The 49417-nt window shown below is 32.5% G+C and carries 47 protein-coding genes and 2 tRNA genes (1 of these 49 running past the window's edge); 21 read left to right on the forward strand and 28 right to left on the reverse strand.

Annotated features, from left to right (window positions below):
• Both ACN0WY_RS07025 and ACN0WY_RS07030 read right to left on the reverse strand, forming a co-directional pair.
• Window positions 1-402, reverse strand: partial view of a hypothetical protein gene (locus ACN0WY_RS07025; RefSeq protein ID WP_417799921.1) — the 5' portion only. 660 nt of this gene lie to the left of the window's left edge; the window shows 402 of its 1062 coding nt (coding positions 1-402); it begins with the start codon at window positions 400-402; the stop codon falls past the left edge of the window.
• A gap of 110 nt (window positions 403-512) precedes the next feature.
• Window positions 513-1391, reverse strand: coding sequence for a hypothetical protein (locus ACN0WY_RS07030; protein WP_330487813.1), 879 nt, complete (start codon window positions 1389-1391; stop codon window positions 513-515).
• Between the two features lie 191 nt (window positions 1392-1582).
• Here ACN0WY_RS07030 and ACN0WY_RS07035 point away from each other — a divergent pair, with 191 nt between their 5' ends.
• From ACN0WY_RS07035 to ACN0WY_RS07045, 3 genes are all read left to right on the forward strand, one after another.
• A complete protein-coding gene (locus tag ACN0WY_RS07035; RefSeq protein ID WP_417799922.1) occupies window positions 1583-4276 on the forward strand; it encodes an Ig-like domain-containing protein in 2694 nt (897 codons plus the stop codon).
• Between the two features lie 97 nt (window positions 4277-4373).
• Window positions 4374-6257, forward strand: a complete 1884-nt coding sequence (locus ACN0WY_RS07040) for a hypothetical protein (RefSeq protein WP_417784887.1) — start codon at window positions 4374-4376, stop codon at window positions 6255-6257.
• A gap of 37 nt (window positions 6258-6294) precedes the next feature.
• Window positions 6295-6816, forward strand: coding sequence for a hypothetical protein (locus ACN0WY_RS07045; RefSeq protein ID WP_417784886.1), 522 nt, complete (start codon window positions 6295-6297; stop codon window positions 6814-6816).
• Window positions 6817-6842: 26 nt separating this feature from the next.
• Here the strand turns inward: ACN0WY_RS07045 and dxs are convergent, their stop codons facing one another.
• Window positions 6843-8612 carry a 1-deoxy-D-xylulose-5-phosphate synthase gene (gene dxs, locus ACN0WY_RS07050; protein ID WP_417799923.1) on the reverse strand — a complete coding sequence of 590 codons (1770 nt, stop codon included), beginning with the start codon at window positions 8610-8612 and terminating at the stop codon, window positions 6843-6845.
• Window positions 8613-8678: 66 nt separating this feature from the next.
• Here dxs and rsmI point away from each other — a divergent pair, with 66 nt between their 5' ends.
• The gene (gene rsmI, locus ACN0WY_RS07055; protein WP_417799924.1) at window positions 8679-9350 is read left to right on the forward strand and encodes a 16S rRNA (cytidine(1402)-2'-O)-methyltransferase; all 672 of its coding nucleotides are present in this window, start codon (window positions 8679-8681) and stop codon (window positions 9348-9350) included.
• 6 nt (window positions 9351-9356) lie between these two features.
• Here the strand turns inward: rsmI and ACN0WY_RS07060 are convergent, their stop codons facing one another.
• The 4 genes from ACN0WY_RS07060 to ACN0WY_RS07075 are packed head-to-tail and all read right to left on the reverse strand — an operon-like array spanning window position 9357 to window position 11723.
• Window positions 9357-10052 (reverse strand): hypothetical protein, encoded by a 696-nt coding sequence (locus tag ACN0WY_RS07060; protein WP_417799925.1) that lies wholly within the window; start codon window positions 10050-10052, stop codon window positions 9357-9359.
• Window positions 10049-10705: a hypothetical protein gene (locus tag ACN0WY_RS07065; protein WP_417799926.1), complete on the reverse strand. Its 657-nt coding sequence runs from the start codon at window positions 10703-10705 to the stop codon at window positions 10049-10051. The genes ACN0WY_RS07060 and ACN0WY_RS07065 overlap by 4 nt, the downstream gene beginning before the upstream one ends.
• Window positions 10706-10710: 5 nt before the next feature.
• Window positions 10711-11373, reverse strand: coding sequence for a hypothetical protein (locus ACN0WY_RS07070; protein ID WP_417799927.1), 663 nt, complete (start codon window positions 11371-11373; stop codon window positions 10711-10713).
• A gap of 11 nt (window positions 11374-11384) precedes the next feature.
• The gene (locus ACN0WY_RS07075) at window positions 11385-11723 is read right to left on the reverse strand and encodes a PadR family transcriptional regulator (protein ID WP_417799928.1); all 339 of its coding nucleotides are present in this window, start codon (window positions 11721-11723) and stop codon (window positions 11385-11387) included.
• A gap of 145 nt (window positions 11724-11868) precedes the next feature.
• Here ACN0WY_RS07075 and ACN0WY_RS07080 point away from each other — a divergent pair, with 145 nt between their 5' ends.
• Window positions 11869-12918 (forward strand): 2Fe-2S iron-sulfur cluster-binding protein, encoded by a 1050-nt coding sequence (locus ACN0WY_RS07080; protein ID WP_417799929.1) that lies wholly within the window; start codon window positions 11869-11871, stop codon window positions 12916-12918.
• 21 nt (window positions 12919-12939) lie between these two features.
• The gene (locus ACN0WY_RS07085) at window positions 12940-13617 is read left to right on the forward strand and encodes a LysE family translocator (protein WP_330487819.1); all 678 of its coding nucleotides are present in this window, start codon (window positions 12940-12942) and stop codon (window positions 13615-13617) included.
• Here ACN0WY_RS07085 and mgtE read toward each other — a convergent pair.
• The 5 genes from mgtE to ACN0WY_RS07110 all read right to left on the reverse strand — a co-directional run bounded on the left by mgtE (window position 13614) and on the right by ACN0WY_RS07110 (window position 18212).
• Window positions 13614-14963, reverse strand: a complete 1350-nt coding sequence (gene mgtE, locus ACN0WY_RS07090; RefSeq protein WP_330487820.1) for a magnesium transporter — start codon at window positions 14961-14963, stop codon at window positions 13614-13616. The two genes, ACN0WY_RS07085 and mgtE, sit on opposite strands and share 4 nt — an antisense overlap.
• An 85-nt stretch (window positions 14964-15048) precedes the next feature.
• Complete coding sequence (gene rsmA, locus ACN0WY_RS07095) at window positions 15049-15852, reverse strand: 16S rRNA (adenine(1518)-N(6)/adenine(1519)-N(6))-dimethyltransferase RsmA (RefSeq protein ID WP_330487821.1); 804 nt, start codon at window positions 15850-15852, stop codon at window positions 15049-15051.
• 3 nt (window positions 15853-15855) lie between these two features.
• The gene (locus ACN0WY_RS07100; protein ID WP_330487822.1) at window positions 15856-16053 is read right to left on the reverse strand and encodes a hypothetical protein; all 198 of its coding nucleotides are present in this window, start codon (window positions 16051-16053) and stop codon (window positions 15856-15858) included.
• A 1-nt stretch (window position 16054) separates the two neighbouring features.
• The gene (locus ACN0WY_RS07105; protein WP_417799930.1) at window positions 16055-16384 is read right to left on the reverse strand and encodes a DUF4286 family protein; all 330 of its coding nucleotides are present in this window, start codon (window positions 16382-16384) and stop codon (window positions 16055-16057) included.
• Window positions 16385-16436: 52 nt separating this feature from the next.
• On the reverse strand, window positions 16437-18212 hold the full coding sequence (locus tag ACN0WY_RS07110; RefSeq protein ID WP_417799931.1) for a tetratricopeptide repeat protein: 1776 nt from the start codon (window positions 18210-18212) through the stop codon (window positions 16437-16439).
• A gap of 176 nt (window positions 18213-18388) precedes the next feature.
• Between ACN0WY_RS07110 and ACN0WY_RS07115 the strand changes: the two genes are divergently transcribed.
• Complete coding sequence (locus ACN0WY_RS07115) at window positions 18389-18532, forward strand: hypothetical protein (protein ID WP_164506679.1); 144 nt, start codon at window positions 18389-18391, stop codon at window positions 18530-18532.
• A 91-nt stretch (window positions 18533-18623) separates the two neighbouring features.
• Here the strand turns inward: ACN0WY_RS07115 and serS are convergent, their stop codons facing one another.
• From serS to ACN0WY_RS07130, 3 genes are all read right to left on the reverse strand, one after another.
• Window positions 18624-19898 carry a serine--tRNA ligase gene (gene serS / locus ACN0WY_RS07120; protein WP_330487825.1) on the reverse strand — a complete coding sequence of 425 codons (1275 nt, stop codon included), beginning with the start codon at window positions 19896-19898 and terminating at the stop codon, window positions 18624-18626.
• 66 nt (window positions 19899-19964) lie between these two features.
• Window positions 19965-20249, reverse strand: a complete 285-nt coding sequence (locus ACN0WY_RS07125; RefSeq protein WP_330487826.1) for a helix-turn-helix transcriptional regulator — start codon at window positions 20247-20249, stop codon at window positions 19965-19967.
• 99 nt (window positions 20250-20348) lie between these two features.
• Window positions 20349-21287, reverse strand: coding sequence for a bifunctional riboflavin kinase/FAD synthetase (locus tag ACN0WY_RS07130; RefSeq protein ID WP_330487827.1), 939 nt, complete (start codon window positions 21285-21287; stop codon window positions 20349-20351).
• A gap of 193 nt (window positions 21288-21480) precedes the next feature.
• On the opposite strand from ACN0WY_RS07130, the gene ACN0WY_RS07135 reads away from it, so the two are divergent.
• Together ACN0WY_RS07135 and ACN0WY_RS07140 are read left to right on the forward strand one after the other, a co-directional pair.
• Window positions 21481-24189: a TonB-dependent receptor gene (locus ACN0WY_RS07135; protein WP_330487828.1), complete on the forward strand. Its 2709-nt coding sequence runs from the start codon at window positions 21481-21483 to the stop codon at window positions 24187-24189.
• An 11-nt stretch (window positions 24190-24200) separates the two neighbouring features.
• Window positions 24201-25853, forward strand: a complete 1653-nt coding sequence (locus tag ACN0WY_RS07140) for a G-D-S-L family lipolytic protein (protein ID WP_330487829.1) — start codon at window positions 24201-24203, stop codon at window positions 25851-25853.
• 31 nt (window positions 25854-25884) lie between these two features.
• On the opposite strand, the gene ACN0WY_RS07145 is transcribed toward ACN0WY_RS07140, so the two are convergent.
• The 5 genes from ACN0WY_RS07145 to ACN0WY_RS07165 form a co-directional block, all read right to left on the reverse strand.
• Window positions 25885-26112 carry a hypothetical protein gene (locus ACN0WY_RS07145; RefSeq protein ID WP_330487830.1) on the reverse strand — a complete coding sequence of 76 codons (228 nt, stop codon included), beginning with the start codon at window positions 26110-26112 and terminating at the stop codon, window positions 25885-25887.
• Window positions 26113-26247: 135 nt separating this feature from the next.
• Window positions 26248-27795 (reverse strand): glycine--tRNA ligase, encoded by a 1548-nt coding sequence (locus ACN0WY_RS07150; RefSeq protein WP_330487831.1) that lies wholly within the window; start codon window positions 27793-27795, stop codon window positions 26248-26250.
• A gap of 108 nt (window positions 27796-27903) precedes the next feature.
• Entirely contained in the window at window positions 27904-28782 is an 879-nt protein-coding gene (locus tag ACN0WY_RS07155; RefSeq protein ID WP_330487832.1) for a hypothetical protein, read from the reverse strand.
• Window positions 28783-28833: 51 nt separating this feature from the next.
• Window positions 28834-29736, reverse strand: coding sequence for a hypothetical protein (locus tag ACN0WY_RS07160; RefSeq protein WP_330487833.1), 903 nt, complete (start codon window positions 29734-29736; stop codon window positions 28834-28836).
• Between the two features lie 44 nt (window positions 29737-29780).
• Window positions 29781-30341, reverse strand: coding sequence for a class I SAM-dependent methyltransferase (locus ACN0WY_RS07165; protein WP_330487834.1), 561 nt, complete (start codon window positions 30339-30341; stop codon window positions 29781-29783).
• Window positions 30342-30393: 52 nt separating this feature from the next.
• Here ACN0WY_RS07165 and ACN0WY_RS07170 point away from each other — a divergent pair, with 52 nt between their 5' ends.
• Together ACN0WY_RS07170 and ACN0WY_RS07175 are read left to right on the forward strand one after the other, a co-directional pair.
• Window positions 30394-31086, forward strand: a complete 693-nt coding sequence (locus ACN0WY_RS07170) for a ComF family protein (protein ID WP_330487835.1) — start codon at window positions 30394-30396, stop codon at window positions 31084-31086.
• A gap of 54 nt (window positions 31087-31140) precedes the next feature.
• Complete coding sequence (locus tag ACN0WY_RS07175; protein WP_417799932.1) at window positions 31141-32736, forward strand: Ig-like domain-containing protein; 1596 nt, start codon at window positions 31141-31143, stop codon at window positions 32734-32736.
• A 108-nt stretch (window positions 32737-32844) separates the two neighbouring features.
• On the opposite strand, the gene ACN0WY_RS07180 is transcribed toward ACN0WY_RS07175, so the two are convergent.
• The gene (locus tag ACN0WY_RS07180; protein ID WP_417799933.1) at window positions 32845-33063 is read right to left on the reverse strand and encodes a hypothetical protein; all 219 of its coding nucleotides are present in this window, start codon (window positions 33061-33063) and stop codon (window positions 32845-32847) included.
• A 10-nt stretch (window positions 33064-33073) separates the two neighbouring features.
• Window positions 33074-33565 carry a DinB family protein gene (locus tag ACN0WY_RS07185; RefSeq protein WP_330487838.1) on the reverse strand — a complete coding sequence of 164 codons (492 nt, stop codon included), beginning with the start codon at window positions 33563-33565 and terminating at the stop codon, window positions 33074-33076.
• Window positions 33566-33777: 212 nt separating this feature from the next.
• On the opposite strand from ACN0WY_RS07185, the gene ACN0WY_RS07190 reads away from it, so the two are divergent.
• Entirely contained in the window at window positions 33778-34734 is a 957-nt protein-coding gene (locus ACN0WY_RS07190) for a helix-turn-helix transcriptional regulator (RefSeq protein WP_417799934.1), read from the forward strand.
• Here ACN0WY_RS07190 and polA read toward each other — a convergent pair.
• Window positions 34731-37553 carry a DNA polymerase I gene (polA, locus tag ACN0WY_RS07195; protein ID WP_417799935.1) on the reverse strand — a complete coding sequence of 941 codons (2823 nt, stop codon included), beginning with the start codon at window positions 37551-37553 and terminating at the stop codon, window positions 34731-34733. The genes ACN0WY_RS07190 and polA overlap by 4 nt on opposite strands.
• 172 nt (window positions 37554-37725) lie before the next feature.
• Between polA and ACN0WY_RS07200 the strand changes: the two genes are divergently transcribed.
• Together ACN0WY_RS07200 and ACN0WY_RS07205 are read left to right on the forward strand one after the other, a co-directional pair.
• The gene (locus tag ACN0WY_RS07200; RefSeq protein ID WP_417799936.1) at window positions 37726-38949 is read left to right on the forward strand and encodes a metallophosphoesterase; all 1224 of its coding nucleotides are present in this window, start codon (window positions 37726-37728) and stop codon (window positions 38947-38949) included.
• Between the two features lie 87 nt (window positions 38950-39036).
• Window positions 39037-39330: a thioredoxin family protein gene (locus tag ACN0WY_RS07205; protein ID WP_099215056.1), complete on the forward strand. Its 294-nt coding sequence runs from the start codon at window positions 39037-39039 to the stop codon at window positions 39328-39330.
• On the opposite strand, the gene ACN0WY_RS07210 is transcribed toward ACN0WY_RS07205, so the two are convergent.
• Together ACN0WY_RS07210 and ACN0WY_RS07215 are read right to left on the reverse strand one after the other, a co-directional pair.
• Window positions 39327-39956: a polysaccharide deacetylase family protein gene (locus ACN0WY_RS07210; RefSeq protein ID WP_417799937.1), complete on the reverse strand. Its 630-nt coding sequence runs from the start codon at window positions 39954-39956 to the stop codon at window positions 39327-39329. The genes ACN0WY_RS07205 and ACN0WY_RS07210 overlap by 4 nt on opposite strands.
• Window positions 39957-39960: 4 nt before the next feature.
• Window positions 39961-43074, reverse strand: coding sequence for a protein O-mannosyl-transferase family (locus tag ACN0WY_RS07215; protein ID WP_417799938.1), 3114 nt, complete (start codon window positions 43072-43074; stop codon window positions 39961-39963).
• Window positions 43075-43290: 216 nt separating this feature from the next.
• On the opposite strand from ACN0WY_RS07215, the gene ACN0WY_RS07220 reads away from it, so the two are divergent.
• The 3 genes from ACN0WY_RS07220 to ACN0WY_RS07230 all read left to right on the forward strand — a co-directional run bounded on the left by ACN0WY_RS07220 (window position 43291) and on the right by ACN0WY_RS07230 (window position 44096).
• Window positions 43291-43361, forward strand: a tRNA-Gln gene (locus ACN0WY_RS07220).
• 95 nt (window positions 43362-43456) lie between these two features.
• Window positions 43457-43527, forward strand: a tRNA-Gln gene (locus tag ACN0WY_RS07225).
• An 86-nt stretch (window positions 43528-43613) separates the two neighbouring features.
• Complete coding sequence (locus ACN0WY_RS07230) at window positions 43614-44096, forward strand: DUF4252 domain-containing protein (RefSeq protein ID WP_417799939.1); 483 nt, start codon at window positions 43614-43616, stop codon at window positions 44094-44096.
• A gap of 97 nt (window positions 44097-44193) precedes the next feature.
• Here ACN0WY_RS07230 and ACN0WY_RS07235 read toward each other — a convergent pair whose 3' ends face one another.
• Window positions 44194-44541: an arsenate reductase family protein gene (locus tag ACN0WY_RS07235; RefSeq protein ID WP_417799940.1), complete on the reverse strand. Its 348-nt coding sequence runs from the start codon at window positions 44539-44541 to the stop codon at window positions 44194-44196.
• 117 nt (window positions 44542-44658) lie between these two features.
• On the opposite strand from ACN0WY_RS07235, the gene ACN0WY_RS07240 reads away from it, so the two are divergent.
• The 4 genes from ACN0WY_RS07240 to ACN0WY_RS07255 all read left to right on the forward strand — a co-directional run bounded on the left by ACN0WY_RS07240 (window position 44659) and on the right by ACN0WY_RS07255 (window position 47570).
• Window positions 44659-45114, forward strand: a complete 456-nt coding sequence (locus ACN0WY_RS07240) for a DinB family protein (RefSeq protein ID WP_330487847.1) — start codon at window positions 44659-44661, stop codon at window positions 45112-45114.
• Between the two features lie 53 nt (window positions 45115-45167).
• Window positions 45168-46316 (forward strand): cystathionine gamma-synthase, encoded by a 1149-nt coding sequence (locus ACN0WY_RS07245; RefSeq protein ID WP_417799941.1) that lies wholly within the window; start codon window positions 45168-45170, stop codon window positions 46314-46316.
• 123 nt (window positions 46317-46439) lie between these two features.
• Complete coding sequence (locus tag ACN0WY_RS07250; protein WP_417799942.1) at window positions 46440-47033, forward strand: TetR/AcrR family transcriptional regulator; 594 nt, start codon at window positions 46440-46442, stop codon at window positions 47031-47033.
• A 51-nt stretch (window positions 47034-47084) separates the two neighbouring features.
• Window positions 47085-47570: an acyl-CoA thioesterase gene (locus ACN0WY_RS07255; protein WP_417799943.1), complete on the forward strand. Its 486-nt coding sequence runs from the start codon at window positions 47085-47087 to the stop codon at window positions 47568-47570.
• Window positions 47571-47622: 52 nt separating this feature from the next.
• Here ACN0WY_RS07255 and ACN0WY_RS07260 read toward each other — a convergent pair whose 3' ends face one another.
• A complete protein-coding gene (locus ACN0WY_RS07260) occupies window positions 47623-48231 on the reverse strand; it encodes a superoxide dismutase (protein ID WP_047788194.1) in 609 nt (202 codons plus the stop codon).
• 124 nt (window positions 48232-48355) lie between these two features.
• On the reverse strand, window positions 48356-49390 hold the full coding sequence (gene fbp, locus ACN0WY_RS07265) for a class 1 fructose-bisphosphatase (protein WP_099215066.1): 1035 nt from the start codon (window positions 49388-49390) through the stop codon (window positions 48356-48358).
• Window positions 49391-49417: the final 27 nt, after the last annotated feature.

Genomic DNA, 49417 nt, shown 5'->3' on the forward strand with positions numbered 1-49417 from the left:
GGTGTTTAAAAATAGTGGAGAATTATTTATAAACGGATAGTTAATCTCTTGTTTACCATGAGCTCTTATTTTATCAATTTTAAATAATTTAATTGGTTTATGAAAACCTTCTACTTCAATCGTGGCGGTAATAGTTATGTCTTCTATAGCTATTGGAGCAAAATTAGCAACTTCAATGGTTTTATTATCAATAGGTTTAACTCTTATTACCTTACTTATTTCGTACATACGAGATTCAGAAGTCATTACTTCTTGAGATTCTCCGTCTTGAAACATTAAGCTAGAATTGCTTTCAGAATCAAATGAATAGGTTGTAAGCTCAATGTTAGGAATACTTTCCTTATCACTACAAGAAAGGAATAAAAAAGAAGAACAAACGAATGTTTTAAATAATAGTTTCATTTTTGAAATTTTGGGGGTTATTTTTCGCGAATATAAACTTTACAAACCATTAGTTTTTGAAAGTTGAATAAAACAACTTGAGATTTGTTATTAAGTATGGTACTATATATTTAAGATGAAACTAAGTTGTTAACAGTCTTACTTTTTTCTGACCTGCTTTTATTTAGGTATAAGTATACAAGCAAAGGAATGAGCCCGTGAGGAAGCCTATATATTGTTAAGTATAAGTATTGATGCATAATACTCAAAGAAAAATCATAGTGAAAAGCGCTAAAAATCCTAGCCAAAGCAGTTACAAGACCCCAAAAACAAGCATACAGCAAGGCTGGTTTTGAAAGTTTAGGAATAAATATAGCAATGGCAATAATAAAATCTAAAATACCAGCTACAAATAATAGGTTTTTAGCCATTTCTTCTTGTACAGGTAAGATGTTTAAGGTCATAGTAACAAAATTACCTGGTAACGGATAAAAAACACCAATAGCGTACATTCCATGACAAGTAAACGCTAAGGCAATAAAAACTTTTAGGTAAAAAAATAAGAGAGGCGTGTTTTTGTGTTTTAAGAAATATAATAAAGCGATAGGAACTCCAAACTGAATGGTGTGTTCAAAAAACATAATGAGGTGGTAAAACTTATTCTTGGTAATCATTAAAGCTAAAAAGACTAAACTAACTGCACCTAATTTTAAAATGCTACGCATCCATTTTTTTGAGTTTTCATTAATTATAATTGAAATAACAGCACATACTAGATATAAAACACCAATACTTCTGGTTAAAATTTGGATAGCAAAATCTGTATTAAGGTTAGTAACATAGGATTGCCAACTAATGCCAAAAACAAAATTAATTACAGGTTCCAATAAATGTTGATCCCAAAAGAAACTTCTGTATGGAGCATCCCAAAATAAATGCTGGTAAGCTCTACCAAAAAAAATAAAGAAAGAAGAAATTTTTAAAAAAGTAAGAAGGGTTTTAGTACTCATAAATTAGGGTTTAAACAAAAGTAAAAATAGAGGATATGTAGTTTGTTAAAATAAGATTAGTAAACTATAAAACAATAGTTAGGTTAATGTTAGTCAGGTTATTATATAATTAATTTTAATAAAAATAACCGATTAATTTGAAAGGGAAAAAATATATTTGTGGTAACTAGTAAACTTTAAAGTCCCTCACAATGAAAAAAATTATTTTAACACTGTTATTCTTAGCAGTTCTTAGTATTCATGCCTCTAATGATAAGTACCGATTAATCATAACAGACAATCCAGCAACTACTATAATGATTGGTTGGAACCAAATTTCAGGGGCCAATCCTGTTATATACTATGGAACGACAGATAACGGAACCAACTGGTCAAATTATCCAAACGCTAAATCAGTAGACCGTTCCGTTTCTTATAAAGGAATGAGTAATACTTTTGCTAAATTAACAGGTCTGAGTCCTAACACTAACTATTATTTTGTGATTAAAGACAGTGAAGGGGTTAGTAGTCGATTTTGGTTTAAAACAGCTCCAAATACCAATGATAAAATGTCGTTTATTGCTGGAGGAGATTCAAGAAACAATAGAACACCGAGAAGAGATGCTAACCTGTTAGTTTCTAAATTAAAACCAACTGCTGTTTTTTTTGGAGGAGACATGACTAACGGAGACTCTAGTTCTGAATGGCAAGATTGGTTTAACGATTGGCAATATACCACAGCAAGTGACGGAAGAATGTTTCCTATTGTACCGACAAGAGGAAACCACGAAGGTTCCAATAATAGTATTTATAACCTGTTTAATGTTCCTTCCACAAGTGTTTATTATGATATAACTTTTGGAAACAATCTGTATACAATCTATACGCTGAATTCAGAAATCTCAGCAGGAGGAACTCAGTATTCATGGCTAAGTCAAAAGTTGAATGCTAATAACTCTATTTGGAAGTCCGCTCAATATCACAAACCTATGCGTCCACACGTATCATCAAAATCAGAAGGAAATGATGAATACGCTAGTTGGTCTCAATTATTTTATGACAAAGGAGTGAATTTGGTATTTGAATCGGATTCTCATACAGTAAAAACTACATGGCCAGTAAAACCTTGTTCAAGCGGAAGTAATTGCGATGAAGGTTTTGTTAGAGATGATGTTAATGGAACTATTTATGTTGGAGAAGGTTGCTGGGGAGCACCTTTACGATCATCGAATGATTCAAAAAACTGGACAAGAGACGCGAGTACCTTTAATCAGTTTAAATGGATTTTTGTTGAAGAATCTAAAATAGAGATTAGAACAATTAAGGTAGATAATGCGAGTAGTGTAGGTTCAGTTTCAAATCAAAATCCATTCACAATACCCTCTAATTTAGATATATGGAACCCATCTAATGGTAGTGTGGTAACAATTATAAGTAGTAACGTTAGCTATCCAGAAGTTGCAATTACAAGTCCATCATCAGGCTCATCACATACCGTAAACACTCCAGTAACAATTTCTGCTACTGCAACCGATAGTGATGGAACTATTTCAAGTGTTAAGTTTTACGTAAATAATACTTTAGTAGAAACTGATATGAGTACTCCTTATTCTTATAACTGGACACCAACAAATAATAACCAATCATATACTATTAAAGCAATAGCAACAGATAATGATGGATATGAAACTACTTCTGAAGAAGTTTTAGTTTTTGTAGGAAACGTTTCTAAAACTGTTACTTCAACAATCAATAGTACCAATGATGATGCTGAACAATATGAGTCGTCAGGGCAAATGTATATGAACAGTTCTGATTTAGAATTGGTGTATGATGGAAGCTCAAAAGGAAACCAGCATGTAGGAATGCTATTTAGAAACTTAAATATACCGGCAAATGCTACGATAACGAATGCGTATATACAATTTACGACAGATGAAACAAATTCGGGAAGCACATCATTAGTAATCAAAATTCAAGATTTGTCAAATGCACCAGACATTACTTCTCAGAGCTATAATATAACTTCAAGAAGTTATTACAGTCAATCGGTTGCATGGAATCCTAGTTCTTGGAGTTCTGTTGGAGCATCTGGAACAGCACAAAGAACGCCTGATGTAAAAGCATTGGTACAATATGTTGTGAACAAGTCTAATTGGAATTCTGGTAACTCTATGATGTTTTATATTTCAGGAACAGGAGAACGTACAGCAGAATCATATGATGGAAGTAGTGCTGGTGCTCCAAAACTTGTGGTTACTTATAGTACAGGATCTCCTGATAATGGAGGAGGAGAGACTCCAGAATGTGAGGATGTAAACGTAACAATTACTTTTGATAAATATTCTTATGAAACTTCTTGGGCTTTGAAGGATAACAATGGACAAACAGTGATAAGCGGAGGTGATTATACTCAAGGAAATGGAGAGTCTATTACTGTGTCAAAATGTGTACCTGTTGGATGTTATGATTTTACAATTAATGACGAATATGGTGATGGTATATGTTGCAGTTATGGAAGTGGTTCATATGAAATAACAAATAGCAAAGGTGACGTATTAGCTTCAGGAGGAAGTTTTGGCTCTTCTGAAACCAAACAAGTTTGTTTAAATACTTCTACTGCTGCAAAGAAGCAATTAAGAAGCCAAAAAATAGAAGAAACAAACAATTCAGAAATGAGTATTTATCCAAATCCAGCTGTTGACAGGATTTATATTAAAGGAGGGAAAAATACAGTTTTGTGGATTGCAAAAATAATAGACGTATCAGGAAGAAAAGTAATAGAAGCACCTGTAATTAATAATTCGATAGATGTTTCTGCAGTTTCAAGTAATTCAATTTACATTGTTGAAATATATGATGAATTAGGACAAAAGAAACTTTCTGAAAAGATAGTAAAGAAATAAATTAAATTAAGTAAAATATAAAAAGCCAAATTTTATAAAATTTGGCTTTTTTAGTTTTTAAATATTATTTTCGCTCTGCTATTTAAAATTTATTGTTATGAAGAACTTTTTCCTGTTTTTATTTTTTGTATCGTCTATAAATGCTCAATTAAAAGTATTTGACTCTAGTGCTATTAATTTAAGTGATTCGTTTTTAGAATTAAATCAAATAATAACGGTAACATCATTCGGAGGGAATTTGGCTGAAGCTAATAAAATATTAAATAACTTAAATAAATCTTCTGAAAACTATATAATTGGAAAGAGTATATTATTATATAATTTAGAAGGAAGAAAGAGGTCTCTTGAATTTATTGATTCAACTAACACTAATAATGAATACAAAAATTATTATAAATGTTTTGTTAGTATAATAACTGAAAATATTGATGATTATACTTGTTATAAGAACCTTATAAAAGACGAGTTATTACTTTTAAGATTATCTATTAGAAGGTTGATTAAGGGTCAAGTAAAACATTTAAAAAAAGAAGCTATTATAAATCAAGCATCTGAATTTTTAAAGTCTAATAAGATAGAAAATATCGATAGACTTTTTATCCAATTGTCAATCATCGAATACAGTTACTGGGAAGATAAATCAGAGAAATATGAAACTTTATATAAATTATATGAAGAACTTCCTGAAGATTTTAACAAAGAAAAACTTTTAGAATATATTGAACTTTGTGATGATACAAACTGTGAAAAAATAAGGAATTCACTTTCAAATGAAATAAGTGAAATAGACAAAATAGAGACTTTATTAGATGACTTAAATGAAAACTCAGAGGAAAACATAAAGAAAATAATCAATAATACTGGAGATAAAATAAACCTTAAGTCATATGTGTTTTTATATAACCAAAGTAATAAATTACCAAGGGATTTAAAGTTTTTGTTAGGAATGAACTCTACCTATTCATTTTCAGAAGGCTTTGTGAAATTTTTAAAAGAAGATATAACCCGTGAAGAGATTATAAAGCATATACAAAAAGACAAGAAGTTTTTAAAAGAGATTGGTTTTGATAAAAATATGGACAGAATTATTGTAGCTAAAGATGATGAAATCATGGGAGCTTTGGGAATTATAAACCATTTAAAAAATTTTAAGGAAAATGATGAGGAGAGTTTTGAAGGGGGGAGTAAATTTATGTCAAGTGCTAGCTATAATGACTTTAAATCATGGGATGCTTATTTAGTTTATTTAAAAAATAATCCAATACATGATGAAAGAAAAATAATAGATGTTAAGAGTAAAAATGAATATGATAAGATATTAAAGGAGCTTAGTAGCTTTAATTCAAACAACCCTTATCAAAAAAAGTTATTTTTAAGTGTGCTTATTGGTAGTGAAGACTTTTTTCAGTTAGATTCATATTCAGCAGAAACCATACTTGCTACATTAATTGAACTATTTGCTTTGAATCAAGAAGAGGGTAACCCTGAAAGCACTAATATGAATAATAATGAACTTAAAGATTATACTTTTAGAAACACTAAAATAACTGATGCTATGCTTAAATTTGAGGATAAAGCATTGGTTAAACTTTTATTATCACATTTATCGGAAGAAAAAAAAGAGCATATTATTAAAAACTTGGTAATAAAAATTTCTGAAAACAATAACAACATAAACCTTAGGAATTTATATTTAAAAATACTTGTTAACTTACAAAGTTATGATTTGTACGTAAGTTCTTATTTAGGAGATATAAATTCTTATGGAAAATTGTATTTTGATTCAGATGTGGAAAGTAATTTAGATTTTGTCGCAAATAAAAAGAAGTTAACCAGTTTACTAAGAGGGTCTTATAATAAGAGTGAAAGTAAAGAAAACCTATTATGGATTATAGATTTGTTTAAAAAAGTAGGCTTGGAAGACGAGGTAAATAGCTTAAATAAATTTAAAACAGAAAGAAGACAAAATTCAAGATATTAATAACATGCTAAATCAAATAGCAATTAAATTATAGAACATGAAAAAAGTATTTCTATTTTTATTTATTATTTTAATAACTAATATTTCTTTTTCACAAGAGAAAAAGAATAATCAAGCTAACATTAAAAAAGAAATTAAATACCTTCCTTTTGCATTTGTTAAAGAAGCACCTGTTTTTCCTGGTTGTGAAGAAGAAAAAACACGAATCGATAGGAAAAAATGTTTCGTTAAGATGATGGATCAATATGCTCGTAAGCACTTCAATCTAGACTCAATAAACTGCTTGAAAAAAGAGAAGGTATTTAATGCTGAAACAGGAGAATATGCTGATGAGTGTATTGAGAAGGTATTAAAACCAGGGAAGAAGCTAGTATATATAATGTTTAAAATAGGAGCTGATGGAAAAATTAAAGATATAGACTCTAAAACAACGACCCCAATATTAAAAAAAGAAGCAGATAGAGTCGCAAGTCTTATTCCAGATCTTATTCCTGGTTCTCATGAAGGTAAACCTATTGATGTAGGATATTCTATTAGATTAATTTTGGAAGTAAAATAAGGCGAACCAATTTGGTTCGCCTTATTTTATAATAAATTTTGAATTGTTTTTTTAATTGAAGTAACATCTATTCCACATACTTCTTGTAGTTGTTGAATCGTACCGTGATGGATAAATTCATCAGGAACTCCTAATAATTTTATTTTTCCTTGGTAGTTTACTTCGGAAGCATATGCTAATATTGCACTTCCAAAACCGCCTTTTATGGTACCATCTTCAATGGTAATAACGGTGTCAAATTTGTTGAAAATAGTATCTAAAAGTTGGGTGTCTAAAGGTTTTACAAAGCGTAGGTCGTAATGCGCAATGACTTCTTTATTTTCAAGCTGATTGATTGCTTCTAAAACGTTATCAGCAATGGTTCCAATAGATAAAACTGCTAGTTGAGTTCCTTCTTTTAAGCAAACTCCTTTACCTATTTTTATTGTCTCGAAAGGCAGCTGCCATTGTTCGAGTTTTCCTTTACCTCTAGGATAACGAATTGCAATTGGATGCTCCAATCTTTGTTGAGCGGTAAACATCATATTACGTAACTCAATTTCATTACGAGGAGCAAATACAAGTAGGTTTGGAATACAACGTAAATAAGCCAAATCAAAAACTCCGTGATGTGTTGCTCCATCTTCACCTACTAATCCAGCTCGGTCTAAACAGAAAATTACAGGCAAGTTTTGCAAAGCTACATCGTGAATTACTTGGTCGTAAGCACGTTGTAAAAAGGTAGAATAAACATTACAGAACGGAATCAACCCTTGTGTAGCCATACCTGCAGCCAAGGTCACTGCATGTTGTTCGGCAATACCGACATCAAAAGTACGATCAGGAAAGGCTTCCAACATAAATTTTAACGAACTACCTGTTAACATAGCAGGTGTAATTCCTACAATTTTTTCGTTTAGTTGTGCTAGTTCAACAATCGTTTTTCCAAAAACATCTTGAAACTTGGAGTATTTACTTGCTTCTTTTGGTAACACGTCTCCAGAAATTTTATCAAATTTCCCTGGTGCATGATATCTTACTTGATCTTGTTCTGCTTGTCGCAACCCTTTCCCTTTGGTGGTAATTACATGTAAAAATTTAGGACCTTGAATCTTTTTTAATCGATTTAGTTCACGTAGTAACTCTTCAAAATTATGTCCATCGATGGGACCCGAGTAATCAAAGTTAAGAGCTTCAAAAATATTATGCTGCTCAATTTCCAATCGTGGAGCTTTAATTTTTGTTAGATAATCTTTTAAAGCACCTACCGATGGGTCAATACCAATGGCATTATCGTTTAAAATAACTAAGAGGTTTGCATTGGTATCTCCTGCATGGTTTAACGCTTCAAAAGCCATTCCACTAGCGATAGAAGCATCACCAATAACAGCAATATGATGTTTTTCAATATCTTGTAATTTCGAGGCAATTGCCATCCCTAAAGCGGCTGAAATAGCGGTAGAAGAGTGACCAACACCAAAAGTGTCGTACTCACTTTCTGAGCGTTTAGGAAATCCTGAAATCCCGCCAAATTGACGATTGGTATGAAAAACATCTTTTCTACCTGTTAAAATTTTATGCCCATATGCTTGATGCCCCACATCCCAAACTAATAAATCGTTAGGAGTATCGAACAAATAATGAAGCGCAATAGTTAACTCTACTACTCCTAAACTTGCTCCTAAATGCCCTTCTTTTGTGGAAACCACATCAATAATAAACTCACGCAATTCTTTGGCAAGTTGAGGTAATTCTTCTGATGTTAGCTTACGTAAATCAGCAGGAATTTGAATGTTTTTCAATAGGTCGTTCGACATATAGCAAAAGTACAAAAAGGTAGAGATTCCTAACTTTTTAGGCTAAAAACTTTGTAGTTTTGTTGTATGAGCAAATTGTACTTGGTACCCACACCGATTGGAAATTTAGAAGACATTACGCTAAGAGCGTTAAAAATCTTACAAGAAGTAGATTATATTTTAGCTGAAGATACGCGTACGAGCGGGAAATTGTTAAAACATTATGATATAGCTACTCCAATGCAATCCCATCACATGCATAATGAGCATAAAACAGTAGAAGCAATTGTAAAACGTTTGCAAAGTGGCGAAACATTTGCGTTAATTTCGGATGCAGGAACTCCCGCCATTTCCGACCCTGGATTTTTATTGACAAGAGCGTGTGTACAAAACAACATTGAAGTAGAGTGTTTACCAGGAGCAACTGCTTTTGTACCTGCATTAGTAAATTCAGGTTTACCGAATGACAAATTTGTTTTTGAAGGTTTTTTACCCGTAAAAAAGGGGCGTCAAACTCGTTTACAGTTCTTAGCAGAAGAAACCCGTACCATGATTTTTTATGAGAGCCCGCATAAACTATTAAAAACCTTAGCAAATTTTTCGGAGTATTTTGGTGAGGATAGACAAATATCGGTTTCTAGAGAATTGACAAAATTATTTGAAGAAACCAAACGAGGAAGTATAAAAGAAGTGCTAGCATATTATACTGAAAAACCTGCCAAAGGCGAAATAGTGATTGTGGTTGAAGGGAAAAGGTAGATTATATTAATTATTAGCTAATTTATATTCAGGGTAATGCTCTTCGAGTAGCTTTTCAGCTTTTTTAGGAATAACAAAAAGAGTAACATATGAGTAAATAATAGCTATTGTTAATAAAAATGAAATTAACAAAGCCCCTAAATTAGAAGGAATATTTTTGGCGTAATTAAATAATTGAGGAAGGTTAGAAGCTACCATTACACCTCCAAAAGAAGCTACATTAAAAATCATTTCTTCAAGCATCCATTTTTTATTATTTTCTTTGGCTCTTGTATTAAAATCTTTTTTCAATTTGGTTACTAAGTATATATCAAGTATAGCAAATAAAAAAAGTGAAGCTCCTATAACATATGTGCCGATAGGAATTTGTATAAAATAATAGAAAAAAAGAAAGACACTTGCAGTAAGGATTATTTTAGGAAGTCTAAACCACTCTTTTGTACGCTTCCATAAAATCGTACGGTATTTTTTGCCAAGTTGTTTTTGTTTTTCCTCTACTACATCCATAAACCCAAAGATTCCAAATTTTTTAAACGATTTATCACGTGCTTGCTCAAAAGTAAGTGTTGGGTTTTCCATCCAAATTTGTTCTATATCGTTTGCAAGGTGATCTACTAACTCAGTTTGTACATCATAATGCTCAACAAAATGTTGACGTGTAAATTTGTATAGTTGTTCTATATGTTGGTCGGTAAGTTTCATAAAGCTAATTCTTTTTTCATTTTTTCAACTTTAGTAAAGGCTGTTTTGTAAACCTTGTATCCAGCGTAGCTAAAAACCCAAAAAAGAGGGATTAAAGCAATAGACAATAGTTTTTGAATATTATCGGGAGCCTCTTTAATTAGTTGTAAGGGAAGACTTATCATTAAAAAAGGAAACGAAAAATAGAATATTCCATAATCTAAATTTACAGATTTTCCATATTGTTTCATTATTTGTTTTGTAATGGAGAAAAGAAAGAGAGTTGAGGGCGTTAAGAAAAAAACTAAGCTTAATTTTTTGAAGTTATCAAAATCTACTTGTATAGTAATGAAATAGTATAGAAATGTGAACAGAGTATATATGAAGACATTTCTAAAGGACTTAAAAAAACTTAAAACTTCTTTTACATATTCTTTCCGGTATTTTTTGTTTACGTTTTTCCAACCTTCTTGATTTTCTTTATGTAAAGATTTATGCCAGTCTAATTTTACTAAAGATTTTTCTAACTCTATTTTAAAGTCGTTAGTTGTTGAGTTTTCTTCTACATCAGAAACTATATGATCTATCATTTCAATACGTAAATCCCAATATTTAATCCCTTTTGTTTTTAGTAGTGTGTCAATGTGTTGTATTTGTTCTTTAGTTAATTCCATAGTATTTAAGCTAATTTTTTAAGACGTTTCTGAATATTTGTTTTTTCATTTAGAAAGCACTTAAAGACTAAAAAATTAACAATTAGAGTTATAGCACATTTATATAGAAGAAAAGGAGAATAATTACCTTCACTAAAAATAGGAGTAATTCCAGGAAAGTGAAAAGAGATAATGTAGTTAAACATTAAAATAGATGTGTAAGCATGAATAATCTTAACGTCTCCAAACTTCTTTCTAAACTGATTAAATTTTATTGTAAAGTAAAAGAAACTAAGAAAAAAAGAAATAAAAATGACTTCACTTGTGTATTTAATGCTGAACTTTTCTAGGAGGTTAATAGCAAATAAAAAAAGTAAAATAATTATAAGATTAACAGGTTTTGTAGACTCTTTAAAAACAGCAACGAGTGTTTTTTTTATATTGAACCAAAGAGCTCTTCTTTTTTGCTTTTTATAGCTTTCGAAGTATTCCTTTTTTCTACTCAACATATACTTTATAAAAGGTACTTGAAAACCTTTACCTTCAAAAAAAGCATTTACATTTTCAACTGTACTTTCAATTTCAGTAGCAATATGATCTACCATTTCAAAACGGATGTCTATATATTCAATTCCTATTCCTTCTAAGAAGAGATCTATTCTTTTTATTTGTTCTTTTGTTAATTCCATAGCGAGAAATTTTATTCTAAACTAAATTTTGGATTTACTAGTTGCTGCATAGTACTTAAAAACTCTTGCATTTCAGAAAGACGATGAGCTGTTTCTTTCGTGCCGCTTTCGGTGAGTTTATAATATTTACGTAAGCGATTGCCAACCTTAGTAACTTCAACATCTAATAAGCCCTCAGCTTCTAATTTATGTAGGGCAGGGTACAAAGCACCTTCGGTAATTTTTAATTCACCTTTGGTAAGTTCTTTTACTTTTTGTGTGATTTCATACCCGTACATTTTGTCATTTTGAGCTAATAACTTCAAAATAATTGTTTGTAAAGAGCCTTTATATAATTTCTGATTTCCCATAAGTTCGAAATTTACCCTAAGAAACTTAGGTATGCAAATATACATAATTTCCTTATGTATAAAATTCTTGGGTATATATTTTATAATAACCCTAACTTTTGTTCTTCTTTAGTTTCTTATTTTTGTAGTTCTTTAAAAAGATCACATGTCTACATTTCATAAACTACGTATTGAAAAAATAATAAAGGAAACGGCAGATGCTGTATCTATTTTATTTGATATCCCCGCAGAATTAAAAGACAACTACACTTTTGTTGCAGGACAATATATTACCATAAAGGCAATTTTAGACGATAAGGAAATAAGGAGAGCTTATTCTATTTGCGCTTCGCCTAATAGCAAACAAATAAAAGTTGCTGTAAAAGCAGTTGATCATGGAACATTTTCAACCTATGCAACAACAAAACTGAAAGAAGGTACTTTTTTAGAAGTTTCTGAACCAGAAGGGAAGTTTATTTTAGAGCCTCAAGCACAAAAAAATTACCTAGCTTTTGCTGCAGGAAGTGGAATTACTCCTGTGCTATCAATGGTAAAAACGGTGCTAGAAAACGAATCAACTTCTACAATTACACTGGTTTTTGGAAACAAAAGAGCTGAAAGTACAATTTTTTATGATGAGTTAAATGAGTTAGCTGAAAAGTATTCTTCTCAATTAAACTTACACTATGTGTTTAGTCAAGAGGTGAGAACCAATACTAAGTTTGGTAGAATTGATAAAGGACATGTAAACTACTTCGTAAAAAATATACACAAAGATGTTTCTTTCGATTCGGTATATTTATGTGGGCCAGAAGAAATGATTCAAACAGTTTCTAATACACTTCAAGAAAATGGGTTTGATGAAGGAGATATTTACTTTGAATTGTTTACAGCGAGTATCTCAGATGAAGAAGCGGCATTAGATATTCCTGATGGAAAATCGGAAATAAGGGTGGTGTTAGATGATGAAGAACACACTTTTATGATGGAAAAAACCGATACGATTTTAGCAGCTTCTTTGCGTAATAAATTAGATGCTCCATATTCTTGTCAAGGAGGCGTATGTAGCAGTTGTATTGCAAAAGTTACTGAAGGAAAAGCTGTAATGGCAAAAAATGCTATCTTAACAGATGATGAATTAGAAGAAGGGTTAATCCTTACATGTCAAGCACATCCAACGACACAGAAAATAGTGGTAGATTTTGATGATGTATAGGTAAAATCGTAACTTTATAGAATGGATTTTTACGACTTTAAAAATGCTTTTTTTGTAGGTGTTTTCATGGCTTTTATGATAGGGCCAGTATTTTTTATGTTAATTAAAACGAGTATTCTAAAAGGAGCTCGAGCTGCTATTGCCTTCGATATAGGTGTAATTTTAGGAGATATTTCCTTTATGTTAATAGCCTATTTTGGAAGTAGAAGCTTGCTAGAAAAAATAAAAGACGATCCGCGTTTGTTTCTTATCGGTGGTTTGGTGCTTATTGTTTATGGATTGATTACTTATTTAGATAAAAACAATAAGAAAGAAGCACAAGCTCCTGATGTACCATTGCCAGAAAGTAATAATTATTTAAAACTATTGTTTAAAGGTTTTTTCTTAAACTTTATAAATATAGGAGTGTTGGCCTTTTGGTTGGGGCTAATTGTAGTTATAGGGCCTACGTATGATATGAATCCTAAGTATTTAGTTTGGTATTTTGGTACTGTAATAGCAGGGTATGCAATTACTGATTTAGGAAAGATACTACTTGCTAAGCAATTAAAAAGCAGGTTAACACCCTTGGTAATTTATAGAATAAAACGAGGAATGGGGGTCTTGTTAATTGTCTTTGGAGCGGTATTAATGCTAAAAGGATTTATTCCTGAAAGTAAGATTGATAACTTAATTGAAAAAGTAGAATCAATCGATTAAAAGCCAATAATTATTTTGGCTATTGAAAAGTAGATTAAAATTCCAAAAATATCATTACTCGTTGTAATAAAAGGTCCAGTTGCAATGGCAGGATCAACCCCTCTCTTATCTAAAAATAAAGGGATAAAAGTACCAACTAAACCAGCGACAATAATTACGGTGAATAAAGAAGATGAAATAGCCGAAGCAATGGTTATATCTCCTTTCCAAATCCAGATAAAGAAAAATAAGATAACAGCTAAAACAAGTCCGTTTACAGCTGCTAAAGACATTTCCTTTAATAATCTACTAGTAACGCTTCCTTTTACATCATCGTTAGCTAAGCCCTGTACAATAATAGCTGACGATTGTACTCCAACATTACCAGCCATAGCGGCAATAAGAGGGGTAAACATAAAAAGAACAGCATTTTCTTCTAAGGCCCCTTCAAAAAAGCCCATAATCCTTGCTGCTCCAATACCTCCAATTAAACCTAAAAACAACCAAGGTAGTCGAGCTTTGGTTAATTGCAAAATACCATCTTCAGAGTCAACATCTTGTGTAATACCTGCTGCTAATTGATAATCTTTTTCGGCTTCTTCTTTAATTACATCAACAATATCATCAATGGTAATTCGTCCTACCAAAACCCCTAGTTCATCTACAACAGGAATAGCTTCTAGGTCATATTTACGCATTATATTAGCCACATCTTCTGCATCATCATGTACGTGCACAAAATCTACTTTTGGAATGTATACATCTGAAATTTTAGAACGAGTAGAGGCCATTAACAAGTCTTTTAACGACAAACGTCCTTTTAGTTTTCCCTCATCATCAACCACATAAATAGAGTGAACTCTAGTAACTTCTTCCGCTTGCTGACGCATTTTTTTTACACAGGTAAGTACATTCCAGTTCTCATTTACTTTTACAAGTTCTTTCGCCATTAATCCTCCAGCAGAATCTTCGTCATAACGGAGTAGTTCTACAATTTCTTTGGCGTGTTCTCGATCTTCAATTTTCTGAATAACGGCTTGTTTTCGTTCTTCAGGAAGCTCAGCAATAACATCAGCAGCATCATCTGTGTCAAGCTCGTTAACCTCTTCAGCAATTTCTTTGGCAGATAGTTGTTCAAAAACTTTTTCACGTACTTCTTCATCAACTTCCATCAATACGTCTGAAGTTGTTTCGCTATCTAACAAACGTATAATATAAACTGCTTCTTCAAAAGAAAGTTCGTCTAAAACTTCTGCAATATCAGCATAGTGAATATCTGAAAAAACCTCATAAAGAGCTGAGTCTTTTTGATGTTTAATCAAATCTTGTACGTTTTCTAATAAATCTTTAGTGATTTCTAATGCCATCGCTTACGATTTTGCTCGATTATCGAGGGTTTGAATATGTTAGCATCTAACCCAAAAAGAAGACTTATGCTTCTAAAATAGGCTATTAACTATTGTTTTGAGCTATTTTTTGTGTCAACTCAATGAATTTTTGCACCGATAATTGTTCGGGGCGCATCGCAAATATAGGGTCTTCTTTTAAGGTATCCGAAAGATTGAAAGATTTTAAACTAGAACGCAGCATTTTTCTTCGTTGGTTGAAAGCTGTTTTTACCACTCTAAAAAATAATTTTTCATCAACAGAAAGCGTATAATTTTCTTTTCTGATAAGTCTAATAACTCCAGAATCTACTTTTGGTGGTGGGTTGAATACTGTAGGAGGTACTGTAAATAAGTATTCAGCATCGTAAAAAGCCTGGGTTAATACTGAGAGTATTCCGTAGGTTTTGCTTCCTTCTTTTTCTGCAATTCGTTGCGCAACTTCTTTTTGAAACATTCCTGAAAACTCAGGAACAAATTCACGGTTTTCAATAGCTTTAAAAACAATTTGAGAAGAAATATTATAAGGAAAATTACCAATAATGGCTACTTGTTGCTGATTAAAAATTTCAGCAAAGTTCTTTTTTAAAAAATCTCCTTCAATAATGGTAAATTTCTCTTTTGAAGTATTGAGTTTGATATGTTCAACAGGAAACGTTTCTTGTAAATAAGTTACCGATTCGGAATCTAACTCCATTACTGTTACTTTTGGTTTTTTTTCCAACAAGTATTTGGTTAAAACTCCCATTCCAGGACCAATTTCTAACACATTATTATATCCTTTTTCGGTAAGCGTATCAGCTATTTTCTTTGCGATGTTTTCATCGGTTAAAAAATGTTGTCCTAAATGTTTTTTTGCTCTTACGGTCATTTTTTAGAGTATCTGCTTGTTTGGTGATTTTAATGTTAGTGTTATAAATGTTACGCCAAAACCTATTCCACTAACTATGCCACTGATGGTTTCCTCGGGCTCATTTCCGTAGGTATAAAACCCCATTATTCCACCAATAGTAATTATACTTATACCAATAAGTAAGACTACTTTTTTGTTTCGATAAATTTTTTCTCGCATTCTAGTTACTATTCACTGCTGGAAAAAATTCATTAACAACCTTTAATTCGGTGCGAAAAGCAAGCATTTTGTCAGCAAACTTTTTTAATCCGTCATTGCGTAGTTTGTCTGCACTATGTTTATAATAGTTGTCCAAATCTTCACGTGTTTTTGCACTATATTGAATAGAGTAGGTGACACCTCCCATTTCCTCTTCAACCAACACCTGTGTCATTTTAGCGCTTAAAAAATGTCCGGTGGCTAATACTTCTGGTATATGACTTTCAATCCAAGTTAACCATTCAGCATGTATAGTTTCGTCTATATTTATTGTTACGTTGTATATGTACATTTTTTTTAATTTGGAAAATGCATCGCAATTGATACATCTTTAAATTGATTTATTAAATATCGTCTCCTCTTAATTTTCTGAACTTCTTTCGAGCTTTTACGAGGTAAATACTCGATGGGTGGTCAAAAATAATCTTTTGATAGTATTCTTTAGCTTTTTCAAGATTATTTAATTCGTTGCTGTATAATTCAGCCATCTGATAATATGCATTATCAACATAAATTCCTTTTTTATCTAATGCTATTATTTTAGTATAGTTTAAAATAGCTTGATCGTATGATTTCTTTTTCACAAACAATTGTGCTTGCTTAAACAAGGCTTCATCTTCAATTGGTTGTCCTCTATAATTAGTAATGATGTCGTTAAAAATAGCAATTGCTTCGTCATTTTTATTTTGATAGGATAATAAGTCTGCTTTCGCATATTCTTTTAAGCCTGTAGTAATGCTGTCTTTGGGTTCGTTATCTGAAATAGTTAAGAACAAATCAGCAGCATCATTCGCAATGAGTTGTGTGGCAGAGCCTTTTAAAATTTTTAACTGAGCTTTTGCCCAAGTGAAATCATTTTTAAAGTAAGAAGCTTGCGCTACTTTAAAGCGGGCTTCTTGACCTATGTAATTGTTTTTGAATAATGTTTGAACTTGAGAAAAATAAATTAACCCTTTGTTAAACTTCCCCATATACACAAAAACATCACCAAGTTTAAGTTTTATAGAAGCATTTATAAATTTTGAATTGGTAAAGTTCAAAGCATTTTTTAAAACAGTCGCTGCTGCTGCTGGATTGTTTTTGGTAAAAGTTAAATAATTAGCATACTCTATTTGTGTGAAAAGCGTTTTTGAATTAATTCCATATTCTTTGAAAATGGCATTAAAACGTCCTTCTATATCAGGTTGTTTGGTTTCTATAGCAATTTTTAAATTATTATTTATGGCTCCAAACTTATCTCTAGGATAATTTGTTTTTTCAATAATTAAATCGAAACACTCTTTTGCAACAGTGTAATCTTTATTTTCAAGAGCTATTTTACCTAAGTCATTAATTTTACCCAAATTATTAGGGTCTCTAGCCAATAATGCTTTGTTTTGAATAAGTGCTTTGTTATACTGTTTTTGTCTAATAAATAACCAAGAAAGTAAATCGTTCCAGCTATCTTTAGGGTTGCTTATAGACTTACGTAATAGTGCTTTTTTAAACAAAAGGTTATTTTCATCTTCACTATCATCGGTTAAATACTTACCAGCGTAGCGCTTAACATTGTTAAGGTAACCTTCATTTTTATCAACCAAATCAACATAAGATTTAAACATCTGTTCAAAATCTCCTTTTTCACCATAAATCTGCGCTAATTGAAACCCATAATTGGCCTTTGGGTTAACGGTCATTACTTTATTAAACGCTTCAATGGCTAAATCTAATTTGTTGTAGTTTTTAAACAACCCAGCGATTAAAGAACCATAATTGGCTTTTTTATTAATAGATTCAATTGCTTTTTGATATTGCTTGTTGGCATCTTCATTTTTTTCTTGACGTTCAAAATTATAACCAAGAACTACGTGTAAATAAGATAAGTTAGGTTTTTCTTTTAGTTTTTGTATAAGTAAATTTTCAGCAACTGTAAATTGTTCAGTTTCTTGATAACAAGTAATTAACTTTTTTAAGTAGGTTGTATTAAATGGGCTTTGGTCGTATAATTTTTTGTATAACTGAATTGCCTTTTCATATTCATTGTTTCTAAAATAATTTTCAGCAATAATAAATTCGTTTTGTTGTGCGTGACAAAACAGGCTTAAAATCAATAAATTAAATAGGATAATGATTTTCTTCATTTGGAAAAATTTTAAGCGTTTTTTGAGGGGCTTAATTCATTTTTGAGGATTCTATCTATCAAAAATACAGAACATAATTGTTAAAATACTATTAAAAGAGTTGCTTTTTTGAAAAGCAGTGTAACATTTTGGCACGAACTTTGTCTTATTAGTAAAACAACGAAACAATGTAAACTATGAGAAATTTTACGACACAATATGAAATAGCAAAGCAGAATGCAAATGAGTTTATGAGAAAAGGTCAAATACCTCAATACTTTGAAGCATTGTTAGAAATGAATAAATACAAGAGATTAATGGTAGCAGTGGTTGCCAATTAAACATATTTTTTTCAATGGGGATTGATTAATTAAAAATCCCAAGCATCGTAATTGAGGCTTGGGATTTTTTTATTTTTATCTTGAAGATTAATTAATCAATCATATCAAAACCACAGTAAGGAATTAATACTTCAGGAATTTTAATTCCTTTTTCAGTCTGGTAGTTTTCTAAAATACCAGCCAATACTCGAGGTAGTGCTAAAGAACTTCCATTTAAAGTGTGTACCAATTGGCTTTTACCGTCTTTGTTTTTAAAACGTAGTTTTAAGCGGTTTGCTTGAAACGTTTCAAAGTTTGAAGCAGAACTAATCTCCAACCAACGTTCTTGAGCTGTAGAATACAATTCAAAATCGAAGGTTAGGGCAGCGGTAAAACCAGTATCTCCACCACATAAGCGTAAAATACGATAGGGTAATTTTAATTCACGTAAAATTTCTTTGATGTGTTCCACCATTCCATTCAAAGCGTTGTAAGAATTATCAGGGTGCTCAACACGAACAATTTCAACCTTATCAAACTGGTGCAAACGGTTTAGTCCACGAACGTGTGCTCCGTAGCTACCTGCTTCACGACGGAAACAAGGAGTGTAGCCCGTAACAGCAATTGGTAAATCACTTTCTTGTACTAAATCACCTCTAAACATATTAGTAACAGGTACTTCTGCTGTTGGTATTAAGTATAAGTTATCACCTGTTACATGGTACATTTGCCCTTCTTTGTCAGGCAATTGTCCTGTTCCAAAACCAGAAGCTTCATTCACCAAATGAGGAACCTGCACCTCGTTGTATCCAGCAGCTGTATTCTTATCTAGAAAATAATTAATTAAAGCACGTTGTAAACGAGCTCCTTTTCCTTTGTAAACAGGAAAGCCAGCCCCTGTAATTTTAGCACCTAAATCAAAATCAATGATATCGTATTTTTTTGCTAATTCCCAATGAGGTAATGCGTTTTCTCCTAAATTAGGAACTGTTCCTTCCTTAAAAACTTCTTCATTATCTTCTTCACTCTTTCCTGCTTTTACAGATGGGTGAGGAACATTAGGAATTTGATATAACAATTCGTTTAGCTTCTCTACAACTGCGTTTAATTCTTCTGTGAATTGTTTAGATTGCTCTTTTAATTCACCTGTTTTTGCTTTCAGTTGATTTGCTTCTTCAATTTTACCAGATTTAAAAAGCCCCCCAATTTCTTTGGATATTTTGTTCGATTCAGCTAAAATAGTATCTAAAGAAACTTGTGTAGTTCTACGTGTTTCATCAGCAGTTAATACCTCTTCAATAATTGTTTCGGCATTAGCAAAATTACGTTTTGCCAATCCGTCTAAAACAGTTTGTTTGTTTTCTCTAATAAACTGAACCTGTAACATCTTTTTAATTTTTTAAGAATAGCAAAGATAAAAGAAGCTGTAGACTTAAGCAATGTGTTTTATGTACTAAATTTCTTCAAGCATCATAAAGAAATCTGATAGAGTAATATTGAAATAATCACAAATTTTCTGAAGAGTAGTAATCGTGATATTTGTTTTTCCTTGTTCTATTCTCGCTAAATGTATTCCTGTATCAATATAAAACTCACTTGAAGTAATATGATACTCTTCCCTTAATGTTTTTACACAAAGGGCTACCTTTTTTAAGGTAATCTCCTTTTTTGACAGCATTATTCTTTTTCGATACAAAATCTTAAAAACATATGAAATACATAATGACATACTTGTCATTATGTAGGTTTTAAAAAAATTAACTTTGTATGTAGTTACGTCAATAATACTAATTCTAAAGCTATTTGAAACCGGGGGGCTTTGAGTATGATTTTAAGGTTAGAGCTTGGCGTAACTTTTTAAAAAAAGCATTGAGTTTTGCTCGTCTTTTTTTAATTGAGAAATTAAGCCAGAAACAGAATCGAACTTTTGTTCGTCTCTTAAATAGTAAAGTAGCTCAATAGTTAACTCTTTACCATATAAGTTTTGGTTAAAATTGAAATAATGCACTTCAATAGTTTGATGTTCTCCATCAACTGTTGGTCGGTTACCAATATTCATCATTCCATAAACAGTGCTAGTATTAATAATAGATTTTACGATATAAACCCCTGTTTTAGGGATTAATTTGTAATCTTCTGCAATATCAATATTGGCAGTTGGGAAGCCTATTTTTCCACCTAGTTGTTTTCCATTTACAACTTTCCCAGCAAGTGAAAAGTTATACCCTAAGTAATTATTAGCAGTTTTTAAATGCCCATTGGCAAGGGCTTTTCTAATTTTGGTAGAGCTAACCGATACTTCATCTATATCTTGAGCAGGAATTTCTTCAACAGTAAAATCGTATAAGTGAGAGTACTCGGTTAATTGTTCAATATTACCTTCTCTATTTTTTCCAAAATGATGATCGTAACCAATAATTAATTTAGAAATACGTAGTTGGTTTACTAAAATATCACGAACAAAATCTAAGGCAGTAAGTCTAGAAAACTCTCTGCTAAAAGGATGAATGATTAAATAATCCAAACCTAATTTTTCGAGATGCTGTGCTCTTTCATCAATTGTGTTGATTAATTTAATAGAAACATCTTTTTGTAGCACCATTCTTGGGTGAGGAAAAAATGTTAGCAACACCGATTTTTTATCACTAGCTTTTGCTTCACTAACTAGTTTCTCAATAATTTTTTGATGACCAATATGAACTCCATCAAAAGTACCGATGGTAACCATCGTTTTTTGAGAGGGGCTAATATCAAAAATAGAATGTATAATTTCCAAGACTACCAATAAGTTTAGGCAAAAATACAATTTGTATAAGATGATAAATAATAAATTAAGAAATAAAAGCTAAAATTAGTTTTTGGTAAGTTTTTCTCTTTATAATTAGTATAATTACAAAAAAACAGGGTAAATATTTTGCAAATGAAAAAAAATTGTATTTTGCACTACAGTTAACAAATTATTTTACATTATGATGAAAAAACTATTACTTGTTGCATTTGTGCTATTTGGTACAGCAATGATGGTTGCTCAAACTACCATTACAGGTACGGTTAATGATGCTTCGCTTGGTGGACCACTACCAGGAGCAAACATTAAAGTTTCGAGAAAAGCAGTGGGAACATCCACTGATTTTGATGGTAAGTTTACAATGACGGTAACAGATATCCCTCCGTTTACCATTGAAATTTCTTCTTTAGGGTATCAAACAAAAACAGTTGAGATAACAAAAAACAACCAAGTTGTTGAGGTTAGCTTAACAGAAAATGCCACTTCTTTAGATGAGGTAGTTGTATCGGCTTCGAGAACTCCAGAACGTGTGATGGAATCTCCTGTAACAATTGAACGTTTTGATTCAAGAGCAATTAAAAATACAGCTTCAGCTTCATATTACGATGGATTAGAAAATTTAAAAGGAGTTGATATTAACTCAGGAGGTTTAACGTTTAAAACAGTAAACACACGTGGTTTCGCTACCTTTGGTAATGAGCGTTTTGTACAGTTAGTTGATGGAATGGATAATGCCTCTCCAGCATTAAACTTTGCTATTGGAAACTTATTAGGAATTTCTGAAGTAGATGTAAAAAGTGTTGAGATATTACCAGGAGCAGCTTCTGCTTTATATGGAGCCAATGCATTTAATGGTATTATGTTAATGCGTAGTGAGAGCCCGTTTAATGAGCAGGGAATCAGCGTTGGTTTAAAAACAGGTTTGACAAGTCAAGAAGCAGCAGGAGATAATGGCTATTATGATGCTACTATTAAAATGGCACATGCTTTTGATGATTACTTAGCAGTGAAAGCGAGTTTTTCTTACTTAAAAGGAGAAGAATGGCATGCAACTGATTATAGAAACACAACAGGTATTGGAGGTACTTATATTCCTGGGATGAGTCATAATGACGATCCTAACTACGATGGAGCTAATGTATATGGAGACGAAGTTTCTGTTGATTTAGGAGGAGCTATCGGAAAGGTTAGTAGAACAGGGTATAGAGAAGTAGACCTAATGTCTAACGAAGCTAAAAGTGTAAAATTCAATGGAGCAATCCATTATCGTCCTTTAGGTAATGACCGTGTTGAAATTATTTGGAATTCTAAATATGGTAGAGGAAATACAATTTACCAAGGTCAAAACCGCTATAATTTAGCTAACTTCTTTATGGAACAACATAAATTAGAAGTAAGAGGTAAAAACTTTTTTATACGAGGATATTATGCAGGAGAAGATGCAGGAGATTCTTATGATACTCGTTTTGCAGCCATTAATATCAACAGCAAATGGAAATCTAATACAGATTGGTTCGGACAGTATGCAGCAGCCTATTTAGGGGTTATTCCGGGAGTGCCAGCATCAAATCATGCAGCGGCAAGAGCAGTTGCTGATACAGGAAGACCAGAGCCTGGTTCTGCTGAGTTTACAAGACTTTTTAATGAAGTAACGGCAGATCCAGATTTATTAACTGGATCAAAGTTTAGAGATAATACAAGTTATTATCATGCAGATGGTAACTTAAATTTACGCGATTATATTGATTGGGCAGAGGTTCAAGTAGGAGGGTCATATAGACAATACAGATTGAACTCTTATGGAACTATTTATACCGATAGTGATGGTCCAATTAAATATGGAGAATATGGGTTGTATACTCAAATTCAAAAGAAAATGATGGATGATCGTTTAAAATTTACAGGATCTATTCGTTATGATAAGTCAGATAATTTTGATGGAAACTTTACTCCAAGAGTTTCGTTAGCATATGCAGCAGGAGAAAATAAGAATCACAACTTTAGAGCGTCTTTCCAAACAGGTTTCCGTAACCCAACAACGCAGGACCAATATATCGGTTTAGCAACAGGAGCAGGATTCATTTTAGGAACAGCTCCGGATAATATTGGGCGTTTTTCTGCACCAGCAATTACAACAACAGGAAGTTTTGTTTTAACAGGACAAGATGTGTTTGATAGAGGGTATTCTGCTAACTCTATTGCAAATGGAAATCCTACTTTGGCAACTACAGATTTAGTAGAGCCAGAAAAAGTAAAATCTTTTGAAGTTGGTTATCGTGCAGCGGTTCCTTTAGGGGAGAATAAGTTGTCTATTGATTTTAGTACATACTATAATATGTATTCTGACTTTATTTCTAATAAAGATGTAGTTGTATTGGTAGATCCAAATACACCAGTAACCGTGGGTAATTTAACGAATAGAGACTTAGTTAGAACATTTAGTGTAAAAACGAACTCAACAGTTGATGTAGATTCTTACGGAGTTGGTTTAGGATTGAATACTAAAATATTTAATGGATTTGATGTCGGATTAAACTATACATGGTCTAAGTTTGATTTTGATCAAGCTGCTGACCCTGATTTTGAAGCTGGATTTAATACACCAGAGCACAAAGTAAAAATGCAATTTGGACATTCAAATTTATTTGAAAACTTCGGATTCAATGTTAGTGCTCGTTGGCAAAATGAGTTCTACTGGCAGTCTACTTTCTTAGAAGGTACTGTAGAGGAAAGAACAGTTCTTGATGCCCAAATTAACTATTCTGTTCCTTCAATTAAATCAGTGTTTAAAGTAGGAGGGTCTAATTTAACAGGAGAAGAGTATTTAAGTGCACCTGGAGTAGGAGCAGTAGGTTCTCAGTACTACATTTCTTGGACAATCAACAACTAAAAAAAGAAACAATGAAAAATACAATTAAATATACTTTTTTGTCTGCATTATTTCTAGGGTTAGCCGCCTGTGATGTAGATAACACATTACCCGAAATAAAAGGGGAAGCAGAGAGTACCGTAGCATTACAAGCAGGAAGCGCAGATTTTTCAAAATACGTTGCTATCGGAGCCTCTTTTACAGCTGGTTTTACTGACAATGCTTTATTTAAAGCAGGGCAACAAAATTCGTTTCCAAATACCTTAGCTAAAAAATTTGCGATGGTAGGCGGCGGAGATTTTACACAGCCTTTAATGAATGATAATTATGGAGGTTTAATTTTAGCAGGAAACCCTGTATTACATCCAGTAACAGGAGAAAGGTTATTTGATGTAAGACTAACTTTTAATGGTGAAGGGCCAACCTCTTTAAGTAATGTTAATCCTATGGCAGTGTCTACTACAGATTTTGCATTGAACAATCCAACAGGACCGTTCAATAATGTAGGAGTGCCAGGAGCAAAGAGTACGCATTTTATTGCACCAGGATATGGTAGTTTAGCTAATTTTCCAGCAGCTGCAAATCCTTATGCTGTGAGAGTAGCTGGCAATACAAATGCTTCTATTATTGAATTGGCAGTTGGTCAAAGTCCAACATTTTTTACGTTGTCTGAGTTTGGAGGAAACGATGTGTTAGGGTATGCTATCTCTGGAGGAGACGGTTCTAGTCCAATTACACCTACCGCAACCTTTGATTTTGCTTTAAGTACGGTTGAAACAGCTTTAAAATCAACAGGAGCAAAAGGTGTAGTAGCAAACTTACCATATATTACTAGTTTACCTCATTTTACGACGGTACCATATGCTCCTTTAGATCCAAGCAATCCAAGTTTTGGTGCACAAATACCAACATTAAATAATGTTTTTGGAGCTATCAATGGAGTTTTTGAGGCTATTGGTGTTCCAGAAAGATCAATTGTATTTGCTACAGATGCTGCAAGTGCCGTTGTGATTAAGGATGAATCGTTGGAAGATAAAACGGCTCAAATTGTGGGAGCTTTGTTAGCAAGTCCTACGTTCCCTCCTTTCGTGGCGAGCTTTGGATTGCCTACCGATGTAACCACTTTACAAAAAGTAGCTGGGTTATTAGGTACTTATTATGGTCAAGCAAGACAAGCAACTGAAGATGATTTATTAGTACTGCCTAGCATGAATGTAATAGGGGAAGTAAACACAGATTCTGTTCAGTTTTTAATGATGCAAGGCTTACCAGGACAGTTAGCAGGAATGTTTTCTGTAGAAGGAGTGTCTTTACCATTAGAAGACAAATGGGTATTAGTTCCTAGTGAACAAGCAGAAATAAAAGTAGCAACAGATGCGTATAATACAAGTCTTAAAACAATGGCAGATACCAATGGATATGCTTTTGTAGATTTTAAAGCTATTTTAGAAGAAGCTTCTACAGTTGGGTTAGAGTTCGGAAATTACAATATGAATACTAGTTTAGTAACTGGTGGTTTAGTTGGTTTGGATGGAATTCACTTAACCGGTAGAGGGTATGCTTTAATGGCTAATAAAATGTTAGCTGCTATTGATGTTACCTACGGATCTAACTTTACTGTTGGTAAAGATGGTTTAGCCAAACCAGATGATTACCCAACAAATTACTCGCCTACGTTACAATAGTGCACTGTATATAAAATAAAAAAGCTGAAGATTACTCTTCAGCTTTTTTTTTGTCTTTATCAGAATTCATTACATATTTTTTATACTTGCCATCTTTGTATCTGTAATAGATAAATAAAGGCATTAATATAAAAGACATGTATAAAACGCCTAAGCCCATTACGACTTGAGCTTTAGGGTGCTCTGTGTTTAAAAGATAAGCCCCTACAATCATCCAAATTAAAAAGATGATGAATAATATTTTAAGTATAGTTTTCATCTATTTTTCTTAGTTTTAGTTTACTATTAAAGCTTCTAAGTAATGTTAAGGTTTGTAACGTTATTTACTATCGCAAAAATAAAAATCCCAAACCGTTACGTTTAGGATTCTTGTTTTATTTTGTCGTTTTCAGAGTTATGCTTCCATTTTTTGTAGCCAAGAGCGTACATCTACCTCTTGTTTAATAATGTTGCTTAATTCTTCTATTTTAACACGTTTTTGTTCCATAGTATCTCTATGACGAATGGTAACAGTATGGTCTTCTAAAGTGTCATGGTCTACAGTAATACAAAAAGGTGTACCAACAGCATCTTGACGACGATATCTTCTTCCAACAGCATCTTTTTCATCATAAACAACATTGAAATCCCATTTTAAATCGTCCACAATTTTACGAGCTACCTCAGGTAACCCATCTTTTTTAACCAACGGTAAAATAGCGGCTTTAGTTGGAGCTAATACTGCTGGTAATTTTAAAACAGTTCGTGTAGAACCATTTTCCAACTCCTCTTCTTGTAAAGAATTAGAGAAAACAGCTAAAAACATCCTGTCTAAACCAATTGAGGTTTCAACTACATAGGGAACATAACTTGTATTATCTTCATGGTCGAAGTACTGAAGTTTTTTACCAGAAAATTTTTCATGCTGACTCAAATCGAAGTCAGTACGCGAGTGGATTCCTTCTAGCTCTTTAAACCCAAAAGGAAAATTAAATTCAATATCAGCTGCAGCATCAGCATAATGCGCTAGCTTATCATGGTCATGAAAGCGATAATTTTCTTCTCCCATACCTAAAGACATATGCCATTTTAAGCGGTTCTCTTTCCATTTTTCATACCACTCTTTTTGAGTCCCTGGTTTTACAAAAAACTGCATTTCCATTTGCTCAAATTCACGCATTCTAAAAATAAACTGACGTGCTACAATTTCATTACGAAAGGCTTTACCTGTTTGAGCAATTCCGAAAGGAATTTTCATACGCCCAGTTTTTTGTACGTTTAAGAAGTTTACAAAAATACCTTGTGCGGTTTCTGGACGTAAATATACCTTAGTAGAACTGTCTGCAGAAGCGCCAAGTTGCGTACCAAACATTAAGTTAAACTGCTTAACTTCTGTCCAGTTTTTAGAACCTGAAACAGGACAAGTAATACCTAAGTTTATAATTAAATTTCTAAACCCTTCTAAATCGTTTTCTTCTTGCACTCTTGTAAGTTCAAGAGTTATCTCGTCCATTTGTTTTTGACGTCTTAAAACATTTGGATTGGTACTTCTAAATTCATGTTCATCAAAAGCATCTCCAAAACGTTTTTTTGCTTTAGTGATGTCTTTTTGAATTTTTTCATTAATTTTTTCTCTGAAATCTTCAACTAAAACATCTGCTCTATAACGCTTTTTAGAGTCTTTATTGTCAATTAAAGGATCGTTGAAAGCATCAACGTGGCCTGAGGCTTTCCAAGTAGTTGGGTGCATTAGTATTGATGCGTCAATACCTACAATGTTTTCGTGCATTTGCACCATTGCTTTCCACCAATAATCACGAATATTTTTCTTTAATTCTACTCCGTTTTGAGCATAATCATATACCGCACTTAAACCATCGTAAATTTCAGATGACTGGAATACATATCCGTATTCTTTTGCGTGTGATAATACTTTTTTAAATTGATCTTCTTGTTTTGCCATGTTGCAAAAATAAAACAAGGATTTAAACTAAAGGTATGTAAAAAGAAAAAAGTGAAGAATTAATTAAACTCTTCACTCTTTAGTTACATTTTTTATTTTTAACAACTCTTATCGTAAATTTATGGTAGTATTTCCTGAATATACACCATCAACAAAAGCACTAATAGTATACTTTCCTTTTTTAATATCGTCTCTATTAACTAAAACTAAAGAAACAAGACTTAAACGGTTGTTGTTATAGTTAACTTCAAGAGAGTCTGTATACTGAACTTTTTGCCCGTTTTTTAAGTCAGTTTTTCCTTTAGGAGCGACTACTTTTTTATTTTCATCAATAATTTGAATATAAACATTTTTTTCACCAGCAGTAGTAATTGGGTTTTCTAACAAATCGAAATTAATTCTGAAAGCATCTGTCCTACTCGACCTACTTGTAGAGGTTAATTTACCACTACTACGCTCTTTCATAGCAATAGCCCTTACAGGACTAGTTTTAATAACTCCGCCAATTGCTACTTTGGCTTCCAACTCTTTGTTTTTTTCTGTTAAAGTTTCATTTACACTATCTTTTTGCTGTAAAATTTCGTTGGCGATAACATTTTCTTGTGTTAAGGCTTCATTGGCACTATTTAGAGAGTCTATTTGAATGAAGAGTTTTTTGTTTTCGCGTTCTAAACTAGCAATCCTTCTTCGGTATTTTCCAATAAGACCAAAATTATCAGATTTTAATTCTTTTATAGAGTCTCTTAAATTTTTCATTTTTGTTAACTCTATTTCTAGTCTATCAGCTAAACGTTTTTTACCAATTACAACATCGGTGTAGTCTTTAATCATTTCGTCGAGATCTTGTTGTAACTCGGCTTTTTCTTCTAAGAATATGTTTTGAAGATTTTTGTTTTCATTTGACTTTTGAAATGAGTAATAAAAAAGGAAAAGTGATAAGATAATTAATACTAAAATTGAAACATTCTTGGTTTTTTGTTGATTCATGATTTAGGGGGGGATTGATTATATTAAGTTATTTATTAATTTGAGTGTTTTTTATTTAAGTGCTAAAGATTTATTGCCAGTAAGAATACCATTTACAAATGTGTTTATATGATAAGTGCCTGCACTAATTTTACTATCCACATTTACAAAAGAAATCATAGATAGTTGTTTGTTGTTATATTCTGCAATTAAAATATCACTACACCATATTTTTTTATTGTTTTGTAAACTTACTTCTTTAATGGGGGTAATAACGTTCTTGTTGGTGTCTATTACTTGAATATAAACTTCTTTAGGGCCAGGAGATGCTATTTTGTTTTCTAACAAATCAAATTCTATTTTAAAGGCATTCACTTTGTTAGATCTGGAGGTTGAGGTAAACCTTCCATTTTTTTTCTTCTTCATAGCTTCTGCTTTTATAGTAGAAATTTCAATAACTTCTGCAGTAGCTATTTTCTTTTTTAAGGCTTGTTTTTCTTTGCTTAAAAAATGATTTATATTGGTGAGTTTTGCATTTTGTTTTTCTTTAACTAATAGGGCTTCTTGAACACTATCGTTTTTTGTAATTAATTCATTGTTAATTGAATTAAGGCGGTTTATTTGAGTAAAAAGTTTTTTGTTTTCCTCAATAAGTATCCCAGTTCTTTTTCTGTAGTACCTAATAAATTTATAGTCTACTTCCTTTAAGTTTGTTACAGAGTCTCTGAGTTGAATTACTTTATGAAGTTCACCTTTTAGCTTTAATGAGTACTCACTTTTCTTATAACTAGCCTCTTCATAGTCTTCAATAATAGTTGTTAATTCACTTTCAAGTTCCTTTTTTTCAAGCTCAAAAACAGCTTTGAGTTCAGAGTAATCTCTGGCGTTTTCATAAGATAAAAACCCAATAACAAGTATTAGTAAAATTAAAAAGGCAATGAAGCCGTTGTTTTTTATTTTTGAGACAGGCATCATTTTAGGGGTTGTAATGAGGGTTATGCTCTGTGCTAATATACTATTTATTTTTTAACACATTTGTAAATAAAAGCAGGGGGAAAATTTAGAGGCTCAAAGCTTAAATTAATTGCATTGCCGAAGACTTCTTTCAGTTTTTTATAATAGGTTAAACTGTACTGATATTGAATAAAAAGCCCAGTAGTAGTTAAAAAGTTATAGCTTTTTGTTAAGATGGAGTGCGATATTTCTTTAGGAATTATAGTTAAAGGTAAACTAGAAACAATATAGTCTGCTTTTGTATAGCCTAACTTTTCTATTTCTAACTTTATGTTTTCGGCAGAAGCTTTTAAAACAATTAATTGGGAGTGATTTATTTTTTTTAACTCCTGGTAAAAAGCATCGTTTATTTCAAAGCAAATAAGTATGGTCTTTGGGTGGAGTTTTTTTAAAATATATTGAGTTATAGCGCCATTTCCAGGGCCTAGTTCTACAATAACTTCAGCCGTTTTAAAGTCAATTTCTTTTAGCATTTTATGTGCCAAGTATTTAGAACTTGGAACAATTGTACCTGATGTTTTGTAATTTTTTACGGCTTCTTTGAAAAAATTAAACTTTTTACTCAAAATATAACTTCTGTTGTTTTTTGTATCTTTCTGTTAAAAAAGGCTTGTAAAGATGCAATTTTTAAAAGAGATATTCTATTTATTCTATCCCAATTTATGTGTTAATTGTGAAATAACGTTGTTACAAAATGAAACATTCTTATGTACTATCTGTAAAAACGACTTACCAATTATAGACGATAATAAGCATATAAATGTTACATTAATGTCAAATTTTTATGGAAAAGTGCCTATTCAAAATGTCCGTTCTTTTCTTTTCTACAAAAAGAATGGAGTTACTCAAAAACTGATCCATGAGTTAAAATATAAAAAGCAGCAGGCAATAGGGGTATTCATAGCAGACTGGTTTGGTGAGAAGTTAAAAATAATGAATACGTTTGCAGAGGTAGATTACATTGTTCCCGTACCTTTACATTTAAAAAAGCTTCGAAGTAGGGGCTATAATCAAGTAACTATGTTTGGTGAACGATTGAGTGATATTTTAAGCATAGAGTATATACCAAATGTTCTTATTAGAACCTCTAAAACAACAACACAAACCTTAAAACAACGATTTGAACGATTTTCTAATAGCAACACAAAATTTAAGCTTGTTAATACCACTCTTTTTGAGAATAAACATGTTTTACTGATTGATGATGTTATTACTACAGGAGCAACATTAGAAGCTTGTGCAAACGAGCTTTTAAAAACAAAAAACATTACAATTAGTGTTGCAACGATGGCGTATACACAAAAAGACTGATACCATTCCATCTTAATTTACTACTTTTGAAAATGGATTTTAAACCATTAATTTGTGAAAAATAAACACTTTATCTTAGTAACTCTTTTCGCTTTTTTAATAAGTAGTTGTGCACGTAAAGGACGACCTGAAGGAGGTCCTAAAGATGAAACTCCACCTATAATGGTTACTGCAAATCCTCCGTATGAAACGATTCATTTTAAAGAGGATAATATTCGTATTTATTTTGATGAGTATATTATTTTAAAAGATTTGCAAAAACAGTTGGTTGTTTCTCCTCCAATGAAAAACCCGTTATTAATTACGCCTCAAGGAACACCGAGTAAGTATATTAATATTAAAATATTAGACACATTACAACCAAATACTACCTATACTTTTAACTTTGGGAATGCTGTTCAGGATAACAATGAAAACAATAAGTTAGAGAGTTTTAAATATGTGTTTTCAACAGGAAATTATATTGATTCTTTAAAAATTAAAGGTGCAGTAGCTGATGCTTTTGATAAAAAAGAAGTAAAAGAAGTAAGTGTGTTGTTATACAAGCTCGATAGTACCTACAATGATTCTATTGTTTTTAAGAAAAAACCAAACTATGTAACAAGTACTTTAGATTCTACAAATTTTGAGTTTAGTAACCTGCGTGAAGGAAAGTATTTAATGTTAGCGTTAAAAGAACCATCAAACGATTATATATTTAATAGTAGAACAGATAAAATAGGTTTTGTAATAGATACAATTACGTTAGCTAAAGATACTTTACTAAACAAACCCATTCGTTTTTTTAAAGAAATTCAGCCGTATAAATTTAAAAGAGGAAAAGAGGTTACAAAAGGAAAAATTCAGTTCGGTTTTGAAGGTAAGCAAAAAGACATGACTATTGAATTGCTATCGGAAGTTCCACAAGATTACAAATCATTTACTCAGTTTGAGGAAGATAAAGATACACTCAATTATTGGCATACACCTATAGAGAAAGATTCCTTAAATTTTATAGTGAATAACCAAAATTTTAAAGACACTGTAACCGTGTTTTTAAGAAAAAAGAAGATCGACTCTTTATCTGTGTCATCTAGTGTAAGTGGCATTTTAAACTTAAAAGACACCATGTTTATCCAAACAAACAACCCAATTGTTTCTTATGATAAGTCAAAGTTTTCATTGATTGATCAAGATACTGTTGCTGTCCCTTTTGAGTTGAAAAAGCAGTCGATTAATAAACTGGCTGTATTGTTTGAAAAGAAACCTAAATATGGATACATTTTTAAAGGGGTACCCAAAGGAATAATTGATCTTTATGAAACGACAAACGATACGTTAGATTATAAATTCACAACGCGTACTGTAGAAGATTATGGAAGTATTGTATTGGATGTTAAAAATGAAACAGAATCTCCTGTTATTATTGAACTATTAAGTCAAGATAAGGTCGTAGAGAAAAGATACCTTACTTCGTCTAAAAAAATAGAATTTACCCTATTAGATCCGAAAGAATATAGTGTTAGGGCTATAGTTGATAAAAACAACAATCGTATGTGGGATACTGGAGATTTCTTGTTAAGAAAACAGCCAGAGCAAATTATCTATTTAGAAACTGTGTTTAAACTAAGGGCTAACTGGATACAAAATGAAACATTTGTAATAAAATAGATAATACCATCTTGAAAGAATAAAGAAACCGAATAAAGAAACTAATTGCTTCTCTATTCGGTTTCTTATTACATTATACTTTGTTGTTTCTAGAAAATATTGCCGTTTTTACAACAATTCTTCACAATAAAAACCATGATGTTGTATTGCTTTTAAAACGGCATCAGCTTTAACCATTTGAGTCTCTACCCGAAGAATATTGTCACAATCTTCTAAGTCAAAATTCCAGCGGTCATTTTCGGTAATCAAACGATTTAAAGTAGGTTGAACAATTTTAATTTCTTTGTTTTTTGTAACGGATGTTTTAAATACCAAAACTGTTTTCATTTTAGCTTGATTAACGTTCATAAAAAAATGGAGGTTCAATACCTAAAGCACGTAAATACACATACGCTTGTCCGCGATGATGGATTTCATTATCAATAAAATAAAAGATGGATGACCAAACTGTACCTTCATATTGACCAAAGATTTTAATGTTTTGTTGAAACTGCTCTGGTTTTATCTTAGCCCAATAAGTGTTTATTTCATCTGTAGCCTTATCCCAAAATTCAAGAATTTTTGCTTTTTTGTTGCCGTGATCGACCTCTTCAATTAATTCTTGAATTTCTCCAGTAGCAATTTCTTTAATACCCGGACCTGCTATACCCAAAAGTTCCATAACCATCTCAGCAAAAGTACGCATACCTCCTATAGAGTAATTAAAAAAGGCTTCCTCAGGAAAAGCTTCAATAGTTCTTCGGGTTAGACCTCGATGCCCTTGCCAATGTGCTAATAACTCAGAAGGTGTAATTACTTGTTCTAATAATGTGTTCGTTGTTGATTCCATAATTGTAATTTTTATTATTTGAAACCAAAAATACTATGGGGTGGTGACAGCTTTATGTCAGCAGGAAAAAATAAATTTTAAAAAAGACTATTGACAAGCGGTTGTCACTTACTGTATGTTACTTTGTACAAAGTATCGTTATTATGTTGAAGCTAAAATTTAAAAAATACTTCAGCCTGAAATCCTATCTTTGGGAAATATGTTATCACATTATGAGTTTAGACACGGTAAAACGTTTTGATAGAATTGTAGCCATTCTTATTCAGTTACAATCTAAACGTATTGTAAAAGCACAAGAATTAGCTGACAGATTTGAGGTAAGCCTACGTACCATTTATCGTGATATACGAACCCTTGAAGCATCAGGAGTACCCATTATAAGTGAAGCAGGAGTTGGTTATTCTATTATGGAAGGATACCGTTTGCCACCTGTTATGTTTACTAGAGAAGAAGTAGGAAGTTTTGTAGCTGCCGAAAAACTAATGCAGAAGTTTGTAGACAAATCTTTAGGGAATTACTACGAATCTGCTATGATGAAGCTAAAATCAGTGTTGCGCGGTCGTGAAAAAGATTGGATTTCTGCCTTAGAATCACAAATATTGGTGGATCCTACAAATAAATTGTTTAATGATAGTCTGCCAAATGCACTTGAAACCTTGTTTGAAAGCATTGCAGAAAAAAGACAGGTATTTTTAAAATATCAAGCATTAAATAGAGAAGCACCTTCTGAACGTTTTGTGGAACCTGTAGGGATTTATCACGAATCAGGATTTTGGTATGTATTGGCTTTTTGTCATTTAAGAAGCGATTACAGACAGTTTAGAACCGATAGAATGTTAGCGATAAAATCAACCCAATATAATTTTACTAGAGAACACATTACGTTAGATGAATATCGCAACCAGCATGAAAATATACCCAAAACAAAAGTTGTTATTTCTGTTGATAAAAGTGTGGTGCGATATATTAACAATAGCAAAATGCAACATGGTTTTGTCTCTGAAAAGGTAAAAGGAAACCAAGTAGAAATGACATTCATGACATCTTATATAGAGCACGGTTTTTCCAGATGGTACATGGTGTTTTCAGATTATGCCAAAATCATTGAACCAGAAAGTTTAAAACTTCAGGTAAAAGAGATTTTAGCAAAGGCAATTGCTAAACTTTAATGCGCTTCTAACCAGTTTGCTCCTGTATCTATTTCAACATCTAACGGAACGCTCATTTTAAAAGCGTTTTCCATTTCCTGTTTAATAATCGGTTTAATAGTATCCAATTCATCTTTATGTGCGTCAAAAACCAATTCATCATGTACCTGTAATAACATTTTCGACTTAAAGTTTTCTTGTTCAAATCGTTTGTAAATATTAATCATGGCAAGTTTAATGATGTCGGCAGCAGACCCCTGAATAGGAGCGTTTACCGCATTCCTTTCTGCAGCACCACGAACAATAGCATTTCGAGAATTGATGTCTTTTAAATAACGACGACGATGTAATATCGTTTCTACATATCCGTGTTCACGCGCAAAATCTACCTGCTTAGAAATATAATTTCGTAGTTTTGGATAGGTTGCATAATAGGTATCAATCAACTCTTTCGCCTCTTTACGAGACAAATCGGTTTGATTGCTCAATCCGAAGGCAGAAACGCCGTAAATAATTCCAAAGTTTACCGTTTTAGCATTGCTACGTTGTTCACGGGTTACCTCTTCAATAGGAACGTTGAATACTTTTGCAGCAGTAGAAGCGTGAATGTCTTCACCATGTTGAAAGGCTTTAATCATCGTTTCTTCTTCACTTAAAGCAGCGATAATTCGTAGTTCAATCTGACTGTAATCAGCCGCTAACAATACATAGTCTTCATTTCTCGGAATAAAGGCCTTACGCACTTCTTGTCCGCGTTTTGTACGAATAGGAATGTTTTGTAAGTTCGGATTGTTAGAACTTAAGCGTCCTGTAGCTGCAACAGCCTGAGCGTATACGGTGTGCACTCTTCCAGTTTTAGGGTTAATTTCATTAGGAAGTGCATCAACATAAGTACTTTGTAATTTTTTATACTGACGATATTCTAAAATATCAGCAACTATTTGATGGTCTTTAGCTAAATAAGAAAGGACATCTTCTGCTGTTGAATATTGACCTGTTTTAGTCTTCTTAGGTTTGTCAACTAGTTTTAGTTTATCAAACAAAATAGGACCTAATTGTTTAGGTGATGCAATGTTAAATTCTTCACCGGCTTGTTCGTATATGTTTTGTTCAAGTTGTGAGATGTCTTTAGATAAGGCTTTCGAAAGTGTTTTTAAGAAATCAGTATCTAAATTAATACCTTCAATCTCCATAGCTGTTAGTACAGAAACTAATGGTGTTTCTACTTCGTTGAATAACTTCGTAACATTACCACTTTCTAGCTCTTTAGAAAAATGCTCTTTTAACTGATAGGTAATGTCTGCATCTTCAACAGCATATTCGGTTTGCTTAGGGAGTTCAACTTGTCGCATTGAAAGTTGATTTTTACCTTTTTTACCAATCAATTCTGTAATAGACACAGGTTGATAGTTTAAGTAGGTTTCAGCAAGCACATCCATGTTGTGACGCATATCAGGATTGATAAGGTAATGCGCAATCATGGTGTCAAACAAATTCCCTTTTACAGGCATGTTGTAATTTGATAATACTTTAATATCGTATTTTAAATTATGACCAATTTTTTCAATGGTTTCAGCTTCAAAAAATGATCGGAACTCTTCTAGAATAGTCTTTGTTTCTTCTTGATCTTCTGGAAATGAAACATAGTACCCTTTACCTACTTCCCATGAAAAAGCAATTCCAATTAGCTCAACTTCTAAGGCTTTTAATCCGGTTGTTTCCGTATCAAAACACACAGAACTTTGTTGCATTAATTTCTCTAACAATAATTTTCTTGAAAGAGGGGTCTCTACTAATTGATAGAAATGATTTGTGTTTTCAATGGTTTTAAAACCGTTAATATTTGTGTCTTTAGTAGTGCTTCCACTACCAGGAGTTGCAAATAAATCAAACTGACCTGCGGTACTAGCCTTTGTTGTTTTAGGTTTTTCAGTCGTGGTAGTAGTTTCTTCAGAAGGAGCAAATGTTTTTAAGAAATTTTCGGTTAAACGACGAAATTCTAATTCAGTAAAAATTTCTTTGGTCGCTTCAATATTGGGTTGCTCAAAAACCAATTTATCCAATTCTAACTCAACAGGAACATCTAGCATAATGGTCGCTAGTTTTTTAGAAAGCAAGCCTAATTCTTGATTGGCTTCTACTTTTTCTTTCATTTTTCCTTTTAGCTCATGTATATTTTCAAACAAGCCTTCCATACTTCCATAAGCGGCAATGAATTTTTTGGCTGTTTTTTCACCAACACCAGGCAAACCAGGAATGTTATCAACAGCATCACCCATCATTCCTAAAAAGTCAATTACTTGTAATGGGCTTTCAACACCAAACTTAGTTTTTACTTCTTCAATACCCCATTTTTCATATCCATTTCCCATACGAGGTGGACGGTACATAAAAATATGTTCAGAAACCAGTTGGGCAAAATCCTTATCTGGCGTTACCATATAGGTGTGAAGCCCTTCTTTCTCGGCTTTTTTAGCAAGTGTTCCTATAATATCATCAGCTTCATACCCTTCTTTTACAATGGCAGGAATATTCATGGCTTCTAATATTTTTTCAATATAAGGCACTGCTAAACGAATAGCTTCAGGAGTTTCTTGTCGGTTTGCTTTGTAATCTTCAAAAGCTTCAACGCGGTCAGTACTTCCTCCTTTGTCAAAGCAAACGGCTAAATAATCTGGTTTTTCACGCTTTATTACATCTAGTAAAGAGTTGGTAAACCCCATAATAGCTGAGGTGTCTAACCCTTTTGAATTGATACGTGGGTTTTTTATAAAGGCATAATATCCTCTAAAAATTAACGCGTATGCGTCGAGTAAAAAAAGTCGTTTATAATTTGCCATGTTGTGTTTTGAGCCTGTTGAAATAAAATATTGATACCGATGTGTTTACAAAAAAAGTAGAAAAACTATTGTTTCTATGAACTTTGGAGGTAAAGCTACAAAACTTTAACAAGATGTTAAAAATCAATTTTAAGAATCGCAGTATCTTTGTTTCTCCTTAAAAATGAAATAGATGTCTCGTTGGTTAGTTACAGTTATTATAATATCCGCAATAATTATTGTGTTTGAAGCGTATGCTTTTCAAGCAATCAAAACACTTACAAGAAGTAAACTTATTCGTTATGGATGGTTGTTGATTGGGTTGTTAGCTTACATACACTTTTTTTATGTAATTTTTGGTTACGATAGGAGTTCAGGGCAAACAAGAGAATTTCAATGGGCAATGGGTATGCTTTTACTTGTTTTGGTTCCTAAAGTGGTAATTTTCTTATTGATGTTTGGAGAAGATGTAGTTAGGTGGTCTCAAAAAGGAATCTCGTTTTTGTTCAAAGAAGAAACCAAAGACTTGGTTGGTAGAAGAGCTTTTATATCAAAACTAGCCTTAGGGTTGGCAGCACTACCATTTGCAAGTATGCTATACGGTATTTTTAAAGGAAAATACAATTACAAAGTACTAAAATATCAGTTAAGCTTTAAAGATTTGCCTGAGGCTTTTGACGGACTTACCATATCTCACATTACCGATATTCACTCAGGGAGTTTTGATAATAAAGAAAAAATAAAATATGGAGTAGACTTAATCAATCAGCAACAATCTGATATGATTTTATTTACAGGAGATATTGTAAATAATTTTGCTTATGAAATGGACGATTGGATGTCTGTGTTTTCTGAATTGAAAGCTCCTATGGGAAAATATTCTATTTTAGGGAATCATGATTATGGTGATTATTCTGATTGGAAAACACCAGAAGATAAAAAAGCAAATTTTCAGGCGGTAAAAGAGATTCATCCTAAAATAGGATTTGATTTATTGTTAAATGAGCATAGATATATTGAAAAAGATGGGCAAAGAATAGCATTGATAGGAGTAGAGAATTGGGGAAAGGGTTTTAACAAAGCAGGCGATTTGCATGTAGCTTCTAAAGAAGTGCAACAAGACGATTTTAAAATTTTGCTATCGCACGATCCAAGCCATTGGGAATATAAAGTAAAACAAGATGACTTTAATTATCATTTAACCTTAAGTGGACATACGCATGGTTTACAGTTTGGTATTGAAATTCCTGGTTGGATTAAATGGAGTCCGTCAAAATATGTCTATAAGCAATGGGCAGGATTGTATAAAGAGTACGATAGGTATATTAATGTAAATAGAGGTTTTGGATATCATGCCTTTCCTGGTAGGGTAGGAATTTGGCCAGAAATTACGGTAATTGAGTTAAAAAAAGCCTGATTTTCAGTATTTTTAAGAATTTGATACTAATTACCTAACAAAAAATTAGTAATTTTAGACTCTTTAGTGATTAAACGTATGCAAAAGATGACAAAGTTTGGTGAAATTATAAGCATTAACAAACCTGTGTTAATCGATTTTTATGCAGATTGGAGTGAGTTAGAACCTAGTTTAGACACACTTCGTGATGTAGCTGCTGCATTAGGTGATAAAGCCAAAGTAATTAAAATAGATATTAAAAAGAATGAAATTCTTGCCGATGCCTTACGAGTTAAGGGGAATCCTACTTTTATGATTTATAAAAACGGTGAGATGAAATGGCGTCAAACAGGAGAGCAAGACGCAAATACCCTAATAGGATTGGTTCAGCAGTTTGTTTAAGTGATTGCTTTAAAGTTATACCCTCTTTGCGAAAATTCTTTTAAAACTTTTGGAAGCGCATAATACAAGTTGTCGCTAGCTTTTATACTGTCGTGAAAAACGATGATACTCCCATTCTCAACGTTTTTAAGTACGTTTTGCAAACATGTTTCCTTCGTGATAGTCGGGTCAAAATCTGCTGATAATACATCCCACATAATAATTTTATAACCACTAGCAAGAAGTTGTTTAGCTTGTTTTCTCTTTATTTTTCCGTACGGAGGACGAAATAATTTTGTTCTTTGATCAGGTAATAAGCTTTCACATTTACTCGTGTTTTCAATATAAGCCGTATTACTGTTTTCCCAGCCGTTTAAGTGATTAAAAGTATGGTTTCCTACCGAATGTCCTTCGTTAACTATTCTTGAAAAAACAGCAGGGTGTTTTCGAACATTATCACCAATACAAAAAAAGGTGGCTTTTGCATTGAATTTATTCAATTGATTAAGTACAAATTCAGTAACCTCAGGAATAGGGCCATCATCAAAAGTGAGGTATATTTCTTTCTTATTGGTAAAAAAAGACCACGTATACTTAGCAAAAAGTTGTTTAAGTATACGTGGTGTCTTTATAAAATATAACCTCATTAAATTAAGGTTTAATAGTGTCAAGTTCTTGAGGTAGTTCAGGTTCGTCTTCTGGCATTAAACGCTCAAATAAACGTGCATGAGTTAGGTAATTTTCAAAAAACTTTTTACCATACTCTTCATCTTTGTCGTATCGAGTAATTTGCTGAACTAAGTTTTGATACATGTACAAAGCTGTTTCTAAGTTGTCAATAATTAAACCAATATCTTCACTTTTAAAGGTGTCGTAATAGATAAGTTTTTGCTGAAAAATATCAGCCAAAGTTTCAGCCGTTTCACGAGCTTTTTCAATATCACCTATACGATAATATAACTCTGGATAACCTAAAGAGAAGTTGTAGTGATCAAAATCTTTGATAGGCATTTTGTGTAAGGATAAATCTAATACATCTTTTGCGTTTACAGAATCTCCCTTCTGTAAAAACTCTTCTGATAAACGAATTAAGTTATTACGTAATGAAATTGCGTTACGCTTACTTTGTTCATCTAAGTATATTTCACCATTGTTAATGGTTTTCCAATCCCATTTTTTAACATTGTCATACATTTTTTCAGGATCTATGCGTCCCATGTCAAAAATTGTTCGCCCTTTATTAGAGGTTTTAATAGGGACTAATTTGTATGCCATTCCATCTAATTGTAAGTAATCTTTTAACCAAATGTATTCTTCGTCTGCATTGGCACCACCAGTAAAGTAAATAGGTCGTTTCCAATCGAAATTATTTAAGATATCTAGCATTAAAAGGCGTGCTTTTGACAAAGCTCTATTATCTACTGTAATATCAATGTAATCTACTATTTTATCAGCATCTTTTTGTGCTACTAACCCAGTTTTTAACGCATTTTCTTTGTTAACAGGAATGCGAATTTTGTTAGTTGGATAGAATTTTTCTTTAGCACCATCTCCTGCGTCTAAATAAGTAGCATCATTATCGCTAGCTATCCAACGCATAAAATCTTTTATGGTAAGCAAAGAATCTTTTAACTGAGGAAGAGGGTAGTAATATGCCATGTCCAAGGTTCCATACTTATATTGATCGTGTGTTAACTGTGACGGAATTGGCTCAGCATCGTAGGTTTTCTTTTTCATTTGGTCGATGTACCAATCTGTTTGAAAAAGACTTGTGTTTACTATTTTAATATCTCTTCGAATACCCTCTACTTGCTGCATGTACCAAAGAGGGAAAGTATCGTTATCTCCAATAGTAAAGATGATTGCATTTGGGTCACAACTCTCTAAATAGGTTTGTGCATTTAATTGTGCTAAATAACGATCAGCTCTGTCGTGATCATCCCAATTTTGGAAGCCCATTAAAGCAGGGACAGCTAACAATGAAACCACTGAAACAGCGATAGCTACCACTTTTTTGCTAGCATACTTTTTAAAGTAATCATAAAGGGCAAGCACTCCGAAACCAATCCAAATAGCAAACACATAAAACGAACCAACTACCGCATAATCACGTTCACGAGGTTCAAAAGGCTTAGGGTTGGTGTAAAATATAATAGCTAACCCAGTAAACAAAAAGAACAGTGTTAACACATAAAAATTCTTTTTATCTCTATTGAGCTGATATAACAAACCAATAAGCCCTAAAATAAAAGGTAAAAAGAAGTAGGTGTTGCGTCCCTTGTTGTTTTTAACATCATCTGGTAGTTTTTGCTGTGAGCCTAAGCGGGCTTCATCAATAAAATCAATACCACTTAACCAGTTTCCATTTTCAACATCTAAATGTCCTTGAATATCGTTTTGGCGACCTACAAAGTTCCACATAAAATAGCGCCCGTACATATATCCGAATTGAAAATCAACCATGAATTTGATGTTTTCTAAAAACGTTGGACGTCTTTTACTTCGTGCAGGAATACCCGCAATACTTTTGTATTGTTGCTCAGAAGCAGGATTTACCATACGAGGAATAAATCCTTTGTGTTTGCTTGAGTAATTAGGAAGTACGTTTTTGTATTTGTTAACAATAACATACTTACCATCTATTTTTTCATACTTAGGCTTGTCGTCTTTATAAGGATTGTCGGCATCTTGTTCTCTATCATAAGCTACAGAATAGTAATTATCATAAAAAACATTAGAATCACCGTATTGTTCACGGTTATAATATGCTAATAATTCGCGGGCACTTGATGGGTTATTTTCATTAATAATGGTATCAGCATTCGCACGAATTGGTAACATTAACCAAGAGGAGAATCCAACCATGATAAATAATACAGATAGTATCAAGGTATTTGCAGTCACCAAGCTTTTCTTACGTGTATATTTTAATCCGTAAAAAAATAAAACGATTAAAATAATTCCAGCAATAATGGTTCCTGAGTTATAAGGTAATCCCACTTGGTTGATAAAAAATAGTTCAGCAACACTAAAGAATTTTAAAGTAAAAGGGAATAAAAACTTAAACACAAATGCTAAGACGAGTATTGCAACTAGGGTAGCAATTGCCGTTGTTTTGATGTTGATGTCTTTATACGTTTTAAAGAAATATACCAAAACGATAGAAGGAATTACTAATAAAGATAGTATGTGAACCCCAAAAGAAAGTCCAACTACAAAACTGATTAATACCAACCATTTATTTCCTCTAGGAGTATTTAATTCACTTTCCCAACGTAATCCTAACCAAAATAGTAGCGCCATTAAGAAAGAAGACATAGCATACACTTCCCCTTCAACAGCACTAAACCAAAAACTATCTGAAAAAGTATACGCTAAAGCACCTACTAATCCGCTTCCTAATACAGCAATAGCTTCATTATTACCCAGTTTTCCATTTTTTATAGCCATTCTTCTAGCTAAATTGGTAATTGTCCAAAACATGAAGAGGATGGTAAAAGCACTTGCCAATCCAGACATAAAATTGACCATTTTTGCCAACTGACTAGGATCACTAGTAAACATAGCGAAAAAAGCACCTAACATTTGAAACAAAGGAGCACCAGGAGGGTGTCCAACTTCTAAATTTACAGCAGTTGCAATGTATTCTCCACAATCCCATGAACTCACAGTAGGTTCTAGGGTTAAGGTATAAGTGATCAACGCTACCGCAAACGAAACCCATCCTAAAATGATGTTCCACTTTTTATAGTTAAACTCAGTCATAGTTTTTTATCTAGATATAAAGTACGAATGTATTAATTACTAATGATTTTTTCGTTGAAAACAAAAATATAATTTTAACAGTTTCTCTAAAATAACCTCCTATATAAAGTTCTGTTAAATGAAATTTTTGAGGTTGAAAAAGAAGTAAACGAAAAAAAGCACAAAAAATTTGCTGAAATAAAACTTTGTTTTATATTTGCACCCGCAATAAGCAATTGGCCTATGGTGTAATGGTAACACACCGGTTTTTGGTACCGATATTCAAGGTTCGAGTCCTTGTAGGCCAACAAAATCCTTACGAACTTCGTGAGGATTTTTTTATAAAAAGTGTTTAATGATTTCTAAATATAAAACTTTGTTTTTATATTTGCACTGTAAACATTGGCCCATGGTGTAATGGTAACACACCGGTTTTTGGTACCGATATTCAAGGTTCGAGTCCTTGTGGGCCAACTAAAAAGTCTTAACTGAATAAGTTAAGGCTTTTTTGTTTGTAACAAATTTATGCTGCAGTCGTCTTCAATTAAAACACTCTTATTATGAAACGATTTGCAACCATCTTTTGCTGCCTTTTTGTGTTAAGTTCTTTTGCGCAAAAAGAAAACTTTAAAACATTTTACCAATCTAATAAAGATAGAGCAGAGGTATCTTTAAATATTCCTAGTTTTTTTGCCAATATATTCATCTCTGATGAAGATACTGATGAGTTTGGGGTCTTCTTAAAGAAATCTAAAAACTATAAAATCATGGTGTTTAATGACAACATGGCTTCTGTACAAAAAGATTTTCAAAAGTTTGCACGAAGAAATAAATTGAAAACTTTAGTAAGAGTCAAAGATGGTAACGAAAGAGTTACGGTGTATTTTAGAGAAACAAAAGACCGTATTAAAGAAATTATTGTCAACGTTCACGATAAAAGTGACGAAATGGTATTGTTAGGAATTAAAACCAACCTTACCATGGATGAATTATCTGCTATGGTAGAAGCATCTACAAAAAATAAAAGCATAGCTTCAAATTAATAAAGCTTTCTATATTCCTTGAGCGTAGTCGAAGGGAAGTATATAAATTAGCATTATAGAAAACTCCGACATTTTACAGTCGGAGTTTGTTAGTTATTTAACCCACAAGTTCTTTTAAGTTTTCTACTACCTTTTTACTGTTTCCAATAAAAATTTGGTCATCAACAATAAAAACGGGGCGTTTTAAAAAGGTATATTCATCTAAGATATATTGTTTGTAATCAACTTCCGTTAAATTCTGGTTCTTTAAATCCATTTCTCGATACAGTTTAGCACGCTTGTTGAATAAACTTTCGTAGCTATCTGTTAACTCACGCATTTCTTCTAATTGGGCAACGGTGATTGGGTTGGCTTTTATTTCTTGCTTTTCAAAACCGTCAAGATTTACGTCTTTTAAAATTCTTCGACAAGTATCACAGGTTTGTAAAAAATACACTTTCTTCATCTGTTTACGTTTTATTGTATTAGCTATAATTTAGTTTTAACCATTAAATAACAAACACTCATTGCAGGTTTTCATGGCTAAATAGGTATCTTTGAAATAGCTAAAATAAGTAGAAAAATGAACAAACAGTTTGAAGTTTTAAAAAGATCAAGAGACTTAGTTTTAAAAAGAATCGAAGGTTTATCATTAGAACAATTGCATATAACTCCTGAAGGGTTTAACAATAATATTGCTTGGAATGTAGCACATTTAGTAGTTACACAGCAATTATTACATTACAAATTATCTGGATTGGATTGTTTAGCGCCTGATGAGTTAATTGAAGGATACAGAAAAGGAACCTTTCCTACCAAAGATTTTACTGAAGAAGAATTTGAAGAGGTAAAAGAACTATTAATTGGTTTGCCAGAAACCTTAGAAGAAGACTTTGAAGCAGGTATTTTTAAAGAGTATCAAGAATACGAAACAAGCACAGGTTTTGTAATAGATTCTTTTGAAAGTGCTGTAGCCTTTAATAATCTACATGAAGGAATGCATTTAGGAATTATTATGAACTTGAGTAAATTGGTTTAGAGTTTTAATAATTTGATGTTGTTTTTGGAGTAAGCATCAACCAATGTTAACAGATGAAATTCAATACGAAAACCATACATGGAGGTCAACAACCTGAAGAAGCTACAGGTGCAGTTATGCCTCCTATTTTTCAAACGTCCACTTATGCACAATCGAGTCCGGGTGTGAACAAAGGATATGCGTATTCGCGTTCAGCGAATCCAACACGTACTGCTCTAGAAAACGCATTTGCCGCTTTAGAAAATGGAACACACGGATTTGCTTTTGCTTCTGGTTTATCGGCGATAGATTGTGTATTACGAACGTTGAATCCAGGTGATGAGGTCATTGCAGGAGATGATATTTACGGAGGAACGTATCGAATGTTTACCAACATGTTTGAAAAATACGGATTGCAATTTCGGTATGTTGATATGAACGAAGTGGCGAACGTAACCAATGCTATTTCTGAAAACACCAAACTCATTTGGATTGAAACACCAACCAATCCACTAATGAAAATTGCGGATATTGAGGAAATTACCAAAGCGGTAAAAACAATAAAGAAAAATGTTGTAGTAGCGGTTGATAATACTTTTGCAACCCCGTATTTACAGCGTCCGTTGGATTTTGGAGTTGATATTGTAATGCATTCGGCAACTAAATATTTAGGTGGGCATTCCGATTTGGTAATGGGAGCTTTGATAACTAAAAATGCGGAGTTGGCTAAGCAATTACATTTTATTCAGTTTGCAGCAGGAGCTATTGCAGGACCTATGGATTCGTTTTTAGCACTGCGTGGAGTAAAAACCTTGCACTTACGTATGCAGCGTCACTGTGAAAATGGAAAAGCAGTAGCACAATATTTATCAGCACATCCAAAAGTAAGTGAAGTCTTTTATCCGGGATTAGGAAGTCACCCAAATCACGAAATCGCCAAAAAACAAATGGATGATTTTGGAGGCATGGTTTCTTTCCGTTTAAAAGATGAGAGTAAACAAGCTGCTTTGACTTTTTTAGAAAATACTAAAATTTTCACCTTGGCTGAATCGTTAGGTGGTGTAGAAAGCTTGGTAAGTCACCCAGTAACCATGACACACGCATCCATTCCTGAAGCTGATCGTTTAAAAATAGGAATTACCGACTCTTTAATTCGTTTGAGTGTAGGGGTAGAAGATATAGACGATTTATTGGCTGATTTAGAACAAGCGCTTTCAAAGTAGAAAGACTATTAAAAATAAAAACGAAAAATCCGAAGTATATAAGCTTCGGTTTTTTTATTCTATAAAACAAAATATACCGTTCAGTATATTTTTATATATTTGTATCTCAAACTTTTTTGAAAAGTGTCTAAATCAGAAAGAACAAAGGCTTTTATCATAGAAACCGTAGCTCCTATTTTTAATAAGAATGGTTATGCAGCCATGAGTTTATCAAAAATAACAGAAGCGACTGGTTTAACCAAAGGAGCCATTTACGGACATTTTGAAAACAAAGAAGACTTAGCCATAGCATCATTTAAGTTTTCAGTAAGAAAAGTGCTAAAAGACCTTAATGAAACTGTTAATAGAGGGAAGACGCCTTTAAAGATGTTATTCAATGTGGCACTTTTTTATGAAGGTTATTATGAATATAATCAACAATTTGGCGGTTGCCCTATTTTAAATATTGGTGTAGATGCTAACAATCAAAACAAAGTAATAGCTCAATTGGTTCAATCGTACAATCACAGAATTTTAGAGCAGTTTTCTCAGCTAATTGAAAAAGCAAAAGAAACTGATGAAATTAAAAAATCAATAGATAGTATGTTGTACGCTAAACGCTTTTTTTACATGATTGAAGGAGCGGTGTATATGACACATATTATGAAAGATGACAGTTACTTAAAAGATGTATCTGCAGTATTACAGCAAATCATAAAACAAGAATTACAACAATAACTATTTTTTTAATCAGAAATATACCGATTGGTATATTTTAAATTTAATACCATGGAAATACCAAAAATTTTAGAAAGCAAAACAAAAATCAGATTCCAAGATTGCGACCCTTTCAATCATTTAAATAACGCATCCTATTTCAATTATCTTATCAATGCTAGAGAAGATCAATTAATTGCTAATTATAACTTAGATATTTACCAACACGGAAAAGAAAGAGGAAAAAGCTGGGTGGTAGGTTCACATCAAATAGCGTATTTAAAACCGGCAACCTTAATGGAAACCGTAACGATAGATTCTCAGCTAATCAATTATGGCGATAGAAATTTGTTAGTTGAAATACGTATGTGGAACGAGGATAAGACTGACTTAAAGGCGATACTTTGGAGCTCTTTTGTGTATTTTGATTTGATAAAATTAACTTCAGCAAAACATACAGAAGATTTATTAGAATTATTTGAAAAAGCCGTGTTGCCAATCACACAAACAAGTTTTGAAGAAAGAACAAAAAGTTTTCGATTACAAAAAACGGTATAAAAAAAGACCTGCATTTTTGCAGGTCTTTTGTATTTATTGCTAAAGCTATTAATTATTTAGCAGCAGCATATCTTCTTTCTACTTCGTTCCAGTTGATTACTTTAAAGAAAGCTTCAATATAATCAGGACGACGGTTTTGGTAGTTTAAGTAATAAGCGTGTTCCCAAACGTCTAATCCTAAAATAGGAGTTCCACCACAAGTAACACCTGGCATTAATGGGTTGTCTTGGTTAGGAGTAGAGCAAACTTCTACTTTTCCTCCTTTGTGTACACATAACCAAGCCCATCCTGAACCAAATTGTGTAGCAGCTGCCTTAGAAAAAGCATCGATAAACGCTTCTTTTGAACCAAACTCAGCTTCGATAGCATCTTTTAATTCTCCAGATAAATATCCTCTATCTTCTGGGTTCATTACTGTCCAGAATAAAGAGTGGTTGTAAAAACCACCACCATTGTTACGAACACCAGCGTTGTTCATATCTAAGTTAGTTAAAATATCTTCGATAGATTTTCCTTCTAAATCAGTACCTTCAATAGCAGCATTTAATTTAGTGGTATATCCGTTGTGGTGCTTGCTATGGTGAATTTCCATAGTTCTAGCATCTATATGTGGTTCTAAAGCGTCGTAAGCGTATCCTAATTCTGGTAAGTTAAAAGCCATAATTATTTGTTTTTTAATAGATTAATTTTTTCGTTTTTCCGAATGTAAATTTAACCCAAAAAAATAAGGCAAACAACTGTTTGCCTTAGGGATAATTTATTTGAGTATAAATAATAACTATTCTTTAATAGGTTGGCTTTTCATCAGCAGAAAATTCAGTCATAAATTCTTCAGCTTTTTCAACCATTTGTATACTACCACAATAAAAAGGTACACGTTGGTGTAACTCGGTAGGTTTAATATCTAAAATACGAGTAAAACCATCAGAAGCTTTACCACCTGCTTGCTCACAAATAAAAGCCATAGGATTACATTCGTATAACAAGCGTAGTTTTCCTTTAGGTGTTATAGCAGTTGCAGGATAAATATAAACACCACCCTTTATCATATTTCTATGGAAATCTGAAACTAACGATCCAATATAACGAGCTGTGTACGGACGGTTATCTGCTTCGTTTAATTCTTTACAGTGAATTAAGAAACGTTTCATTCCTTCTTGAAAATGCGTAAAATATCCTTCACTTACCGAGTAAATTCTACCAATTTCAGGATAACTCATGTTAGGGTGCGATAAGTAAAAAGTACCAATAGCAGGATTTAAGGTAAATCCGTTTACGCCATTACCAGTAGTAAACACTAACATGGTTGAGGTACCATAAGCTACATAACCCGCGGCTACTTGTTCGCTACCTTTTTGTAAAAAGTCTTCCTTGGTAACAGGAGTTCCCACTGGAGAAATTCTTCTGTAAATAGAAAAAATAGTTCCTACAGAAACATTTACATCAATGTTAGATGATCCGTCTAAAGGATCCATTAACAACACATATTTATTTTCGTTGGCTTTGTTTTGACCTTCAACAATTACAAAATCGTCTTCTTCTTCACTAGCAATACCACAAACAATCTCACGATTAATCAATGTTTGTTTAAATAAATCGTTGGCTAAAACATCTAACTTTTGTTGTGCTTCCCCTTGTACATTAATATCACCAGCAGCTCCAGTAATATCAACCAATCCTGCTTTTCTAATTTCGTGGTTTACTACTTTAGCAGCTAAGCGGATAGAATTTATTAAGCGAGATAATTCACCAGAAGAATACTTAAAGTCTTTTTGTTTGCTGATGATGAACTCACCCAGCGTCATATGCTTGTTACTCATGTCAAATTTTTGTGTTGTGCGTACAAA

It is taken from the genome of Tenacibaculum sp. (assembly GCF_048269885.1).
Taxonomy (GTDB): domain Bacteria; phylum Bacteroidota; class Bacteroidia; order Flavobacteriales; family Flavobacteriaceae; genus Polaribacter.

Excerpts from the sequence above, each read along its gene's own strand:
- ACN0WY_RS07030 (WP_330487813.1), bottom strand. The coding sequence starts at position 1,391 with ATGAGTACTAAAACCCTTCTTACTTTTTTAAAAATTTCTTCTTTCTTT.
- ACN0WY_RS07035 (WP_417799922.1), top strand. The coding sequence starts at position 1,583 with ATGAAAAAAATTATTTTAACACTGTTATTCTTAGCAGTTCTTAGTATT.
- ACN0WY_RS07040 (WP_417784887.1), top strand. The coding sequence starts at position 4,374 with ATGAAGAACTTTTTCCTGTTTTTATTTTTTGTATCGTCTATAAATGCT.
- ACN0WY_RS07045 (WP_417784886.1), top strand. The coding sequence starts at position 6,295 with ATGAAAAAAGTATTTCTATTTTTATTTATTATTTTAATAACTAATATT.
- dxs (WP_417799923.1), bottom strand. The coding sequence starts at position 8,612 with ATGTCGAACGACCTATTGAAAAACATTCAAATTCCTGCTGATTTACGT.
- rsmI (WP_417799924.1), top strand. The coding sequence starts at position 8,679 with ATGAGCAAATTGTACTTGGTACCCACACCGATTGGAAATTTAGAAGAC.
- ACN0WY_RS07060 (WP_417799925.1), bottom strand. The coding sequence starts at position 10,052 with ATGAAACTTACCGACCAACATATAGAACAACTATACAAATTTACACGT.
- ACN0WY_RS07065 (WP_417799926.1), bottom strand. The coding sequence starts at position 10,705 with ATGGAATTAACTAAAGAACAAATACAACACATTGACACACTACTAAAA.
- ACN0WY_RS07070 (WP_417799927.1), bottom strand. The coding sequence starts at position 11,373 with ATGGAATTAACAAAAGAACAAATAAAAAGAATAGATCTCTTCTTAGAA.
- ACN0WY_RS07075 (WP_417799928.1), bottom strand. The coding sequence starts at position 11,723 with ATGGGAAATCAGAAATTATATAAAGGCTCTTTACAAACAATTATTTTG.
- ACN0WY_RS07080 (WP_417799929.1), top strand. The coding sequence starts at position 11,869 with ATGTCTACATTTCATAAACTACGTATTGAAAAAATAATAAAGGAAACG.
- ACN0WY_RS07085 (WP_330487819.1), top strand. The coding sequence starts at position 12,940 with ATGGATTTTTACGACTTTAAAAATGCTTTTTTTGTAGGTGTTTTCATG.
- mgtE (WP_330487820.1), bottom strand. The coding sequence starts at position 14,963 with ATGGCATTAGAAATCACTAAAGATTTATTAGAAAACGTACAAGATTTG.
- rsmA (WP_330487821.1), bottom strand. The coding sequence starts at position 15,852 with ATGACCGTAAGAGCAAAAAAACATTTAGGACAACATTTTTTAACCGAT.
- ACN0WY_RS07100 (WP_330487822.1), bottom strand. The coding sequence starts at position 16,053 with ATGCGAGAAAAAATTTATCGAAACAAAAAAGTAGTCTTACTTATTGGT.
- ACN0WY_RS07105 (WP_417799930.1), bottom strand. The coding sequence starts at position 16,384 with ATGTACATATACAACGTAACAATAAATATAGACGAAACTATACATGCT.
- ACN0WY_RS07110 (WP_417799931.1), bottom strand. The coding sequence starts at position 18,212 with ATGAAGAAAATCATTATCCTATTTAATTTATTGATTTTAAGCCTGTTT.
- ACN0WY_RS07115 (WP_164506679.1), top strand. The coding sequence starts at position 18,389 with ATGAGAAATTTTACGACACAATATGAAATAGCAAAGCAGAATGCAAAT.
- serS (WP_330487825.1), bottom strand. The coding sequence starts at position 19,898 with ATGTTACAGGTTCAGTTTATTAGAGAAAACAAACAAACTGTTTTAGAC.
- ACN0WY_RS07125 (WP_330487826.1), bottom strand. The coding sequence starts at position 20,249 with ATGACAAGTATGTCATTATGTATTTCATATGTTTTTAAGATTTTGTAT.
- ACN0WY_RS07135 (WP_330487828.1), top strand. The coding sequence starts at position 21,481 with ATGATGAAAAAACTATTACTTGTTGCATTTGTGCTATTTGGTACAGCA.
- ACN0WY_RS07140 (WP_330487829.1), top strand. The coding sequence starts at position 24,201 with ATGAAAAATACAATTAAATATACTTTTTTGTCTGCATTATTTCTAGGG.
- ACN0WY_RS07145 (WP_330487830.1), bottom strand. The coding sequence starts at position 26,112 with ATGAAAACTATACTTAAAATATTATTCATCATCTTTTTAATTTGGATG.
- ACN0WY_RS07150 (WP_330487831.1), bottom strand. The coding sequence starts at position 27,795 with ATGGCAAAACAAGAAGATCAATTTAAAAAAGTATTATCACACGCAAAA.
- ACN0WY_RS07155 (WP_330487832.1), bottom strand. The coding sequence starts at position 28,782 with ATGAATCAACAAAAAACCAAGAATGTTTCAATTTTAGTATTAATTATC.
- ACN0WY_RS07160 (WP_330487833.1), bottom strand. The coding sequence starts at position 29,736 with ATGATGCCTGTCTCAAAAATAAAAAACAACGGCTTCATTGCCTTTTTA.
- ACN0WY_RS07170 (WP_330487835.1), top strand. The coding sequence starts at position 30,394 with ATGCAATTTTTAAAAGAGATATTCTATTTATTCTATCCCAATTTATGT.
- ACN0WY_RS07180 (WP_417799933.1), bottom strand. The coding sequence starts at position 33,063 with ATGAAAACAGTTTTGGTATTTAAAACATCCGTTACAAAAAACAAAGAA.
- ACN0WY_RS07185 (WP_330487838.1), bottom strand. The coding sequence starts at position 33,565 with ATGGAATCAACAACGAACACATTATTAGAACAAGTAATTACACCTTCT.
- ACN0WY_RS07190 (WP_417799934.1), top strand. The coding sequence starts at position 33,778 with ATGAGTTTAGACACGGTAAAACGTTTTGATAGAATTGTAGCCATTCTT.
- polA (WP_417799935.1), bottom strand. The coding sequence starts at position 37,553 with ATGGCAAATTATAAACGACTTTTTTTACTCGACGCATACGCGTTAATT.
- ACN0WY_RS07200 (WP_417799936.1), top strand. The coding sequence starts at position 37,726 with ATGTCTCGTTGGTTAGTTACAGTTATTATAATATCCGCAATAATTATT.
- ACN0WY_RS07205 (WP_099215056.1), top strand. The coding sequence starts at position 39,037 with ATGACAAAGTTTGGTGAAATTATAAGCATTAACAAACCTGTGTTAATC.
- ACN0WY_RS07210 (WP_417799937.1), bottom strand. The coding sequence starts at position 39,956 with ATGAGGTTATATTTTATAAAGACACCACGTATACTTAAACAACTTTTT.
- ACN0WY_RS07215 (WP_417799938.1), bottom strand. The coding sequence starts at position 43,074 with ATGACTGAGTTTAACTATAAAAAGTGGAACATCATTTTAGGATGGGTT.
- ACN0WY_RS07230 (WP_417799939.1), top strand. The coding sequence starts at position 43,614 with ATGAAACGATTTGCAACCATCTTTTGCTGCCTTTTTGTGTTAAGTTCT.
- ACN0WY_RS07235 (WP_417799940.1), bottom strand. The coding sequence starts at position 44,541 with ATGAAGAAAGTGTATTTTTTACAAACCTGTGATACTTGTCGAAGAATT.
- ACN0WY_RS07240 (WP_330487847.1), top strand. The coding sequence starts at position 44,659 with ATGAACAAACAGTTTGAAGTTTTAAAAAGATCAAGAGACTTAGTTTTA.
- ACN0WY_RS07245 (WP_417799941.1), top strand. The coding sequence starts at position 45,168 with ATGAAATTCAATACGAAAACCATACATGGAGGTCAACAACCTGAAGAA.
- ACN0WY_RS07255 (WP_417799943.1), top strand. The coding sequence starts at position 47,085 with ATGGAAATACCAAAAATTTTAGAAAGCAAAACAAAAATCAGATTCCAA.
- ACN0WY_RS07260 (WP_047788194.1), bottom strand. The coding sequence starts at position 48,231 with ATGGCTTTTAACTTACCAGAATTAGGATACGCTTACGACGCTTTAGAA.
- fbp (WP_099215066.1), bottom strand. The coding sequence starts at position 49,390 with ATGAGTAACAAGCATATGACGCTGGGTGAGTTCATCATCAGCAAACAA.